Here is a 56,906-nt window from a genome sequence, read left to right on the forward strand (position 1 = left end):
CGCCGGCATTATCGACATTCTGTATGCCGTGGGCATCGTTGCCGCCAAGTTGCCGCGCGCGATGGCGTTGTATCGACAGGGCTGCCACCTCAAGCTCGTCGTGGACAACGTAGAGGCCGCCCAGGCCGTGGTCGACCACTACCGCACCCATGGCGAGTGCAGCGAGGTGTGGATCGAAGTCGACACCGATGGCCACCGCTCCGGCATTACGCCCGAGCAGGATGCGTTGCTGGAGGTCGGCCGCATCCTGCAGGACGGCGGCATCAAGGTGGGCGGCGTGATGACGCACGCTGGCTCCAGCTACGACTTGCATGACCAGGCCGCGCTTGCTGCGCTGGCCGAGCAGGAGCGCGCCGGTTGCGTGCGCGCCGCGCAGCGCTTGCGCGAGGCGGGTATTCCGTGCACAGCAGTCAGCGTTGGCTCCACACCGACTGCTTTGGCTGCGGAGCATCTGGAAGGCGTGACCGAAGTGCGCGCGGGTGTCTACGTGTTCTTCGATCTGGTCATGCACAACGTGGGCGTGTGCAAGATCGATGAGATTGCCCTGAGCGTACTGACCACCGTGATCGGTCATCAAGCGGACAAGGGTTGGGTGATCGTCGATGCGGGCTGGATGGCCATGAGCCGTGACCGTGGTACGGCCAAGCAGTTGCACGACTTCGGCTACGGTCAACCCTGCGCGCTCGATGGCACGCTGTTCGACGGGCTCACGCTGATCGGCGCGAACCAGGAACACGGCATCCTGGCCGCGAGCGACGGCTCGGTTCGCGATGATCTTGCGACACGCTTTCCCGCCGGGACAAAGCTGCGCATCCTGCCGAACCACGCGTGCGCAACGGGTGCGCAGTTTCCCGAGTATCACGCGGTGTCGTCGCGCGGCGGAGTGGAAGTGTGGGGACGGTTTCACGGCTGGTGAGCACCGCCAGGTCGCCTGCGTTTCAGGACCGCGTTGGACCGCTGAGCGTTTCGCCGACGCATGGACTCCGCCTGTCAGCAGGCGCTCGGCGGCGATGCAAGCACCCGCACCCAGACCGACGCTGCAAAGAGGCAAGGATCAACGGAGTTTCGATCGCCTTGAACCGGGCACGAAATGCTCAACGGACCCGTCTCCATACGCTCGCTCCACTTTCGATATGACGACGTGATATCCGCCATACCACTTCCGAAACTGTCGTTTTGCGTCCAGATGCTTTGGGGCGGTGGCAAATGCCATCAGTGATGCTTTGTTCCGCCAGTGTGCCGGCCGACGAAACATGCGGCAGCGCCATCGATGCATTTAATCCGGAGGTGGTGACGTTGCTGCGCTGAGTCTTGGTGATGTTTGCGAGGAGTTGGCTGGGCGCCAGAAAAGCAAAAACCCGCGAAGCTTGTCGCCACGCGGGTTTTTGTTCGCCCTCGAACCGCTGAGGACTGTGTTTGGTGCCCAGGAGAGGACTCGAACCTCCACGGAGTTACCCGCTAGTACCTGAAACTAGTGCGTCTACCAATTCCGCCACCTGGGCTAGGTGAGCGGCGCATTTTACAGCCCCCCGCGAAATTTGCAAGCCTTTCTTGAACGAAGGGAATTTCGCCCCGCCAGGCGCACGAGCGTTACAGCCGTTACGCGTGTGGCGGTCCATGGAATGGTGGCCCCGCTGCTACGCTGCCGCGCAGTTTTCCGCAGTCCATTCTTTCCCGTTCTCGAGGTTGATCGATGATGAAACTCCGCCACGCCGCGACCGGCGCCCTGCTGGCCGCGCTTGCCACCTTTGCCCATGCCGAGCGCACGATCTGCACGATCGTCGCCGATGCGGCCACCGGCAAGGTCGTTCTGCACGAAGGCCAGTGCACCGAACGTGTCACGCCCGCGTCCACCTTCAAGCTGGCGCTGGCCGTCATGGGCTACGACCACGGCTTCCTGAAAGACGAGCATGCCCCCGTCGAGCACATGAAGGCCGGCGACCCCGATTGGGGTGGCGAGGCCTGGCACCAGCCCATCGACCCTACGCTGTGGCTCAAGTACTCGGTGGTCTGGTATTCGCAGCGCATCACGCATGCAATGGGTGCGCAGACGTTGCAGTCGTACCTGCGCAAGTTCGACTACGGCAACATGGATGCGAGCGGCGACCCGGGGAAGAACAACGGTCTGGATCGCTCGTGGATCACCTCGTCGCTGAAGATCTCGCCGGAGGAGCAGGTGGGCTTCATGCGCAAGATCGTCAATCGCCAGTTGCCGGTGTCTGCGCATACGTACGAGATGGTCGAGCGCGCGGTGCAGACCTGGCCGGTGCCGGGTGGCTGGGCCGTGCAGGGCAAGACCGGCACCGCAGGGCCGGGCCCCGGCAACACGTCCCCCGACGGCACGTGGGACCAGGCGCACGCTTACGGCTGGTTTGTCGGCTGGGCGAAGAAGGGCACGGGTGACGACAGTCGGACCTACGTGTTTGCAAACCTGATTCAGGACAACAAGCTTGAACCGACATCAGGAGGCTTGCGCTCGCGCGATGCGCTACTGGCGCGTCTGCCAGAAGTATTGGCCTTTGCGGACCACTGAACCGCAGGGTCACGTATGACGGTGCTTTGCCTCGCTGCGCACCGTCGCTTCATCCACGCCCAGGCGCTGATGCAGTTCCTGCCAGCCCTTGGGCGTCACCAACACCGCGCGTGAGTTGCGCGAGCGCAGCATCCAGCCTGCGTCACACAGCCGATGCAGGAACTGCACGCCCAGCGGCCCCGCCAGGTGATGCGTGCGTTCGGTCCAATCCAGGCATTGCCGTGCCAGCCCACGCCGGGTTGGGCGGATGCCGCGCACGTCGAGCCCGATGTTGCCAAACCAGATGACGCCCGCCGCGCTGATCTCGTACTGCTTGTCGGGCATCGGCAGCAGATAGCCGTGCGATTGCAGCGCCTGCGTGACGGCCACGCCAACCTGCCCGGCAAGATGGTCGTAGCAGCAGCGGCAGAAGCCCAGTTCGCGCGCCTTGGGGCCCGGTGCCGTGCGCCGCACGGCTGCCGCTGGTGTGATGGCGGCAAGGTGTTCCAGCGCTTGCGCCACGTGCCCACCGGCCAGCCGGAAATACCGGTGCCGTCCTTCCGTCTCCACTGCCAGCAGGCCGCCGTCGAGCAGCTTGGCCAGGTGCGTGCTTGCCGTCTGCGCAGTGACGCCGGCGGCATGTGCCAGCTCGCCCGCAGGTAGCGCGCGCCCGTCGAGCAGTGCTGTGAGCATGGCGGCACGTGCCGGGTCGGCGATCAGGAAGGCCGTGCCGGAAAAGCTGTTCAGATGGGACATGTCGGACTCCTCGAGTTGTGTCCATTCTAGGGACGCCCGTGCCGCGATGCTTCGACACGCGTCGAAACGTCATCCGGGGTGCCGGCACTACGCTCGGGTCATTGTTCCCTTGGGTGGAGTCCGAAGATGGATGGCATGACGTTGCAACAGGCGCACACCGGCCCTGTGCCACACAAACGGCTGGTGCTGTGCGTGTTGTCGATGGCCGTGCTGGTCGCGCAGATCGACACCGCCGTGGTCAACCTGGCCGTGCGCCCGATCGGCCAGGTCTTTCATGCGGGCGTCGGTCCGCTGCAGTGGGTAATCGACGCCTACAACCTGGCCTACGCCACGCTGCTGCTCACCGGCGGCCTGCTGGCGGACCTATATGGGCGGCGGCGCGCGTTCGTATCAGGGGCGGTGGTGTTTTCGGTGGCTTCCGTGCTGTGTGCGCTGGCGCCGTCCATCAACTGGTTGATTGGTGCGAGGGCGCTGGCGGGGTTAGGGGCGTCGCTGATGCTGCCGGCGTCATTGGCGATCCTGCGGGTGGTGTGGAGGGACCCGGTCGAACGCGGGCACGCATTGGGCGTCTGGGCGGCATGCAACGGCTTGGCCATGACGATCGGCCCGACGGTAGGCGGTTTGCTCGTTACGCACTTCGGCTGGAGTGCGGTGTTCTGGGTGGTGGTGCCGGTGAGCATGGTTGCCATGGTGCTGGCCGTACGTGTGGTGCCGGAATCGTCGGATGCCACGCACCGCCGGTTCGATGCGTTGGCGCAGGTGCTGGGTGCCATCACGCTGGGTGGCTTGGCCTTTGCCGCCATTGAGGCGCATCAGGACTGGCGCTTGGCTATCTGCGTGCTGGCGGCGGCCCTTGGCGCGCTTGTGTGGTTCATCTATGTGGAAGCGCGTCATGGCAGTGCGGCGCTGGTGCCGCTGGATCTCTTCCGCGTCCGTGACTTCCGGGGTGCCGTTGTCGCGACGGCAGGCATGACCTTTGGCATGTACGGCGCGCTCTTCCTGCTGCCGCTCATGTGGCAAAGCACCGGGCGCTTCAGCGTGACCGGTGCAGGCATCGCACTGATGCCGATGGCGGTGGTGTTCATGGTGGTGTCGCCCACCTCGGGCGTGGTGGTACGTCGCTTTGGTGCGCGGCTGGCGATGGCCGGTGGCGTGGGCATCATCGCGCTGGGGTTGCTGACGCTGGGTGGGTTTGCCGGTGATGTGTCCATCGTGCCAACAGCGATTGGGCTGGCGCTGACCGGGCTCGGCATGGGCTTTGCCACCGGGCCGTTGATGAACACTGCCGTGGGTGCGGTGGGGCCCGAACGTTCGGGCACGGCCTCCGCGCTGGTCAACGTGGCGCGCATGAGCGGTGCGACGCTGGGCGTGGCGATCCTGGGCGCGGTGTACGCCGTGTATGGCGGAGGCGCGCAGGGCCTGCGCATGGCGATGCTGAGCGGGGGCATGGTGCAGCTTGTGTGCGCCGCCGTGGCCTGGCTGCACGGTGCCGCGCGCCGCTGAGCATTGCGCTGGCGCATACACGCTTTGCAGCGTCGCGCATTCTCGCGGTGCGGGCGCGGCTCTACAGTCAAGCGGACATCCACACGCTGGAGCCGCCCGTGCCATTGCAACTCACCCTCGTCAGCCATCCGCTGTGCCCATACGTGCAGCGCGCCGCCATCGTCCTGCACGAGAAAGGCGTGCCGTTCACGCGCCGCGACATTGACCTCGCTGACAAGCCCGACTGGTTTCTGCGTATCTCGCCGCTGGGCAAGACGCCCGTGCTATTGGCGGGCGATACGCCCATCTTCGAATCCGCCGTCATCTGCGAATACCTGGATGAAGCCCAGATACAGCGCGAAGCACCACGCCTGCACCCCGAGGCGCCGCTGGCCCGCGCGCAGCATCGAGCATGGATGGAGTTCGGTTCCGCTGTGCTGAACGGCATTGCTGCGTTCTATACCGCGCCGGATGATGCAGCGCTTGCTGCGCGTGCCCAAGACCTGCGCCGGCGCTTTACGCAACTGGAGGCCGAGTTGGGCGACGGCCCTTATTTTGATGGCGCACGCTTTTGCATGGTCGATGCCGTGTTCGGACCCGTGTTCCGCTACTTCGACGTGTTCGACACGATCGATGCGTTCGGCGTGTTGGATGAACTGCCGAAAGTCGGTGCATGGCGCAGCGCACTGGCGGCTCGACCTTCTGTGCGCGATGCCGTAGATGTGGACTACGCAGCGCGTCTGCGGACATTCCTACTGACGCGAGGCTCAGCATTGTCGCGACGGACGGTCGCAGGTACGGTCAATTGAAGCCCACCAAAAAAAATACCCGGCGAGGGGAGTGCCGGGCTAAGTGGGATGAGAAAGCTGGTTGATGCGGCGACATTACAAGGGTTCCTTTGAGGAGATTGAAAAAAATTTTAAAAAAGAGTGCGTTTTCGAAGGATTGCTCTAAGTAAACGAGTGCTTATAAATATTCAGTGGATTGGTGATGGTCCTTTGCTGGTAAGGGTTTTCGAGGTGTCGCAAACGATTTGCGAAGAAAGCATCGGATTCAATTGTTTGGCGATGAAAATTAAAATAATGCGCTCGATGTTTCGTCGTAAATTGATAAAACATCCGTCTGAATTTCGCCAAATAAAAATGCCTAAATTAAGTTAGGTGAGTGTGCGAGATGGCCAGCTTTTGCATCTCCGCAATCACTTATATGCCTGAGCAGTAATTTTACATTTGTTGAATTTTGGTGCGCCGAGGGCGCCCACAATGCACTCCATTGACGAATCAGTGTCGCCTGCACACCCACCGGGACCGTGCAACTGAATCGTTTGCGGGCTTGACGGAGCCGCCGCCAATAGAGCGGCCCGTCCGCCCACCGGCCACGCCGCTGTCGTGCGCCGGATGCAAGGCGGCGACGAACGGGGAAGTTCGTTTTCCATTCATCCATCGATTGTTTCTCGGAGCGGTGTCTGCTCCGCTGGCGGAGCTTTGCGTGTCAGGTCCGGTAGGGCGTGGTGTGCGGGGTTCTTGCTGGCGGTGCGGGCACGGGAAATCAATATGCCTACATCGTCCAAACTGGTCTCTCGCCGTCGCGAGCGACAACGCATGCTGTCCATGGCGCTGGTTGCGTCGCCCCTGACACTGTTTGCCATCGCGGCCAAGGCGGCGTGTGTCACTTCTGGTGCGGTCACCACGTGCGATACCACCAACCCCAATCCGTGGACGCAAACCGTCGGTACCGGCAACAAGGCCGTTGAAGACAACCGCACGGTAACGGTCCAGACTGGCAGCACGATCAGCGTGGGCAGCGCCAACGCTATCAGCCTGCGCGACAACGCCAACATCAACGTGCAGGGCGGTGCCACCGTCAGCAACAACGCGACCAGCGGTCCGGGCCTGTTCAACACCGGCAACAACACGATCGAGTTCCGCAACAACGGCACCCTTACGGTTGCCGAGGGCGGCAGCGTGCTGTCCAACGGCCGGCAGAACAATGGCGAGGCCGTCAACGTGATGGGCTCGGGCAACACCGTCATCAACAATGGGACGATCCGCTCGAACAACGCCGCCGCCATCTGGTTCGACAACCTGAGCGGCAGCAACACCATCGTCAACAACGAGACGGGCGTGATCCAGGCGCCCGGCAACGTGATCGGCAGCGCCGGCAATGCCAGCGTGGATTTCACCAACAAGGGCATCGTGCGCGGCAACCTCGTGTTTGCGGGCGGCGACGACACGCTGCGCCTGTACACGGGCTCGACCATCACCGGCAATTTCGACGGCGGTGGCGGTTCCAACACGATTTACCTGAGTGGCACGGGTGACAGCGCATTGCCCGGCAACATCAGCAACTTCCAGACGCTCATCAAGAACGATACCGGCACCTGGACGCTGACCGGCACCGTGAGCGGCGTGCAGAGCGCCTCCGTGCAGCAGGGCACGCTCATTCTTACCGGCAACAACGCTGCTTACACCGGCAACATCACCGTGGATGCGGCGGGCACGCTGCAAGGGCGCGCGCAGAGTCTGATGCCGACCATCGTCAACAACGGCCTGGTGCGCTTTGACCAGCCGGACGCCGGCACCTACGCGGGGTTGATCTCCGGCACGGGCGCGGTCGAGAAGACCGGCGCCGGCACTTTGACACTGGCGCCCACGGCCGCTGGCGGCAACACGTACACCGGTGGCACCAGCATCAACGGTGGCACGGTGGCTATTGGCGCAGACAACGCGCTGGGCGCAGCCACCGGTGGGCTGTCGTTCAACGGCGGCACGCTGCAACTGAACCAGAATCTCGACTTGGCCGGCACGCGTGCTGTCACGCTCAATGCGGGCGGCGGCACGATCGATACGCAGGGCTTTGCGTCGACGCTGTCGCAGGGCATCACGGGCAGCGGTGCGCTCACCAAGCTTGGCAGCGGCGTGCTGACCCTCAACGGCAGCAACAGTGTTGGCGGCGGCACGACTGTCGCGGCCGGCACGCTGGTGGTGGGCGATGCCACGCACGGCAATGCGTCGCTGGCGGGCTCGACGCTGGTCAACAGCGGCGCCACGCTGGGCGGCTTTGGCACGGTGACCGGTAGCGTGCGCAACGACGGCACGCTGGCGGTAGCCGATGCGGTACCGTCGCTGGCAGGTACCGGCGCAGGCACGGGCATATTCACCATCAACGGCGCGCTGTTCAATACGGGCCTGATGCAAGTTGGCGGCGCAGGCGTGGGCAATCGTTTGGCTGTCACCGGCGGCTTCATGGGCGCGGGCGGCACGCTGGCGCTCAACACACAACTGGGCGCCGACAACTCGCCGACCGACCAGCTGGTGCTGTCGGGCGGTGGCGCTGCGGGCAACACGGCCGTGCGCATCACCAACGTGGGTGGCGCGGGTGCGCAGACCACGGGCAACGGCATTCCGGTCGTGGTGGCCATCAATGGCGCGACCACGCAGGCGGGTGCGTTTGCGCTGGGCGCACCGGTGGTTGCCGGGCCGTATGAGTACACGCTGCATCGCGGTGGCAATGGCTCGGCGGATAGCTGGTACCTGCGTTCGACGCGCCCGGCTCCGGACCCGGACCCCACGCCGAACGTGACCCCCGACCCGAACCCGCCCACACCAAACGTGACCCCAGACCCGAACGGCGGCGGCACTGGCACCACGCCGACGCCTGAGGTGCCGAACTACCGACCCGAGGTGTCGCTGTACACCGCCGTGCCGTCGATGGCGCTCATGTACAGCCGCGCCATGCTCGACACGCTGCACGAGCGCGTGGGCGATGAAACCCTGCTGCGCACCGGTGTGCCGAACGGTGACAAGGCGTTCAATGGCGGTTGGGCTCGCGTGATCGGCCAGAAGGGCAGCCGCATGTCGGACGGCGGCATTTACGGCGTAGATGGCCCGGCGTTCGACTACAAGCTGGCCGCCGTGCAGCTCGGTGGCGATGTCTACCGCGCGCAGAACGCCGACAACAGCCGCGACCACGCGGGCGTGATGTTCTCCACCGGCCGCATCACCGGCGATGTGACGCACGCTGATGGCACCGATGCCGGCAGCAACGCCATCAACGCCACCACGGTGGGTGTCTACTGGACGCACTTCAGCCCCAACGACTGGTACGTCGACGCGGTTGCGCAGGGCACGCGCTACGACGTGACGTCGTCGCCGACGCGCATGGCTGGGCTGACCTCGCATGGCCTGGGCTATGCGCTGTCGCTGGAAACGGGTTACCCGATTGCGCTGGAGAACCGCTGGCGCGTCGAGCCGCAGGCGCAGTTGATCTATCAGCGCATCGGCCTGGCAGATGGCGCCGATCCGGCCGCACAGGTGCACTTTGGCAACGCGCAATCGTTGCTGGGCCGCGTGGGCGTGCGGGTGGCGAAGGACTGGGGCGAGTCGCCTGAGCGTCCGCGTTCGACGTGGTTCCGGGCGAGCGTGTGGCAGGAGTTCCGCGGCACGACCACGACATCGTTCTCGTCGGCCAACGGTTGGGTGCCGTTCACCTCGAGTATGCCGGCTACCGTGGCGGACCTGCAGGCGGGTGTGACGGCGCAGTTCACGCGCACGGCATCGTTCTATGCCAGCGTGGGCTACCAGATCAGCACCGATGGCCGCCTGCATGGCTACGACGGCAAGCTCGGCCTGCGCTGGAATTGGTAATGCGCTAGCGCCGCCGGCAACACGCGCCGCATGAATACCCCCGGCCACGCTGGGGGTTCTGCTGCAACGCGACAACCACAACGGGGAGCCCCGGCCTATGCCGGTGGTTCCCCGTTTTGCTTGGTACCACGCGGTGTGATGGCCGGCTTGCAAGTTTTTCTCATGCATCCCGTGTTCAAGTGGGGAGGCTGGAATTCGTGAAAACCCTAGGAAACCCGCGCCAACCTTAGCGATTGGTTATTTCACACGAAAAGCCTACGCTTACTACGTAGTACTACGTGTGGTGAGTGCGTACAGGTGCGGATGGCATTGCGGGGATGGCGCGATCACAGTGCGCCGGATAACAAAAACGACGGAAAGCACTTCCTCAGCATTCCGACCGATCACGCGGCGCGCGTGGCACCTCACCGCTTCACAACAACAACCGAAGTCCCTCGAGCATCAGGAGACAACCCATGAAGTACTTGCTCGCATTGCCATTCATCGGCCTGCTTTGGGTGCCGTTCTACAACCAGGAAACACCCACGCTCTTCGGCTTTCCGTTCTTCTACTGGTACCAGTTCCTGTGGGTGCCGATCACCTCGCTGCTGATCTGGATCGTCTTCAAGAACGGTCAGAGCAAAGGAGAAGAATGATGGACGGACAGATCAACTGGACTGCGCTCGCGGTCTTTGTCTTCTTCTTCGCGCTGGTCACGGTGCTGGGCTTCATCGCTTCGCGCTGGCAGCGTGGGCAGTCCGACAAGGGCGCACACATTGACGAGTGGGGGCTGGGCGGCCGCAACTTCGGCACCTGGATCACGTGGTTCCTGGTGGGCGGCGATTTCTACACCGCCTATACCGTGATTGCCGTGCCGGCACTCGTGTACGCGGTGGGCGCGTATGGCTTTTTTGCGCTGCCGTACACGATCCTGGTGTACCCGATCGTCTTCCTGATCATGCCCAAGCTGTGGAAGGTGGCGCATGCCAAAGGCCACGTTACGGCGGCTGATGCGGTGTACGGCCGCTACGGCTCGCGCCCGCTGGAGTTTGCGGTGGCGCTGACGGGCGTGGTGGCGACGATGCCCTACATCGCGCTGCAACTCATCGGCATGGAGGTCGTGATCAAGGCGCTGGGCCTGACGGGCGAGCTGCCGCTGGCCGCCGCGTTCGTGATCCTGGCGCTGTACACGTACTCCGCTGGTCTGCGCGCACCAGCGCTCATCGCCTTCGTCAAAGACATCATGATCTACATCGTGGTGCTGGTGGCGGTGGTGCTGGTGCCGGCCAAGCTGGGCGGCTATGGCGCGGTGTTTGCCTCGGCGCACGACGCATTCGCGCTTAAGGGTGGTGCCACGGGCCTGACGCTCAAGTCTGCACAGTTCCTGCCGTTCGCCACGCTGGCCATTGGCTCGGCACTGGCGGCGTTCATGTATCCGCACACGCTCACTGGCATCTTTGCGGCGCGCAGTGCAGACACCATCCGCAAGAACGCCGTGTTCCTGCCCGCCTATACGGTGCTGCTGGGTTTGATTGCGCTGCTGGGCTTCATGGCCTATGCCGCAGGCGTCAAGGTCACCAACAACAACGACGTGGTGCCCGCGCTGTTCAACGCGCTGTTCCCGAGCTGGTTCACGGGCTTTGCGTTCTCGGCCATCGCCATCGGTGCGCTGGTGCCGGCGGCGGTCATGTCGATTGGTGCAGCCAACCTGTTCACGCGCAACTTCTGGAAGCCCTACGTGACGCCCGATCTGACGCCGGCTGGCGAAGAGAAGGTGGCCAAGGTGATTTCGCTGATCGTCAAGGCGGGCGCGCTGGTGTTCATCCTGTTCCTGCCCACCAAGTTTGCGCTGGACCTGCAACTGCTGGGCGGCGTGTGGATCGTGCAGACCTTCCCGTCGGTGGTGTTCGGGCTGTTCAACCTGTCCAACCGCTTCCGCGCACCGGCGCTCCTGGCAGGCTGGGCGGCTGGCATGATCAGCGGCAGTTGGCTGGCGTTTTCTGACGGTATCAAGCCGGTGCACACGTTCGTGATTGGTGGCGACAAGTACACCATCTACACGGGCCTGGCGGCGCTGGTGTTCAACATCGTGGTGGCCGTGGTGGTGCAGGTGATCTTCGGCAAGCGTGGGGAAGCAACGCACGCTGTGCGTCAGCCGAGTTGATTGGTGCGCTAGCGCATCTGCGGTGACGAAGGGGCCGGTGCCGAGGGGTGCCGGCCCTTTTTGTTTGGTGTGCGATTGCAGTCCAAACGGCAGCAACGAGCCGGGAAGCGCTGCGTCATTTAAAATCGCGCACTTTGCCCGTACTCCCTGCCATGTGGTTCAAGAATCTTCAGCTTCATCGTCTTCCGGCGCCTTGGGCCGTTTCCCCTGATCAGCTTGAACAATGGCTGGCGCCCCACGCGTTTCAACCGGGCAACAGCGTCGAGAAGCAGAGCTTCGGATGGGCATCGCCCCGCGACGACGGCGCGCTCGTGTACTCGATCAACCGGCAGATGCTGCTAGTGTTTCGCGCTGAGAAGAAGCTGCTCCCGGCGTCGGTCGTCAATCAGGTGACCAAGGCTCGCGCGCTTGAAATCGAAGAGCAGCAGGGCTTCAAGCCCGGGCGCAAGCAACTGCGCGAACTCAAGGAGCAGGTGACTGACGAATTGCTGCCGCGCGCGTTCAGCATCCGGCGCGATACCCGCGTGTGGATCGACCCGGTCAACGGCTGGCTCGTCATCGATGCCGCTTCGCAGACGGTTGCCGACGAGGTTCGTGGTCTGCTCGTGAAATCGATCGACCAGTTGCCGCTCACCAACGTGCACGTGGCGCACTCACCCGTTGCAGCAATGACGGAGTGGTTGCTATCCGGCGAGGCCCCGGGCGGATTCACCGTAGACCAGGACGCCGAGCTGCGCTCAACCGGTGAAGGCGGCGCCACGGTGCGATACGTCGGCCACGCGCTGGAGGCCGACGACATGCGGCGACACATCGAGGCTGGCAAACAATGCATGCGCCTCGCCATGACCTGGGATGACCGCGTCTCCTTTCTGCTGACGCCGTCGCTCACGATCAAACGTGTCACGCCGCTCGACGTGATCAAGGAGGCGGCAGACCCCACGGCGCAAAACGACGACGAACGCTTCGACTCGGATGTCGCGCTGATGACGGGTGAACTGGCGCGGATGCTGACCGATCTCGTCGATATCCTGGGCGGCGATCCGCAAGATGCGGTGCGTCAGGCTGCGGCAGCCTGAAGTTCGTCGGATTGCGGCGTTCAAGCCGTCGCACCGGCGCATTTGCAGCAAAGACAAGGACTGGCGCCATGCGGTGCCGGCCCTTCTGCTTTGAGGGAATCGAGCGACGCCTGTTGTCCTCAAGCAGACCAACAGCCCACCGTCGTGCGGTCATTCAAGGGTGGCCATTTCCATTTGGCTTCCAGAATGATCATCGCGTTACGTACCGAGCGTAGGTGGACTACTCTCGTCTGAAACGAAGAATGCCCCTTCCTACTGGATTTCCGGCAACCAACGGATTCGGCATCCAAGCTGTGCTGACGTCGAGCGTGTCTCCGTCAAGCTTGAAGAACCGTTCCTGCTCAGTGCCGTTCCAGGCTTCATTCCAAGAGGCATCAATCTTGGTGATGAACCGATCTCCATCGATCCGATACCGTCCCGTATAGGCCATCACCGTACGGAACAGTGCCACCTGTTTCTCCTCTGTATGTCCAGGCTCCCGCGCCCCCGCGGTGACGAGCACCATCATTCGTCCATCGGCGCCGAAGATAAGGTAACCGTTGGGGTCGGCGCCCCACGGTTGCGTGCGCTCCTTGGAATCCTGAAGCTCAGTCTCGAAGGAGACCAACCGCCAACTGCCGTGGAGCTGTGTGTTGAGTTCAGACATATGCCGTCCTGTAGTCGTGTGAATGGATGCACCCGCCTGTCAAAACGAGGTGGAACATCGATCTTCATGTGGTCACTTTGGGATACCTCAGCCGTGGATTCTCCCTCTATGGAGCAACCTTCATGTCGATGACAATTGGAAGTGGGTTGCCATCCTGCGTAGGCGGTGGGGGTGCATGAAATGCTGCCATTGCAGCAGCAAAGCATGTTGCAGTGTTCGTCTTGGGCTCATAGGCAACGCGAGTGAAATGCCCATCTTTGGAAAGGTCCGCGAGTATTGTGAATCGCTTCATGCTCGCGCCTTTTGGCTTCAGGCAATCATGCATCGCCGTTGCAATTGCAGGCCCGACTGCTGGGAACATTTTGTCGTCAAGATAGCTTCGTACTGATGATTGCGCTTCTACCAGTTCGGCTCGTTGACGTCGTTCGGCGAAGGTTTCCTCCGGGGCTCCAAGCACGTTACCGCTCAGCGAGGCCAGAAGGGCAGAGGCCATCATGGCGAATGTGACGCTTGTCTTGACCATCATCGCTCCCATCAAAGCACTTCATCGCCGCCCGTAGGACTGTAGGTTACCTGTCGGGCATTCCTTCGCGTGGACGAAGCGCCGCCGCGTCTGCTTCCCAGAAATCGTGGTCGTCAAGGCGGGACGCTTCCTTGGCTTCAATCGCAAGCCGCTCTGCAAATCGATAGCCGTTGCGCCCATGGTCAGTTTCAACCTGATGCGCGACTCTGCTCACTTCCGTCCAGTCAACCGTCATCTCAGCGCCTTCAACCCCGCAACTCCGCCAAAATCTGCTCAGCAAGAAAATCACAGGGCGGCCGTCCGGACCGAGCGCTGCGGGCGAGGACAACCTCCAGATCATCCAGCGACGGCAGCCCTTCATTCTGCGATAGCTGAACAAGGTGCGTCGGCACGCTGCATCTGGCAAGCGGTGCGATGGCAAGCCCGGCTTCAACCATGCTAATCAGGCCTAGCAGGCTGGGGCTTTCGTAAGACATCCGGTACTTGATGTTCTCTCGCTGCAGCGCGCTGATGGCGTAGGCGCGCGCAGTACTGCCTTGCGCAAACACAGCGATCGGAAGCGGGCGCTCCTGCCACACCCTTCTTGCAGGTGACCCGGCCCACACCATCGGCTCGTACCGGACGAATTCACCAGCAATGCCTTTCGTTTTCGTCATGCAGGCCAGATCCAGCGTGTTGTCCTTGAGCAAGGGGGCGAGCGCACTGCTAGGCAGCCCGATGACCCGGATTTCGACACGCGGGTGCGCAACCGCAAACTTGCTCAGAACCTGCGGCAGCAACGATGAGGCGTAGTCATCCGGAACACCGATCGTGACCCGGCCCTTGATCTCCGGGCGGACAACCGACGCCCACGCCTCATCGCGCATCGCGAGCATGCGGCGGCCATAGTCCAACAGCGTTTTGCCTTCTGCGGTAATCGCCACGCTGCGGGTGCTTCGCACGAAGAGCGGCTTGCCCAGCGCTTCTTCCAGCCCCTTGATCTGCATGCTCACTGCCGATGGCGACCGATGCACGGATTCTGCCCCACGCACAAACGATCCTGTCTCGGCAACGGCCACCACCATCTCAAGTACATCCAGGTCGAGCTTCTTCATGTTCGTCAGAAAACCTGAGGAATCGGTTCAGTTTAATTCGTTTTACTGGGGCAAACGCGAATCCGATACTACGACCAACAAGCACTTGAAGGAGCCCACGAACATGCAGGGTGCGGGGTCGATTTACGGATTTCTGGCAGTTGGCGGCATGCTTGCCGTGACACCGGGGCCGAACATGGTCTACGTGATGTCGCGCTCGATCGCGCAAGGACGCACGGCAGGGTTGATCTCGCTGGCGGGCGTCATGCTCGGCTACCTCTTCTATATGTTCGGGGCGGCGTTCGGCATCACGGCATTCTTCCTGAGCGTGCCCTATGCCGGCAGCGTTCTGGGTGCGGTGGGCGCGGCCTATCTGTTCTATCTGGCGTGGCAGGCAGTGCGGCCGGGTGGCCGCTCTCCTCTGGAGGTGCGCGATCTGCCGCGTGAACAGCCGCGCAGGCTGCTGGTGATGGGCGCAACCACAAGCCTGTTGAACCCCAAGCTCGCGATGATATTTCTGTCGCTCTTGCCGCAGTTCATCGACTATCAGCACGGCAGCGTTCTTAAACAATCGCTCGCGCTTGGCTCGTCATTGATCGTCGCGTTCGCCACCGTCAATGGCTTGGTGGCAATCTGCTCCGGCAGCATGGCGACACTGCTATCCCGTCGCCCCGGGCTCCTGCTGGCGCAACGCTGGGCGATGGGCGCTGTCCTGGGGGTGCTGGGCGCACATATGTGCATCGATGCGTTTAGGCTGGCGGGCGTGTATTGAGTGCCGCGCAGCAGCAGGTGCAGCGTGGCTGGAGCCCAGAACAGGCTTCTATCAACCAGCCGATGACTTGCCGGTGAACACCGCCAACTGCGCCGCGAAAGCCTGCTGGTAAGCAGGCCGCGCTTCACCACGGGCGACATAGGCAACCAGCTTCGGAAATGCATCCAGCAAGCCCGACGGCCGTAGCCTGAGCAGCACCGACACCATCAGCAGATCGCCCGCGCTGAACGCACCATCGAGCCAGTCCGCATCGCCCAGCCGGGCAGAAAGCTGGTCTAGCCGATGGCGGATGCGATCCATGATCAACGGCAGGCGCTCCTGGGCCCAGGGCTTGTCGCCCTCCTGAAACTTGGCGGTGGAGAGTTCGAGGATCGGCGGCTCCACGGTGTTGAGCGCGGCAAACATCCACGTGATTGCCCGCGCCCGCGCATTGCCATCGTTCGGCAGTAGACCCGCATGGCGCTCGGCGATATGGAGAATGATCGCGCCTGTCTCGAACAAGACGAGATCGTCTTCCTCATACGTGGGAATCTGGCCGAACGGCTGAAGGCTCAGATGTGCGGGCGCCTTCATCGCATGGAACGAGACAAGGCGAACCTCATAGGGTTGGCCCACTTCTTCGAGCGCCCAGCGAACGCGCGTGTCACGCGCCAGTCCCTTGCCGCCATCGGGCGACCGTTCAAAGGCAGTGATGATGGGGGTCATTGGCGTGCTCTCCTTGCCTTGTTTCACTTGCGACGAGTGCATTGCTGACGATTCGATGCGTTCCCGGTTTGGGGAGCTTGCAGGCCCTTTCTGTTTGATTCAAGAGGCTGTCTATTGGCCCGAGGTACCCGTCCCGTAACGGTGGCTGTGCTGATTGGCACATGGTTTCACGCCGCGCGCGCATCTACTTTCTCTTCACGGCAACGATCACGACGGACGCGTGAATGTAACCACTGCGTTCAGTGGCACATGCGTCGTTCAGACCGACGTTGCCGACCATCCAAACAACCTCGGGAACGTATCGACCATGGACATCACACAGGCTTCTGTCATTGGAGGCAACCTTGTTGCCATCATCAAGCGGGACTTCTACAACGGCGGCGCATTCACCGCGATCGGCGGCTTCCCCGTGACCGGGGCGGTCAGGCTGGACAACGGGATCGGCAACGCCGTGCCCAACTCCACGCTTGGTACCTACGAGCACAACAACGTGACTGACGTGGTCATCGACGTGAACAGCCGCTTGCTCCAGCTTGGCGACAACGCTATCAAGTTCGCCCTGGCGCACGAACTGGGCCATGCGTTCAGTGAAAAGCTGGCGTCGGACCTTGGCTATGGCCCCAAGAATCCGCTGGATGGACCGCGTACGGAAATCATTGCGGACCTGGGCGCCGCCTACCTTCTTAAGCAAGCCGGAGTCAGCTGGGACGATATCTGCAGCGTCGCCAACAACGGTGTTGCTACAGGCATCTTCAACGCAGGCTGGTCTGGCGACCACCCGCCCGGTGCCAAACGCGCCGAGTGCGTGAAAAGCCTGGCCGAACTGATGAAGGCCGGCCATAGCTTCAAAGATGCGTTGAAGGGGTTGCTGCTCAGCCTGGAGGGGTATCGGCCGGGGCACTAGTCTGTGGGTGCGGTGCGGAGGGATTGGACCAATACCCCGACAGTTCTTCCGCTCGATCAGCTCAACAACGAATCATCATCCGAATAATCACCGCCACCCAGGTCGCTATCGTCGACCAGCCCAAGGCTGTCATCACGCGAGGCCGTGTTGTTGCTGTTGCCGCTGTCACCGTCGTAGTAATTGTTGATCACCGTTTCTGTGGTGCCGCCCATCAACGGCTGCTGACCAAAGAAGCCGCCTCCGCCGCCACTGTTGTGGTGGAACAGGTTCTCAATGCCCTGGAATAGGAGCGCGCCGCCTGCCACGCCGGCTGCCGTGGTGGCCACGCTGCCGAGCGTGCTGCCCAGGCCGCCGCTCAAGAAGCCCGAACGTACGGGTTGCACCGGGGCCTGTTGTACTGGTTGGGCCTGAGGCGGCATCTGCATGGGGGCCACCTGTTGGGGAGCGAACCCCGGGTTGGGCGCGGCGCTGTTGGCGTGGCTGCCCCAGTTGTTGGCCGAATCCATGAACGACGCACTGCGGCCGGCTTGCGCTGCCTGCAACTGGTTTTGCAGGGTGGTGATCTGCGTCTGGGCCGATGCCAGCGCCTGGTCGAGCAGCATGGCGCGCTGCACGAGCAGGTAAGCGGCGTCCGGCTGGCGGGCGGCGGCTTCCAGAATGCGGGCTTCGGCCTGCGGGTCCTTGGCCCGCGCGCGCGCTTGCGTTAGTTGGGCCAGGAAGTTTTCCAGGGCTTGCAGTTCTTGCGGGGACATGGCGCTTGTTCCTATCTGGGTGGATGCGACGTGTTCAAGTTAGGGGCCAAGTCTTAAGCGAACATTAAAGCGGGGCCGGTTCTTGTGTAACGGCCTGTAACGTCGCCCTACGCTGCTGGCCGGTACTGGCTCGGATTGGCGCCCGTTACCTTGCGCATCAGGCGCCGCAGGGCGGTGGCGTCTTCGTAGCCCACGGCTTCGGCCACGCTGTCGATGGTCATGCGGCTGGATTCGATCAGCATGCGGGCGCGGTTCAGGCGCACGCTTTGTATCAGGGCGAGGGTGCTTCTGCCGGTGGCTTCCTGCACGTGCCGCGACAGCGTGCGTTGCGACATGGCAAATTCATCGGCCAGCGCCTGCACGCTGGGTGGGTTGGGCAAGGCGGCTTCAACGCGCGCCACCAGCCGCGCAATCAGCGCGTTGCCATTGGCCAGCATGGCGGGCACCACAAATGGCGCCTGGGCGTGGCGGCCATCGATCAGCAGCACGCGTCCCACGGCATCGGCCAGCGCCACGCCAAAGCGTGTGCGCAGCAGGTGCAGCATCAAGTCGGTCTGGGCAAAGGCGGCGCCGGCGGTGCTGACGGGGCCATCGGCGCAGACCATGCGATTCGCATCGACCGTGCATGCGGGTTCCAACTGCTGCAGTGTGGCGGCGAGCCACCAAGAGGTGGTTACACGGCGCGCCGGCAGCAGTCCTGCCGCCTGCAGCAGAAACACGGCAGAACACGATGCCGCCACCTGGCCGCCTGCTGCCGCATGTGCGGCCAGGGTGCGTGCCGCCCGCTGCGCATCGTCACGCGCCAGGCGTGCGGCCAGGGCACCCGCGTCGTCGATGCCGAGCCCAGGCACGACCCACGTGCTGCTATCGGGCCGGGGCCGTTTGGGCAAGGCTGCCGCGTCGATCTGCATGCCGCTGCTCAGCCGCACACTGGGCGCGTCTGCTGACAGTACACGCCATGTCGGGCGTGCCGCCTTCACGCGCGGCGCGAGTGTTGACGCTGCCTGCAGAACGTCCAGTGTGGCCGCCACGCTGGTGGCATACGCGCCCGAGAGTACGAGGATGGTGAAATCCGCCATGACAAAAATTGCCTGAAAGATGTCGAAATCGACACTCCAAGTGTAGCGGCCGCTCGCGTTCAATGCAGGCATGCCCACCACACGCAAGGTTGCCCGCATGCCGAACATCCTCGTCAAGATTCCCGCAGATACCTTTGATCGCACCGCACGCGCATCGCTTGCCCGTCGCATCAATGAAGCCGCCGCGCAGGCAGAGCAGATTCCCGACGACCCACGCAGGCGTTTCTCGACTTGGGTCGTGATCGAAGAAGTGGCCGCGGCAATGTGGACTTGCGGCGGTATGGACCTGCCTGCGCAGATCGTGCCGTGCATGGCGATCGTCTTCGTGCCGGCCGGTGTGCTCGATGCCGATGCGCGGGCGCTGTTCGTGCGGCTGATGCATGACGCGTTCGCGCAAGCCTTGCCTGCTGATGCGGGGCGACGCGTCATCACCTCCGTAATGCTGTACGACGTGGCAGACGGCACTTGGGGTGTCAACGGTGCGCTGTGGACACTGCCCGACTTTGCATCGGCATCCGGTTATACGCACCTTCAGCACCTTGCTACCAACGCTTGACCACCGCCAGGAGCCCACGCAATGACAAGCCGTCACCCGCAGGAAGATGATCGTCTTGAAGACTTCGCACGCCGTCAGATCACGCTCGATGGCGTGGTCAAGACGGTGTATGTGGCCGGCACGGGGCCTGCCGTGATCGTCATGGCCGAGATGCCTGGCATCAGCCCGCACGTGGCGCGGTTTGCGCGCTGGGTGCGCGATGCGGGCCTGACGGTCTATATGCCGTCGCTATTCGGGCGTGACGGCGCGGTGCCCGAGGCGGATGCCGGCGCCGAAGTTTTCCGGCACGCGTGCGTGAGCGCGCAGTTCCGCGCGTTTGCGGCCAACCAGTCTAGCCCCGTCACGCAATGGCTGCGCGCGCTGGCGCGGCTGGTGCATGCAGAGTGCGGCGGCCCTGGCGTGGGCGCCATCGGCATGTGCTTCACCGGCAATTTTGCGCTGACGATGATGCTGGAACCGGCTCTGTTGGCGCCGGTGTTGTGCCAGCCGTCTTTGCCGTTGAACGAGCCGGGCGGGATCGAGATTGCCCCGGAGGATGCCGCCGCCGTGCGCCAGCGGTTGGAACGTGAAGACCTGACCGTGCTGGCCTACCGGTTTGAGGGCGATCGCTTCTGTCGCGCCCAGCGCTTTACCGCGTATGCCGAAGCGCTGGGTGATCGCTTCGTGGCGCGGGTGCTGCCCGACAGCGCTGCGCACCCGAACCCACCACCGTTCTTTGCCCAGCATGTGCCGTGTCCGCACAGCGTGGTCACCGCGCACCTGATCGACGCAGCGGGGGAGCCTACCGCAGCCGCCCGCGATGAGATTCTGGCGTTCTTCCGGCAGCGCCTTGCCTGAGTGGGGGCTCACATTCCGGTGTGCACCAGGAGGCGCCTGTTTGGTGTAAACCCAGGGGCGTCGCCGTCGCAAATTACTTTACAACTAAACTATTCATGACTAATGTAATACCGCATCGAACGCGGAGCCGTTGTCATGAAGATCGTCTGTATTGGTGGTGGGCCAGCTGGCCTGTACTTTGCCCTGCTGATGAAGTTGCAGGACCCGTCACACGACATCACCGTTGTGGAGCGCAACCGGCCGTATGACACCTTCGGCTGGGGCGTGGTCTTCTCGGATCAGACGCTGGGCAACCTGCAGCGGGCCGACGCCAAGAGCGCCGCGCAGATCCTCGACGCCTTCAACCATTGGGACGACATTGAAGTCCACATCCGCGGCCAGGTGGTGCGCTCGGGCGGCCACGGCTTCTGCGGCATCGGCCGCAAGCGCCTGCTGAACATCCTGCAGGCGCGCTGCGAGGAAGAGGGCGTCAAGCTCGTCTTTGAAACGGACGTGCAAGACGACACTGCTTATGCCGATGCCGACCTCATCATCGCCAGCGACGGCCTGAACAGCCGCATCCGCACCAAGTACGCCGCCACATATCAACCCGATATCGACACGCGCCGCTGCCGCTTTGTCTGGCTCGGCACGCACAAGCTGTTCGAGGCGTTCACCTTTGCGTTTGAAGAGACCGAGCACGGCTGGTTTCAGGCGCATGCGTACCGCTTTGACGACGAGACCTCCACCTTCATCGTCGAGGCGCCAGAAGAGGTGTGGCGCAAGGCCGGGCTTGAGACGATGGAGAAGGAAGACGCCATCGCCTACTGCGAGCGCCTGTTCGCAAAGTACCTCGATGGCAACAAGTTGATCTCCAACGCCACGCACCTGCGGGGCTCGGCGCAGTGGATTCGCTTTCCGCGCGTGGTGTGCGGGCACTGGGTGCACATCAACGAGAACAACACGCCCGTCGTGCTGATGGGCGACGCGGCGCATACGGCGCACTTCTCGATCGGCTCGGGCACCAAGCTGGCGTTGGAAGATTCGATTGAACTTGCACGCAGCATCGGCCAGCATCCGGGCGATCTGAAAAGTGCACTTGAACATTACGAAGCCGTGCGCAGCGTGGAAGTGCTGCGCATTCAGAACGCGGCGCGCAATTCGACCGAGTGGTTTGAAAACGTGTCGCGCTACGCCAGCCTGCCGACCGAGCAGTTTGCGTATTCGCTGCTCACGCGCAGCCAGCGCATCAGCCACGAAAACCTGCGCCAGCGCGACAAGGCCTATCTCGAATCATTCGAAGACTGGATTGCCGAGCAGGCCGGTGCACCGCGCGCCCCCGAGCATGGCCCGGTGCCGCCGATGTTCACGCCCTTTACCGTGCGCGGTGTCACGCTCAAGAACCGCGTGGTGGTGTCGCCCATGGCGCAGTACTCGTGCGAAGACGGCCAGCCCGCCGACTACCACCTCGTACACCTGGGCGCACGCGCCATGGGTGGCGCCGGGTTGGTGATGGCCGAGATGACCTGCGTGTCGCCCGACGCGCGCATCACCCCGGGCTGCCCGGGTTTGTGGAACACCGAACACCGCGACGGCTGGGCGCGCATCGTCCAGTTCGTGCATGCCAACAGCGATGCGAAGCTCGGCATCCAGATCGGCCACGCAGGCGCCAAGGGCTCGACCCGCGCGGCGTGGGACGGTATCGACCTGCCGCTGGAAGACGGCCACAACTGGCCGCTCATCTCCGCATCCCCACAGCAGTATCTGGATGGCGTGAGCCAGTGGTCGCATGCCATGACGCGCGACGACATGGACCGCGTGCGTGACGACTTCGTCCACTCGGCACGCCTGGCGGCTGAGGCCGGCTTCGATTGGCTGGAGCTGCACTGCGCGCACGGGTATCTGCTGTCGTCGTTCATCTCGCCGCTGACAAACCAGCGCAATGACGAATATGGCGGCTCGCTGGAAAACCGCCTGCGCTTTCCGCTGGAAGTCTTCCACGCAGTGCGCGAGGTGTGGCCGAGCACCAAGCCGATGTCGGTGCGGATCTCTGCGCACGACTGGGTGGAAGGCGGCATCACGCCGGACGATGCGGTGGCGATTGCGCGCATCTTCAAGGCAGCGGGCGCCGACATGATCGACTGCTCGTCGGGCCAGGTCAGCAAGAAGGAGCAGCCGGTGTTCGGCCGCATGTTCCAGACGCCGTTTGCCGACCGCGTGCGCAACGAGGCGGGCATCGCCACGATTGCCGTGGGCGCGATCTCCGAGGCGGACCACGTCAACAGCATCATCGCCGCCGGCCGTGCGGACCTGTGCGCTGTGGCGCGCCCGCATCTGGCCAACCCGGCCTGGACGCTGAACGAAGCCGCGCGCATCGGCTACCTCGACATGCCCTGGCCCAAGCAGTACCGCGCGGGCAAGCTGCAACTCGAACGCAATCTCGAACGTGAGCGCGCGATGGCGGCGCAGGCAGCGGGGCTCTCGCCGCTGGAGCAGGCCAACCGCATGCAGGGGGTTTGACGTGACGACATCTGCGATGCTGGCAGGACACCATGCCGTCGTCACCGGAGCCGGCCGGGGGATTGGCGCTGCGATTGCCGCGCAACTGGCCGAGCAAGGCGCCACGCTCACGCTGATGGGCCGTAACGCGGCTGTGCTGGAGGCAACGGCCAAGACGCTGCCGGACAGTGCACGCGCGCAGGTCGTCACGTGCGACGTGACGGTTGCGGCGAATGTGTCGGCTGCGTTCGAATCCGCACGCGCTGGGCTTGGCCCTATCTCCATCCTCGTCAACAACGCGGGGCAGGCAGAGAGCGCCTCGTTTGCGAAGACCACGCTTGACCAGTGGCAGCGCATGTTGGCCGTCAACCTGACGGGCACGTTCCTCTGCACGCAAGCGGCGCTGGCGGATGTACAGGCCAGTGGCCGTGGTCGCATCGTCAACATTGCCAGCACGGCGGGGCAGCGCGGCTATGCGTATGTGTCGGCCTATGTGGCGGCCAAGCATGGCGTGATTGGCCTCACGCGCTCGCTGGCGCTGGAGCTGGCGGCGCGCGGCGTTACCGTCAACGCCGTGTGCCCTGGCTATACCGAAACGGACATCGTGCGTGAGAGCATCGATCGCATCGTCGCGCGCACTGGCCGCAGCGCCGAGGAAGCGCGCGCCGAGTTGGTGAAGGGCAACCCGCAAGGCCGGCTGATTACCCCGGATGAAGTGGCCAACGCGGTGGTGTGGCTGTGCTCGGAAGGCGCATCGTCGATCACGGGGCAGGCCATCTCGGTCTCCGGTGGGGAGGTGATGTGAGCAAGCCCCGCAAGACCGCACTCGCCACCCGTACCTCCGGCTACCACAAGGTCGTGCAGGCCTTGGGCGACGAGCACATCGGCCTGGAGGCCCGTGCGCAGGTGGACGACCACATGGACGTGAAGATCTGGCTGCGCCTCTTGGCGTGCAGCACGCAGATCGAACAGCAGATCCGCCAGCGCCTGCGCACGCGCTTCAACACCACGCTGCCGCGCTTCGACTATCTGGCCCAGCTTGACCGCTATCCGGAAGGCATGCGCATGAACGTGTTGTCGCGCTACCTGATGGTGACGGGTGGCAACGTCACCGGCTTGACCGACCAGTTGGAGAAGGAGGGTCTGGTCAAGCGCGAGCCCGATCCGGATGACCGCCGGTCCTTCCGCGTGTCACTTACCGAAGCCGGGCGCCGGAACTTTGCCGAGATGGCCGCCGAACACGAACGCTGGCTGATCGAAATGTTCGACGGCCTGGGGCTGGCCAACAAGGACGCGCTGTATGCGCAACTCGGCAGGCTGCGCATGCATCTGGCCGCGCGCGAGGCAGAGCTGGGCGCCCGCGATGATCAACCTCAAACGAACACAACCAAACCATGACCGACCGAATTGACCCGGCTCTCTTGGCCGGCAACCGCCGCCCACTCGCGGGCTATCAAGCGAAGCACTTCCTGTGGAGCGTGCAAGGCGGCGTCGCCACCGTCACGCTCAACCGGCCTGAGCGCAAGAATCCGCTCACGTTTGATTCGTATGCCGAGCTGCGCGACCTGTTCCACCAGTTCAAATGGGCGGATGACGTCAAGGCCATCGTACTGGCCGGCGCGGGCGACAACTTCTGCTCCGGCGGCGATGTGCACGAGATCATTGGCCCGCTGGTGCAGCTGAAAGCACCCGAGCTGCTGATGTTCACGCGCATGACGGGCGAGCTGGTGAAGACGATGCGCGCGTGCCCGCAGCCGATCGTTGCCGCGATTGACGGTGTGTGTGCGGGCGCGGGCGCCATCCTGGCGATGGCCTCCGATCTGCGCCTCGGCACCGTGCGCAGCAAAACGGCGTTCCTCTTCAGCCGTGTCGGCCTGGCAGGTTGCGACATGGGCGCCTGCGCCATCCTGCCGCGCATCATCGGCCAGGGCCGCGCAAGCGAGTTGCTCTATACCGGTCGCTCGATGAGCGGCGAAGAGGGCGAGCGTTGGGGCTTCTTCAATCGCCTGTGCGAACCGGCAGAAGTGCTGGCGCAAGCGCAAGCACTGGCGGCGGATTTGGCCGCCGGCCCGACCTTCGCCAACGGCATCACCAAGACGATGCTGCACCAGGAATGGACCATGACGATCGAGCAGGCGATTGAGGCCGAGGCCCAGGCGCAGGCCATCTGCATGCTGACGGAAGACTTCTCGCGTGCGTACCACGCGTTTGTCGCCAAGCAAAAACCGGTATTCGAGGGCAACTGACATGAGCGACAAAGACTATCTGCAGTGGCCCTTTTTTGACGACAAGCACCGCCAGCTTGAAGTCGAGCTGGATGCCTGGGCCACGAAGCACATCCCGCACGACCACGGCCCCGATGTGGATGCTGAATGCCGCGCGCTGGTGAAGCTGCTCGGCCAAGGCGGCTGGCTGCGCCACGCCGTGGGCGACACGGCGCACGGCGGGGCAGGCGAAACCATCGATACGCGCGCCATCTGCCTGATCCGTGAAACGCTGGCACGGCATTCGGGCCTGGCTGACTTTGCCTTTGCGATGCAGGGGCTGGGCTCCGGCGCCATCTCGCTGCATGGCACGCCGGAGCAGCGTGAGCGCTATCTGACGAAGGTGGCGCGTGGTGAGGCGATCTCCGCCTTCGCGCTGTCGGAGCCCGACGCCGGCTCCGACGTGGCCGCCATGGCCTGCGCCGCGCGCGAAGACGGCACCGACTACGTGCTCGATGGCGAGAAGACGTGGATCTCCAACGGCGGCATTGCGGACTTCTACGTGGTGTTTGCGCGCACGGGCGAAGCGCCGGGTTCGCGCGGCATCAGTGCGTTCATCGTCGAGGCCGGTACACCGGGCTTCGAGATTGCCGAGCGTATCGACGTGATTGCGCCGCACCCGCTTGCACGCCTGCGCTTTACCAACTGCCGCATTCCGGCCAGCCAGCGCGTGGGCGCGGCGGGCGAGGGCTTCAAGGTGGCGATGCGCACGCTGGACGTGTTCCGCACGTCGGTGGCGGCGGCGGCGCTGGGCTTTGCACGCCGCGCACTCGATGAAGCGCTGACGCGCGCCACCACCCGCAAGATGTTCAGCGGCGTGCTGGCCGACTTCCAGCTCACGCAGGCCAAGCTCGCACAGATGGCTACCGCCATCGACAGCGCTGCACTGCTGACCTATCGCGCCGCATGGCAGCGCGATCAGGGACGCAACGTCACGCGCGAAGCTGCGATGGCCAAGATGACCGCCACCGAAAACGCGCAGCAGGTGATTGACGCCGCCGTGCAGATGTGGGGTGGCCTGGGCGTGGTGAGCGAGCAGCCGGTCGAACGCCTGTACCGCGAGATTCGCGCGCTGCGCATCTACGAAGGTGCGACCGAAGTGCAGCAACTCATCATCGCGCGCGAACTGCTGCGCGCGGCCAAACCTGCAGCGCACTGATACCGCCCCAAGCCAGAGACGGAGAGTTCTCCATGCCCAGCGCCCATATCGACACCTTCGCCCGTGACCGACTGCCGCCGGCGGAGCTGCAACCGGTGTATCGCTTCGACCTACCGGCATTGCGGTTTCCGGCGCAGCTCAATTGCGCGACCGAACTGCTCGACAACCGTGTCCCTGCTGGCGAAGGCGGCCGTCTCTGCATTCAGGCACCCGGCGGCATCCGCTGGACGTATGCGGATTTGCAGGCGCACGCCAACCGCATCGCCAATGTGCTGGTGCACGAGATGGGCGTGGTGCCGGGCAACCGCGTGCTGCTGCGCTCGCCCAACAGCCCGATGCTGGCGGCGTGCTGGTTTGCGGTGATGAAGGTAGGCGCGATTGCGGTGACGACCATGCCGCTGCTGCGTGCCAAGGAGCTTGGGCAGATTCTGGGCAAGGGCGAGATCGGCTTTGCGTTGTGCGATGCGCGACTGATCGATGCGTTGCGTGATGCGGTGGCGCAGGCTGCCAAGCCGGTCCGGGTGCGCTGTTTTCACGATGACACGTCAGAAGGTCTGGAAGCCGCTATGGCGCGCCAGCCGGCCACCTTCACCAACGTCGACACGGCTGCGGACGACACCTGCCTGCTTGCATTCACCTCCGGCACGACCGGTGTGCCGAAGGCTACGATGCATTTTCACCGCGACATCATGGCCATCTGCGCGTGCTGGCCGCCGCATATGTTGCAGCCGCGCGCTGACGACATCTTCATCGGCAGCCCGCCGATGGCCTTTACGTTCGGGCTGGGCGGCCTGCTGTTGTTTCCGATGAGCGTGGGCGCGTCGACAGTGCTGCTGGAGAAGGCATCGCCGAACGATCTGGTGGACGGCATCCGCACCTTTGGCGCGACCGTGCTGTTTACTGCGCCCACCACGTACCGCAACATCGCCGCGCGTGGGGATGAGTTGCGCGCCACGCCACTGCGCCGTTGCGTATCGGCCGGCGAGGCACTGCCCGTGGCGACGCGCACGCTGTGGAAGCAGGCCACCGGCATCGAGCTGATCGACGGCATTGGCGCGACGGAGATGCTGCACATCTTCATTTCCGCCGCTGATGCGGACGTGCGCCCCGGCGCGACCGGCAAGGCCGTTCCCGGCTACGTCGCGCGCGTGGTGGACGACGCAGGCAACCCCGTGCCGCCGGGCACGGTTGGCCGCCTCGCTGTGCAAGGTCCGACCGGCTGCCGCTACCTGGCGGACGACCGCCAGCGCGCTTACGTGCGCAACGGCTGGAACCTGACCGGTGACGCCTACGTGATGGACGAGGAAGGCTACTTCCACTATCACTCGCGTACCGACGACATGATCATCTCGTCGGGCTACAACATCGCGTCGCCGGAAGTGGAAGATGCGCTGATGCAGCATCCGGCCGTGGCTGAATGCGGTGTGATTGGCGTGCCGGACGAGGAGCGCGGCCAGATCGTCAAGGCCTTCGTGGTGCTGCACCCGGGCCACGAACCGGGGCCGGAGATGGTCAAGACGCTGCAGGATTTTGTGAAGCAGACGGTGGCGCCGTACAAGTACCCGCGCGCCATCGAGTTCCGCTCGGCGCTGCCGCGCAGTGAAGTCGGCAAGCTGCTGCGCTACCGACTGCGCCAGGATGACAAGTTAAGCAATTAGCCATGACGTATCACTTCGAGCGCGGCACGCGCATCCGCTTTGGCCACTGCGACCCGGCCGGCATCCTGTACTTTCCACAATACCTCGTGCTGTTCAACGGGCTGGTCGAAGACTGGTTTACCGATGGCCTGGGCGTCTCGTATGCCAACATGCTGGGCCCGCGCCGTGTCGGCCTGCCTATCGTCAAGCTGCACTGCGAGTTCAGCGCCATCAGCCGCATGGGCGACGACGTGCAGTTCAAGCTGAAGCTGGACCGGCTGGGCGGCAAATCGCTGTCGCTGTCGCTCGATTGCTGGGCGGGCGATGAACAGCGCGTGCGCTCACAGCAGGTACTGGTGTTTACCGATCTCAATACGCATCGCGCCATTGCGGTGCCGCCGGATGTGCGGCAGGCAATCGAGGCGAGCGTTCAACAACAGAACTAGAAGGAATCGCATCATGGAAGTGCTCCTCCCCCCCGGCTGGCCGCGTCCGAAAGGTTATGCCAATGGCGTGTCCGCAAGCGGGCGCATGGTCTTCGTGGCCGGCATGATCGGTTGGGATGCGCAGGGCGTGTTCCACACGGATGACCTTGCCGGACAGGTACGCCAGGCGCTGCAGAACATCGTCGAAGTGCTTGCTGCGGGCAACGCCAAGCCCGAGCACATCGTGCGCATGACCTGGTACGTGACCGACAAAAAGGCTTACGTGGCTGCGTACCCGGAAATCGGCAAGGCTTTCCGCGAGCTGATCGGCAGCTTCAGCATTGCCATGACCGCGGTGGAGGTATCGGCACTGGTGGAGGTCCGGGCCAAGGTCGAGATTGAGGTCACAGCCGTGGTGCCGGACTAGGCTTGACGCACGCCGGGCGACTCCCGTTGCTTCGTACGGAGCGATTCGAACATATGGCAAATGCGTGGGAGGCCTATGACCACGCCTCGGCAGTCGGCGGAGACCTTCCTGCCGCTCTTGTGCGGGTTCGCTCCAAGCGACTTGGCCGCACGGTGCGTGATCGACTAGGCTGAGGCGGCCTTGTCGTTGATAGAGTGCAGCATCTGCAGCAGCGCAGCATTGGTCTGATCCGGATGTTCCAGGTGCGGTGCGTGGCCCGCACCGGAAATCGTCGTCAACCGCGCTGCGGGATGCAGTGCCTGTGTGGCGTGCGATACGGATGACGCGTAGAGGCGACTGCATTGCCCGTACACGTGGAACAGTGGCCAGCGCGCCGCTTGCAACACCGCGCGGAAGTCCTGTCTGGCCATATCTTCCCAGAGCGCAGCGAGGGTGTGCGGCGCACACTGGCGCATCATGCGCATCACCGAGCGTGACTGCTCGGGATTCGGCTGTGCTCCTTTCGCCCATAGGCCTGCGGCCACAGGTGCGAGCAAACTGTCCCAGCGTTGCTGGATCCGGGCGGTCATCTGCCTGGCCTGTGCCATGTCATAGCGGCTGTGTAGTCCGTGTGGCCAATCCGGGCTGGTGATAAGCCTTGGTGTCATGTCGATGCTGCCGACCATGGCGATGGGCAGATCGGATTGGCTGCGCATCAACTCCCACGCAACCATCGCTCCCATCGACCAGCCGACTACGACCACTTCGTCGAGTGCAAGATGGCGTATCAATGCCGCCACATCCATCGCAAGCCCGGCAATGGTTGCGTCAGATGGCCGTAAGGCTGCAGACAAGCCGTGGCCCGCATGGTCCGGCGCAATGACGCGATAGCCCTGCGTTGCCAGCGCACGCTGCCCGTCAAACGCCTCGCCCGATACGGACCACCCATGCAGCAGTAGCACCGGCTGTCCGCTACCGGCTTCGCGCCAGCCGGGCAGGCCTGCACGAGCGGCGTGTTCTACGAAGGCAGGCGGGGTGCCGTAAGCGAGCACCGGAGGCAGAACATTCACCGGCAGTTCCTTGAGAAGACGGACGGAGTTCGGCGTTGGCGTACAGGAAAGTCATCTATTGACATCCGGATTCAGGCGTTTATATCATGAAACATGAATCAGTCATCATGTTTTGCGGGCGCAATTTCGATGCCGTGCCCGTGCAGCGAGGTAGGGATGTCCCAAGTAGAAGGTGACGTAACGCAGCCCAAGACCGCGCGAGGTCAAAAGACGCGCGAGGCGTTGCTGCGCGCGTCCGAGAAGGTGTTTGGCGAGAAGGGCTACTACACGGCATCGATCTCCGAGATCACGCAGGAGGCCGACGTCGCCATGGGCACGTTCTACCTGTACTTCAAGGACAAGGAGGACGTGTTTCGTGCGCTGGTGGCGCACATGCTGCAACTGGTGCGCACTCACCTGCGCAAGCATGTCGCTGCGGCCACATCACAGATGGAAGCGGAACAGCTGGGCCTGAAGGCGTTTCTGTCATTCGTCTCTCGTCATAAGAACCTGTACCGCATCGTGCTGGATTCGTACTCGGTGGATGAGAGCATTTACCGCGGCTACTTCCAGGTGTTTGCCGATCTGTACAAGCATCGCCTTGACGACGCCGTGGCGCAGGGCGAGCTTGCGCCGGGCGACTCGGAGGTCCGTGCTTGGTGCCTGATCGGCATCAGCAATTTTCTCGGCATGCAATACGCGTTGTGGGAGAAGCCCGCATCGATGGACAAGGTGGTCGAGGCCGCGCACGACTTGATCACGCACGGGCTCGTGGCGCGATGACGACATAGACGAAAAACGGCCACCGCCACCCAGAATGCAGCGGGGCCGAACCACTCAAGGAAGGAGACAACGATGCAACGCAACCGCACGGCCATCCGTGTACTGGCACTCGCAGTCGGCCTGCTGGCAGCAGCTGGCGCACTGGCCAAAGACATCAAGATCGCCCACGTCTATGACAAGACCGGCGCGCTGGAGGCCTACGCCAAACAGACACAAACCGGGTTGATGATGGGCTTGGAGTACGCCACCGGCGGCACGATGACGGTGAACGGCAACAAGCTGGTGGTGATCGAGAAAGACACCCAGGGCAAGCCCGACGTAGCCAAGGCCCAGTTGGCCGCCGCGTACAGTGACGATCGCGCCGATATTGCCGTCGGCCCCACGTCTTCCGGCACGGCGCTGGCCATGCTGCCGGTGGCGGAAGAGTACAAGAAGATCCTGCTGGTGGAGCCGGCAGTGGCCGATTCGATCACCGGCGACAAGTGGAACCGCTACATCTTTCGCACGGGCCGCAACTCTTCGCAGGATGCGATTGCCAACGCGGTGGCATTGGACAAGCCGGGCGTGCAGATCGCCACGCTGGCACAGGATTACGCCTTCGGCCGCGATGGCGTGAAGGCCTTCAAGGGCGCCCTCAAGAACGCCAAGGTTGTGCATGAGGAATACCTGCCGACCAACACCACCGACTTCACCGCTGGCGCGCAGCGCTTGTTCGATTCACTCAAGGACAAGCCGGGCCGCAAGATCATCTTCATCATCTGGGCCGGCGCGGGCAACCCGTTCAAGATTGCCGACCTGGACCCGAAGCGCTATGGCATCGAGATCGCCAGCGGCGGCAACATCCTGCCCGCCATGACGGCCTACAAGAACCTGCCGGGCATGGAGGGTGCAACGTACTACTACTTCGGCATTCCCAAGAACAAGATCAACGAATGGCTGGTGTCAACGCACTACGCCAAGTTCAAGACGCCGCCCGACTTCTTTACGGCAGGTGGCATGGCGGCCGGCATTGCATTGGTGGAGGCGCTGAAGAAAACGGGTGGTGACACCAACACCGAAAAGCTGATCTCCACCATGGAGGGCATGTCGTTCGATACGCCCAAGGGCAAGATGACCTTCCGCAAGGAGGACCACCAGGCCATGCAGTCGATGTACCACTTCAAGATCAAGGTGGACCCGGCGTTTGCCTGGGGGGTGCCGGAGCTGGTGCGGGAGATCAAGCCCGAAGAGATGAACGTGCCGATCCGCAATCGTCGCTGATGCGCGCGCATGCCAACCCCACGCCCGCGCTGGAGACGCGCGGACTGACGATCCGCTTTGGCGGCCATGTGGCCGTCAACGCGGTGTCTTGCGCGTTCCGGCCGGGCGAGCTGACGTGCATCGTCGGCCCCAATGGCGCGGGCAAGACGACGTACTTCAATCTGATCTCGGGTCAGCTGCCGCCCACGGCGGGGCAGATTCTGCTCAACGGTGAAGACGTGACGCGCATGCCGGTATCGGCCAAGACGCGCCGCGGTATCGGCCGCGCATTCCAGCTCACGAGCCTGTTCCCGAACCTGCCGGTGTTGGAGAACGTTCGGCTGGCCGTCCAGGCGCACCAGCATCGCGGGCTGGACCTCTTCTCGGTATGGAGCAGCCATCGCGCCATCCGCGAAGAAGCGCTGGCCTGCCTTGAGCGCGTGGCATTGACCGACAAACGCAATCAGCCGGTGGCATCGCTGTCGCATGGGGATCAACGCAAGCTGGAGGTGGCCATCCTGCTCGCGCTCAAACCGCGCATCTTCATGTTCGATGAGCCGACTGCGGGGATGAGCGTGGACGAGGTGCCGGTGATTCTCGACCTGATCCATGAGATCAAGCAGGACACGAGCAAGACCGTGCTGCTGGTGGAACACAAGATGGATGTGGTGCGCTCATTGGCAGACCGCATCATCGTGCTGCACAACGGCACGCTGATGGCCGATGGCGATCCAGCCGAGGTAATTGCGTCGCCCATCGTGCAGCAGGCGTATCTGGGCACGGCTGAAGTGGTCACGGAAGCTGCGCCGGAGGTGGCCCATGGTTGAGGCCGTTACCCAAGGCATGCCCATCCTGCGCCTGGCAGACGTGCAGACCCACATCGGGCCGTATCACATCCTGCATGGCGTGGACCTTGAGGTGCCGCGCGGCGGTGTGACGATGCTGCTGGGCCGTAACGGCGCGGGCAAGACCACCACGCTGCGCACCATCATGGGTTTGTGGCAGGCCAGCGCGGGCAAGCTTGAATTCGATGGTGTCGACATCACGAAGCGGCACACGCCGGCCATTGCCCAGCTTGGCATTGCGTATGTGCCGGAGAACATGGGCGTGTTTGCCGACCTGACCGTTGCCGAGAACATGCGGTTGGCCGCGCGCGGCGGCCCTGTCGACGAGCAACGGCTCGACTGGGTCTTTCGTATGTTTCCGGCGCTCAAGATTTTCTGGCACCAGCGCGCGGGCGTGCTGTCAGGTGGGCAGAAGCAGATGCTGTCGGTGGCGCGCGCCATCATCGAACCGCGCAAGCTGCTGATCGTTGACGAGCCCACCAAGGGGCTGGCGCCGGCCATCATCCAGAACATGATTGCCGTGTTCAGAGAATTGAAGCAGACCGACGTTTCCATTCTGCTGGTGGAACAGAACTTTCATATGGCGAAGTCAGTGGGCGACACGGTGGCCGTGATGGATAACGGCAAGATCGTGCACGCCGGCCGCATGGCCGCATTGGCTGAAGACGAGGCGTTGCAGCAGCGGCTGCTTGGCCTATCACTGGCGGCGCATCAATGAGCGGCCTTGCCATGGAACCACAGCGCTCTGCGGAGCCGACACCGATGACGACTTCCACTGCCTTGCCGAGCACTGCCGCTGCGCCAGCCAACCTGCCCGAGGTCAGGCTCGACTGGATGCCGCTGGTGCTTGCGCCACTGCTCATGTTGGCCGCGCTACCGATGGTCGGCAGTACGTCGACGTGGCTCACGCTCACCGTGGCGGGGCTGGCGATGGGCATGATCATCTTCGTGGTGTCGTCGGGCCTGACGCTCGTGTTTGGTCTGATGGATGTACTCAACTTCGGACACGGTGCATTCATTGCGCTGGGCGCGTATGTGGCGGCGTCGGTGCTGCTGCCCATGCAGACGTGGGTAGAAGCTGACAGCCTGCTGCTCAACCTGGGCGTGTTTGCGCTGGCCATTGCGGCGGCCATGGTGGCTGCTGGCGCGGTCGGCCTGTTCTTCGAGCGCGTGGTGGTGCGCCCGGTGTATGGGCAGCATCTCAAGCAGATCCTCATCACCATGGGCGGCATGATTGTTGCCGAGCAGCTCATCAAGGCCATCTGGGGCCCGGAGACGATTGCGCTGCAGGCGCCCGCCACCTTCCGTGGTGCCGTGCTGCTGGGCGATGCAGCCATTGAAAAATTCCGGCTGATCGCCGTGGTGCTGGGGCTGGTGATCTTTGTGGCGATGCTGCTGGTGCTCAACCGTACGCGCATCGGCCTGCTGATTCGCGCCGGGGTGGAAAACCGCGAGATGGTGGAGTCGCTCGGTTACCGCATCCGCAGGCTGTTCATTGGCGTGTTTGTGGTGGGGGCGGCGCTGGCGGGGCTGGGCGGCGTGCTGTGGGGGCTGTATCAGCAGAACATCACGGCGGCGATTGGCGCGCAGGTCAATGTGCTGATCTTCATCGTCATCATCATCGGCGGGCTGGGGTCAACCACCGGCTGCTTCATCGGCGCGGTACTGGTGGGGTTGATGGCCAACTACACGGGGTTCCTGTTCCCGAAGGTGGCGCTGTTCTCGAACATTCTGCTGATGATGCTGATCCTGCTGTGGCGGCCGCAGGGTCTGTATCCGGTGGCCAAGCGTTGAGGAGGGCGGCATCATGATCCGAATGCTTTCTGGTGATCTGCCCCGCAGCCGCGTGCTGACCGTGTTGCTGGCCATCATCTTGCTGGCGCTGCTGTGCGCACCGTTCGTGTTTCCTGGCGCGCGCGCGCTCAATATGGCGGCCAAGATCTGCATTTTTGTCGTGCTGGTTGCGAGCTACGATTTGCTGCTCGGCTATACCGGTGTGGTCTCGTTCGCACACACGATGTTCTTCGGCATCGGCGGCTACGGTGTGGCGATTGCCATGTCCAACATGGCGCCGGGATGGGGTGCGCTGGCGGTGGGCGCGCTGGGGGCGGTGGTGGTGTCGGCGGTGCTGGCTTTTGTAATCGGGCTGTTTTCGCTGCGAGTGCGGGCAATCTTCTTTGCCATGATCACGCTGGCGGTGGCCACGGCGTTTGCGACGCTGGTCTCGCAACTCTCCGACTGGACGGGCGGTGAGGACGGCCTGACATTCAAGGTGCCCGACGTGTTCACACCGGGCTTCTCGTTGGGCGACACAGAATGGTTTGGCGTGCCGCTCAACGGCAAGCTGCTGTCGTACTACTTCGTGCTGGTATGCGCGGCGGTATTGTTCCTGATGCTGCTTCGATTGGTGAACTCGCCGTTCGGACGCGTACTGCAGGCCATTCGTGAGAACGACTTCCGCGCCGAGGCCATCGGCTATCGCACCGTGGTCTATCGCACCGTGTCGACTGTGCTCTCCGCCGTGTTTGCGGCGCTGGCTGGCGTGCTGATGGCGCTCTGGCTGCGCTACAACGGGCCGGATACGTCGTTGTCGTTCGAGATCATGGTCGACATCCTGCTGATCGTGGTGATCGGTGGGATGGGTACGCTGTACGGCGCCATCATCGGCACGACGCTATTCCTGCTTGCGCAGACGTATCTGCAGGATGTGATGAAGCTCGCCAGCGATGCGACCGCGGCCGTGCCGCTGCTCTCGAACCTGCTGCATCCGGATCGCTGGCTGCTATGGCTCGGCCTGCTGTTCATCCTGAGCGTGTACTACTTTCCGCAGGGCGTGGTGGGGCGGCTGCGTGGTCACTCGAGCAGCCACGACACACACGAGATCGCGTCATAACGGAGCCCCCGATATGATCGTCGTCGATTGGCTGCACAAGAACGCCCAGCACACGCCCGACAAGGTGGCGTTGGTGGACGTCGACGCCGGCCGCCGCGTGACCTATCGACAGTTCGACGAACGGGCGAGCCGGTTTGCCGAAGTGCTGATACAACAGCTGAAGCTGGCGCCCGGTGCGCGGGTGGCCGTGCTGGCACACAACAGCGCCGCGTATTTCGAGATGCTGTACGGCTGTGCGAAAGCCGGCATGGTGATGGTGTGCCTGAACTGGCGCCTGCCGGTGCCGGAGCTGCTGCCGATCCTGCAGGACTGCACGCCGGACGTGCTTGTCGCAGGCGACGGTTTCGTCGATGTGGCCGCAGACTTGCAGCGCGCGCTGCCTGTGCGTGTGCTGTATCTCACAGGTGGGCAGCCCATCGACGTCCCGAGGGGTTGGATCGAATTCGAGACTGCGCTGGCCCGCGCATCTGGCAACGTCATCGACATGCCATGTCGCGACGAGCACGACGTCTGGCACCTGCTCTACACCTCCGGCACGACCGGCCGCCCCAAAGGCGTGATCCAGACCTATGGCATGGTGTTCTTCAACGCCGTCAATGCCATGCTCGCCAACAAGATCACGCGTGACGACGTGTTCCTCAACGTGCTGCCGTTCTTCCATACGGGCGGGCTGAACCTGTACGCCAATCCGGTGTTGCACGCTGGTGGCACGGTCCACATCCTGCGGCAGTTCGATGCACAGGTGACGCTCGACAAGCTTGATCGTCGCTCGGGCGAAGGCATCACGATGTTCTTCGCGGTGCCCTCTGTGTACCTGTTCCTGAGCCAGCACCCTGGTTTTGCGAGGGCGGATTTTTCAACCGTCCGCAGCATGGCCGCGGGTGGCTCGCCGGTGCCGCAACCGCTGTTGCAGGCATACCTGGATAAGGGGGTGACCATCTGCTTCGGCTTTGGCATGACAGAAACCGGCCCCACCGTGTTTGTCTGCGATGAAGCCACGGCGCGCCGCAAGATCGGCACCATTGGCAAGCCTGTCGGCTCGATGCTCACGCGCGTGGTCGACCCATTGGGCAAGGATGTTGCCCCAGGCGAGCGTGGCGAGTTGCTGATCAAGGGCCCGGGCATCACCCCCGGCTACTGGAACATGCCGGAGGCCACAGCTGCAACCATCCGCGATGGCTGGCTGCACTCCGGCGACATTGCCTACATCGATAGCGACGGCGACTACTACATCGTCGACCGCGCAAAAGACATGTTCATTTCCGGCGGCGAGAACGTCTACCCCGCCGAAGTCGAGAACGTTCTGTTCCAGCTTCCTGCGATAGCCGAGGCCGCGGTCATTGGCGCGCCGGACACGCGTTGGGGCGAAGTCGGGGTGGCGATGGTGGTGGTACGCGCTGGTGCCGCGCTCGATGCAGACAGCGTCATCACCCATTGCAAGGCGCAACTGGCAGGCTACAAGGTCCCGCACCATGTGCGCTTTATCGACGCACTGCCGCGCACGCCTTCCGGCAAGGTGGAGAAGCACAAGCTGCGTGCGCAATTCGCGGCGCACTGAGGCTGCGAGCCTTCAACGAATTCGGAGTGTCATCCATGCTGCAATCCAGTGTGCGCGTGCTCACGCAGTTGGACTTCAATCGCTTTGCCGCGCTCTCGCACGACGACAACCCGATCCATTGCGACCCCGCGTTTGCCAGAACCACGCACTTTGGTGCGACCGTTGCGCACGGCATGTTCCTGTTCTCGCTGATGAGCGCGCAGATGACGCGTAGCTTTGCGCAGCCCGTGCTGCCTATCACACAGACGTTGATGTTTCCGCGCCCCACCTTCGTGGCCGATGGTGTGGTGGCGGCCCTGACGCCGCAGCCATCGCCGGGGCCCGGTGCAGTTGCACTCGGTACTGAGATCCATTGCCTGGAGCGTACCGGTGATGTGCCCAGCGACCCTGCCGCACAGGTGACCGCAAGCGGCCAGGCACACGTGCTGTTCGATGCAAACGCTGGTGAGCTGACGGATCAGGGCGCTTTCATATTTGCCAATGCTGCCGTGCAGCCCCCGGGCGATGCCGCGTTATACCGCTTGCGCGTTGGGCAGTCGGCTCAGACAACCCGGGCCTTCACGACGGCGGACATAGCCGAATACGCCGCGCTGTCTGGTGACGGCAATCCGTTCTATACCGATACCGCGTTTGCACGCGCGCGCGGCTTCGACGGCGCGCTGGTGCCGCTGCCGTTGCTGGGGGGCATGTTTTCCGATTTGCTCGGCACGCGCTTGCCTGGGCGCGGGACCGGCTGGATGAAGCAGGTGCTGCGCCTGTGTTCGGCCGCGCGTGTTGGCGAACCGCTTACCGCGTCAGTACGCATCGTACGGCTACGTGCCGACAAAGAGCTGGTCAATCTAGCGGCTGACGTGCATGGCGCCGATGGCCGAATCGTGGTGCAAGGCGAGGCGCTGGTGCTGGTGCGCAATCTTGAAGACAAACCTACTGAAATTGCCGCGTAGCTCGACGTGAGCTGTCTCGTTGCAGAAGGATGCTTTGAACAAAACATCAATAACAGGGAGGCACGATGAAAACGATGCAGAGCAAGGAAAGAGGCCGCCGATTGCGCGGCCCACTGCTGATGGCGATGGCCGCGTCCGGCGCGATAGGCCTGGCAAGCTGCGGCGGGAGCAATGACAACAACCCCACACCGAGCAACGTCAAACCGTCGTTTGTCGGCACCGTAACGGTCACGCATTTCGACGGTGTGAGTAACGATCTGTTGACGGCCGGGCTGGGCGCATCGGGGCTGGCATCGGCCACGGCACCCACCGTGGCCAACGCCACCGCCCCGACAGCAACCGAGTTGCGGCGCCTGGCCATCTACAACAACTATCGTGCGCTGGTCGATACCAATGCCAAGGGCGGCTATGGCACGCTCTACGGCCCGAATGTCGATGCCAGCGGCAACGTCACGTCGGGCAGCGGCATGGTGGCGGGCGTGGAATACGTTGCCTATTCCGACGATGGCTCCGGCCAGCAGAACGTGGTGCTGCTGGTGCAGATTCCTGACGCCTTCGATGCGGCCAACCCGTGCATCATCACGGCCACGTCGTCAGGATCGCGTGGCATCTACGGCGCGATCTCGACGGGTGAATGGGGGCTTAAGCGCAAATGCGCCGTCGCCTATACGGATAAGGGTACCGGTGCCGGCCCGCATGACCTGGCTACCGATACCGTGCCGCTACAGGATGGCACGCGCACCTCGCGCGCGGCCGCCGGCAGCAAGGCGCAGTTTGCCGCGCCGCTCGCCGATACCCGGCTGGCCGCGTTCAACCTCGCGACGCCAAACCGGCTGGCATTCAAGCACGCACATTCACAGCGCAACCCCGAGAAGGATTGGGGCCGCTTCACGCTGCAAGCCGTGCAGTTTGCGTTCTGGGCCATCAATGACAAGCTCGGCGGCTCCACTGCGCTCACCGGCAGCGCGCTGCCAGTGCGCCCCGACAACACCATCGTCATCGCCTCCAGTGTGTCCAATGGCGGCGGCGCGGCCATTGCTGCAGCGGAACAGGACACCACGAACCTGATCGACGGCGTGGCCGTGGGCGAGCCCGGGCTGAACCTGCCGGCATCGGCCAATGTGCAGGTGCAACGCGGCGGCGTGACGCTGCCAGTAACCGGCAAGCCGCTGTTCGACTACGTGAGCTATGCCAACGAATTCCGGCTGTGCGCGGCGTTGTCGACCAGCGTGTCGAGCGCGCCTACGCAGTCGTTCTTCGCCGGCAATGTAGGCTGGCCGGCCAGCGTGCAAGCCAACCGCTGTGCGGCGCTGCACGCCAATGGCTTGCTGTCGGCCACCACCACAGCCGCGCAAGCAGACGAAGCGCTGCAGAAGATGCGTGCCTACGGCTGGGAGCCTGAGTCCGATCTCGTGCACGCCTCGATGGCGTATTTTGAAATCGATCCGTCGGTTGCCACCACGTTCGGCAACGCGCTGGCCCGCGCCAGCGTGTTCGACAACCTGTGCAACTTCAGTTTTGCCGCGGTTGATGCCACGTTTCACCCGACTGCGGTCAACGCCACGGTGCTCGCGCAACTCGCCGCCACCGGCAACGGCGTTCCGCCCACCACCGGCGTTCAGTTGATCAACAACCTTGCGCAGGGCGGTGCCACGCAAAGCAAGCAATCGGTCGACTCCTCCGGCACGCAGGCGGCCAACCTGGACGGTGCGCTGTGCCTGCGCAATCTGTTGACCGGCGCAGATGCTGCTTCGCAGGCGCTGCAGTTGGGTATTTCGCAGACATTGCGCACCGGCAACCTGGGTGGTCGGCCAGCCCTGATCGTGCAGGGTCGCAATGATGCGCTGCTGCCGGTCAATCATGGTGCGCGGCCGTATCTGGGGCTCAACGCGCAGGTCGACACGGGCAGCAAGCTGTCGTACATCGAAGTGACCAACGCGCAGCACTTTGATGGCTTTATCGACCTCGTGCCCGGGTACGACACCCTGTTCGTGCCGCTGGTGCTGTATGAACAACGCGCGCTGGATGCGGTATACGCCAACCTGAAGAACGGCACACCGCTGCCGCCCTCGCAGGTGGTGCGTACGACGCCGCGTGGCGGTACGGCGGGCTCGGCTCCGGCCATTGCCGCCAGCAATGTGCCGAACTTCACGAATACGCCGGCAGCTGCCGACCGCATCTCGGTCAGCGTCTCGGGTGGGGTGGCAACCGTGTCTGTACCCAACTGATTCTGATCCGACACAGGGCGTTCCATCACGGAGGCCGCCCTGATGCTGCCCTGAGCGCTTGATACACCCGCGCTCAGGGCGCTTCTTCACCGATTTTTCCAGCGCTGATCCATGCCGTATCCCACGCGTTCATTCGATGAAACATGAATCATGTGTCATATAAAAAGAGCGCCACAGCGACGTGGTGAGGGGGCCCTCACCGCGCGTTAGTTGTCGTTGCAGTGAAGGCAGCAAAGCAAGACCACCTCAACAGGAGAGAGACACCATGAAACATCCATACGGGTATCGATGGCATTGGCTTTACGCGCTGGTCGTCACGCTGATGACCGCGCTGGCAACGTTCTCAGCGCACGCGGCGGTCACCGCCGGCCCGGGAGCCTGGAGCAGCCAACAAACCTGGGCTGCGGACACGGTCAACGGCGGCAACCTGACGGGCTACTTCTATTGGCCGGCCAGTCAGCCAACCACACCCAACGGCAAGCGCGCCTTGGTGCTGGTGTTGCATGGTTGCCTGCAAACGGCGTCCGGCGACGTGATCGATAACGCCAATGGTGCCGGCTTCAACTGGAAGACCATTGCCGAGCAATATGGCGCTGTCATCCTGGCACCCAATGCCACTGGCAACGTCTACAGTAACCACTGCTGGGACTACGCCAACACGTCGCCCAGCCGCACGAGCGGGCACGTGGGTGTGCTGCTGGATCTGGTCAATCGCTTTGTCACCAACTCGCAATACGCGATCGACCCGAACCAGGTGTATGTAGCCGGCCTGTCTTCCGGCGGCGGCATGACGATGGTGTTGGGCTGTATCGCGCCGGACATTTTTGCGGGCATCGGCATCAACGCTGGCCCGCCGCCCGGAACCACCACCTCGCAGATCGGCTATGTGCCTTCCGGCTACACCGCCACAACGGCGGCCAACAACTGCAAGGCATGGGCGGGCTCAAACGCGAGCAGCTTCAATACGCAGATTGCCGGCGCCGTGTGGGGGACGTCGGACTACACCGTGGCGCAGGCGTATGGCCCGATGGACACCGCAGCTTTCCGCCTGATTTACGGTGGCACCTTTACGAAGGGGGCGACGGTCTCGATTTCGGGTGGCGGCACCAATACGCCCTATACCGATAGCAACGGCAAGCTTCGCACGCATGAGATCTCGGTCTCGGGCATGGCGCACGCATGGCCGGCCGGTACTGGTGGCGACAACACCAACTACGTTGATGCCACGCACATCAACTACCCGGCCTTTGTCATGGACTACTGGGTGAAGAACAACCTGCGCGCAGGCAGCGGGCCGGTGCAGTCGGGCAGCACGCCCACGGGCCTGACGGTGACGGGCACGACCACCACGAGCGTTTCGCTGTCGTGGAATGCGGTAACCAACGCGACCAGTTACAACGTCTACCGCAACGGCAGCAAGGTCGGTTCATCCACCTCAACGACGTATACCGACTCGGGCTTGATTGCGGGCACCTCCTACAGCTACACCGTGACCGAGATCGACCCGACGGCGGGTGAAAGCGCACAGTCGTCCGCCGTGTCGGCCAAGACGCAATCAAGCTTTGCCTGCACGGCCACCACGGCCAGCAACTACGCTCACGTGCAGGCTGGGCGAGCGCACGACAGCGGTGGCATCGCCTACGCCAACGGCTCCAACCAAAGCATGGGCCTGGACAACGTGTTCTACACGACCACGCTTGCGCAGACGGCAGCCGGCTACTACGTCATCGGAAACTGCCCGTAAGGCAGCGCCGACGCGGCCTAGCGATTGCCAAACGTATCGGTCCCAAGTGTGCTCAGCAGCGGCTGAACGGAGTTGGGGCCGGTTCCACGCAGTACGGTCTGGATACGCCAGGTGCAGCGACGTCAGTTCATGTTCCGTGGTTGCCGTTGCGTCCGCAATTTCGGGTTGCGGACGCAATGGCAACGATTTAACTCGGCCAAAAGGGAGGGGGCTAGAACGCTTGCGAGTATGCGTTGACGCGCTATTCGCCGAGCCGGTTTCTACCCCGGAGCCGGCCGGGGAGCCTTAGTGGCGGAGTGGACTCGCCCTTGCCGGGCTGGCCTTGACGTGTCGAGGTGCGTCTTCGGGCACCGGGGTCAAGGGGCAGTGCTGAGCGTGAGGCGCCTGACCCAAGCCGCTATGCGCGAAGGTGCACTTTGCAAGATGTCAGGGTGCTTGCCGGTCTGCATCAACATGCGCCGGGTTTTGCTGCCGAATAAGCGACTCAATTCCGATTCAAAAGACACGGAAAGCGGTCAAAACCGCTGCATTTCATTGACGTTGCTTCACGTGAAGCGTTTCATGTAAGTCAACCAGCGCTTGCATGGAGACGCATGTGCAACACGAAGACAATACAGCCCCCCGGTACAGAAGTGGCGCGGCCGCTCGCATGGCTAGGATGCCCGTCTCCACGCTGCGGGTGTGGGAACAGCGCTATGGCGTGATTTCGCCGGCCAAGTCGGAGTCGGGCCAGCGCCTGTATTCCGGTGAAGACGTCAGGCGGCTGACGCTTTTGCGGTCGCTGGTGAGTCAGGGGCACGCCATCGGCGCGATCGCCCACGCCGACAGCGCCGAGCTTGAGCAACTGCTCGAAACGTCACGGGCGGCCGAGGAGGCGGGGCCGCTTGCAGCCCACGCGGCGATCTCGCTCGCCGTCTGCGGCCCGTTGCTGGCAGAGCGCGTGCGGCGCAGGAGGAGCACGCTTGCGTCGCTTGGCATTGAGCCGGTCACCGAACTGCCTGCAGTGGATGGGCAAGGGCGACTGGATTTGCCACCGGACACCGACGCCCTGATTGTCGAAGCCGCCTCTCTGCAACCCGAGACAGCGCAAGCCATTCTGGCGGCGGCGCGCGGCGCCGGGACCAGCGCGGTTGGGGTGATCTACAGTTTTGGCACGGTTCGCGCCACAGACATGCTGCGGGCGGCTGGTGTGCGGCTGTATCGGGAGCCGAACGCGCACAGCGAGCTTGACCAAGTCCTGCATGAGTTGACGCAGCTCGTGCGTGTCGATGCGGTCTACGGAAAGCTCGAACCCCTGCGGCGCAGTGCGCGTCGGTTTACCGATCGCCAGTTGGAAATCTTTGCCAACGCATCGCAGACGATTGCCTGCGAGTGTCCGCGCCATCTCGTTGACCTCATCCGGCAACTGGATGCGTTTGAGCGATTCAGCGACGGCTGTGCCGTGCGCTCCACGTTGGACGAGCAACTTCACCGGCATCTTGGTGACGTCGCTAACCGTGCCCGCTTGATGCTCGAAGACGCAATGGAATTTGCCATCCGCGCCGAGACGCTGCATCCACCCGCGAGTTAGTTGCGTATATGTGCTCAGGAACACTCCTGAGCCGGCATGGGTGGTGAGTGCACCGCCGCTTTCGGAGGTAACTGCAATGAAGCTAACTTTGGATCCGCCCGGGTTTTCCGGGGCGGTTGGCAGCGTGCCGCTTTCTGTTCGCATTCGGGAACGGTTGATGAGCGCTGGGCACCGCTTTCACGCCAATGACAACATCGCCGCCCACCTGCGCGATGGCGAACTCGACCTTCTTCAGGTCGAAGTGGAAGAGCGCCTGCAGGCCGTGCTGCGCGCGCTGGTCATCGACGTGGAACAAGACCACAACAGCCGCGAAACCGCCCGCCGCGTGGCCAAGATGTTCGTGCGGGAGGTGTTTGCGGGGCGCTATGTTGCGGCACCTGAGGTGACGGCGTTTCCGAATGTGGAGCGGCTCAACGAACTGATGGTGGTCGGGCCGCTGCGGGTGCGCAGCGCGTGCTCGCACCACCTGTGTCCGGTCATGGGGCGCGCGTGGGTTGGCGTCATGCCCAGTCAGGATTCCCAGTTGATCGGGCTGTCCAAGTACGCCCGGCTGATCGACTGGGTCATGCGCCGCCCGCAGATCCAGGAAGAAGCCATCAAACAGATTGCTGACTTGCTGGAAGACCGGATGGCGCCCGACGGTCTGGCGGTCGTGCTGGAGGCGGAGCACTACTGCATGCACTGGCGCGGCACGCAGGACGACGAGTCGCGCATGGTGAGCAGCGTGATGCGCGGGGTGTTCCTGACAGATCCGAGCCTGCGGCGCGAATTTCTCGCGCTGCTGCCCGGCCGCAATGGCGGATGAGCATCCAACGACCTGAAGAGGCCTTGCCTTGAAGATTCTCCAGCTTCCTGCAAAACGCATCGCGGTGGTCGGCTCGGGCATTTCCGGGCTGGCAGCGGCGCATTTTCTCGCCAAGCACCACGCCGTGACGCTGTTTGAGGCAGCTCCCCGGCTGGGCGGCCATACCAACACCGTTGATATTGAGGAAAGCGGACAGGTATTCGGTGTCGACACGGGCTTCCTTGTGTTCAACGCGCGCACGTACCCCAACCTGATTGCCCTGTTTGACGAGCTGGGCGTGGCGCATTGCGAAAGCGACATGTCGTTCAGCGTGTCGGTGGACGGCGGCGCGCTGGAGTGGGCCGGTACCAGCCTGGGCACGGTGTTTGCGCAACCACGCAACCTGGTGTCGGCGCGGTTCCTGTCGATGTTGGGCGACATTCTGCGTTTCAATCGGCAGGCGCATGCCAACCTGGCGGTTGCGCGCAACGAGCGCCACAGCCTTGGCGCGCTGCTGGCTGCCGGTCGCTATGGCGAACCATTCTGTGCCCACTATCTGTTGCCCATGGCAGCGGCAATCTGGTCTACGCCGAGCCGCGACATCCTCTCATTTCCGGCAGAAACGTTCCTGCGGTTTTGCCTCAATCATGGCTTGTTGCAGATCTTCAACCGGCCACGCTGGCGTACCGTCAGAGGCGGTGCGCGCAGCTATGTGCAGGCAATCGCCCAGCGGCTGGCGGACGTGCGCGTCGCCACGCCGGTCCGCGGCATCCGCCGCGCCCTCGGCCATGTCGACGTGCGGACTGATTCCGGCACCGAACGCTACGACGCCGTGGTGCTCGCAACGCACGCACCGCAGACGTTGCGCCTGCTCGACCATGCAACCGACGACGAGCGTGCTGTGCTGGGTGCGTTCCGCTACCAGCCCAACACCGCGTTCCTGCACCGCGATACCCGCCTGCTGCCGCGTCGGCGCCGTGTGTGGTCGGCGTGGAACTATCTCGATGCGCCGCGAGTGGGGGCAGCGGGTGCCGCACCGTGCGTCAGCTATCTGCTGAACCAGCTCCAACCGTTGCCGGTGGCAACACCCGTGGTTGTGACGCTGAATCCGCCAGCCCCGCCGGCGCCGGAGCTGGAGTATCAGCGCTTCGCTTATGAGCACCCGGTGTTTGATCAGCCGGCCATCGACGCGCAGGCCCGCTTGCCAGCACTCCAAGGTCGCAGCGGCACCTGGTTTGCCGGCGCGTGGACGGGCTACGGGTTTCATGAAGACGGGCTCAAGTCGGCCCTGCGCGTGGCGGCTGACTTCGGCTGCGAACCGGCCTGGGCACAGGTGACGCCATGATCGGCGACGCAGCACTTCTCGTCGGCCAAGTCATGCACCATCGCCTGCGGCCGGTGGCCAATCGCTTTGTCTACCCGGTATTTGCCGTGCGCGTGAAGCTCTCGGCGCTGGGCAGGCTGACGGGCACGTGGTTCGGTGTGGATTGCCTGCGGCCGTTGTCACTGCGCACACGTGACTACGGCCCGCGTGACGGCACCGATCTGCTTGTTTGGATACGTGGCGTGCTGCGCGAGGCTGGCTTGCCTGCCGACGGCGAGGTCTGGTTGCAGACCTTCCCGCGCGTTGCCGGCTGGATGTTCAACCCCGTCTCGTTCTGGTATTGCCACGACGCGGCCGGCACGTTGCGCGCGGTGCTGGCCGAGGTCAACAACACATTCGGGCAGCACCATCGCTACCTGCTCTGCGCTCAGGACGGTGGGTCCATCGGCACCGATACCGTGCTGACGTGCCGCAAGCAGCTCCATGTCTCGCCCTTCTGCTCGGTTGAGGGCGGTTATCAGTTCCGCTTTACCGAGACCCCTGCAACGGCGCTGGTGCGCATCGACTACCACGACTGCGACGGCCTGTTGCTGCACACCGCCATTGGCGGGCGCCTGCAGCCCTTCGATGCCAGCCACCTGCGCCGCGCGTTGTTGCGGCAGCCGTTGCTGGCGTTGCAGGTCATCGGCCGCATTCATTGGCAGGCGCTTCGCCTGTGGATGAAGGGGGTGCCCTTCCTGGGCAGCCACCCGCGCAACCCATCTTCCTCTCTGGAGCCCCCTCGATGACTGCCGCACATTCTTTGGCGTGGGTACCGCCACATGTTCCCGCCGGTGGCCGCCTGTTCGTGGCGCTGGCATCCCGCATGCGTCACGGTCTGCTGCACCTCATCACGCCGGATGGGGAGGTGCTGATCGGCGACGCTGCCTCGCCGCTGTCTGCGGATCTGCGCATCGTCGACTGGCGTGCCTGCGCGCGCATCCTGCGCAGTGGCGATGTGGGCTTTGCCGAGGCATATCGCGATGGATGGGTCGAGACAAGTCATCTGTCCAACTTGCTGCGCCTGGCCATCAGGAATGCAGCCACACTGGAACAGGCAATTTTCGGGAATGCGCTGGCGCGTTTTGTCCTGCGCCTGCGCCATCTGCTGCGTCCCAATAGCCGCAAAGGCAGTCGGCGCAACATCCATTTGCACTACGACCTGGGCAACGATTTCTACCGGCTTTGGCTGGACGAGGGCATGGCGTATTCGTCCGCGTGGTTCAACGGCCGTCTTCAGGATGGCCTGGCCGATGCGCAGGCTGCCAAGTATCGGCGCGTGTGCGATCTGCTCAAACTCGGGCCCGGCATGGACGTGCTTGAAATCGGCTGCGGCTGGGGCGGCCTGATGGAGATGGCCTGTGCGCGCGGCGCCCGGGTGCACGGCATCACGCTGTCGGAAGAGCAGCGTCGCTACACGGCCGAGCGCCTCGCGGGCGAGCCGCGCGCCCAAGTCGAGCTGCGCGACTACCGTGACCTGAAGACCGCGTACGACGCCATCGCGTCCGTCGAGATGTTTGAGGCGGTGGGCGAGGCTTACTGGTCAACCTACTTCAAGACGCTGGTGCGCTGTCTGCGTCATGGAGGCCGGGCCCTTATTCAGAGCATCACCATTGATGAGGCGCACTTCGAGCGCTATCGCGCCGGCACGGATTTCATCCAGCAGTTCATCTTCCCCGGCGGCATGCTGCCCAGCCGGGAGCGCTTTGTGCGCCTGGCCGAGCAACACGGTCTGCAACTGGTGGATCGCCTGGACTTCGGCCCCGATTACGCAGAGACGCTGCGCCGCTGGAGTCAGCGTTTCGAGGCGCAGCTGGACGCAGTGCGCGCGCTCGGCTTCGATGAGTCCTTCATCCGCATCTGGCGTCTGTACTTCGCCTATTGCGAAGCCGGCTTTGACGAGGGGCGCATCGGTGTGTCGCAGTTCCTGCTGGAACGGGGGTGACCATGTCGGTATGGAGTGCCGCTCTCGTCGCGCTGTTGGTTCTGGTGGCAGTGTTCAGTGCCGTGTGGGCGTGGCAGTTGAGCAACGAGAATGCTGGCATGGTCGACCCGGTGTGGGCGTTCTCGCTCGGCCTGGTGGCACTCATCTATGCGTGGCTGGGCACAGGTTCGGTGCAGGCGCGCGTGCTGGTCGGCGTGGGCGGTGCGGTATGGGGGTGCCGCCTCGGCTGGCATCTGTGGCGCCGCAATGCCGGCAAACCAGAAGATGCGCGGTACAGAAAACTGCGCCAGGAGTGGGGCGCGGCGGCATCGCGCAACATGTTTGGCTTCTTTCAGCTGCAGGCAGCGGTGTCGATGCTTCTGTCGATTGCGTTTGCGGTGCCGAGCTACCGGCCTGATACACCGAGCGCGATCGCCGTGGTGGTGGCCGTCGCGCTGTGGCTGGTCTCCGTGGGCGGAGAGGCGCTGTCAGACCAGCAACTGCGCAGGTTTGTCGCTGATCCGGCCAACCACGGCAAGACCTGTCGAACTGGGCTGTGGCGCTATTCGCGGCATCCCAACTACTTTTTCGAATGCGTGCACTGGCTGGCCTATGTGCCGCTCGCGGTTGGGGCGCCGTGGGCGTGGCTCACGCTGCTTCCACCGGTCGTGATGGCTTGGCTGCTCGTGAAGGTTTCCGGTATTCCCATGCTGGAAGCCCATATGCAAGCCACGCGCAACGACTATGCCGAATACGTTCGCACGACGAGCGTCCTGATTCCCTGGCCACCGCGCCACTGACTTGCAGCGTTTGAGGAGACCTGACATGACGGTGCTATCCACGCCCACGATGCCCACTCCGGAGGTGGCGCAGCCGCGCGACGGCTGGCTCATTCAATGCTGCGAGCGCGGTTGGCTGCCTGATGGACTTGTCCGTGGCGGGATGCGCAGCCTCATGCGTCAGCGCCTGGAAGACGAGGGCATTGGCAACGGTGAACTGCGCTCGCGGCGCTTGAATGCGTTGCTCGACGAGCTGCGCGCCAGCCCCATTGCGATTGAGACGGACGCGGCGAATACCCAGCACTATGAGTTGCCGCCCGCATTTTTTGAGGCCCATCTCGGGCCTCAATTGAAGTACTCCTGCGCGCTGTACCCGACCGGAACCGAAACGCTCGCCCAGGCCGAAGAGGCAATGTTCGAGTGCTATGCCGAACGGGCCGGTCTGGCGGATGGTCAGTGCATTCTCGACCTGGGATGCGGCTGGGGTTCGCTCTCGCTATGGATGGCCAAGCGCTATCCCAACGCGCGCATCGTGGCGCTGTCCAACTCGCAGGGCCAGCGCCGCTGGATCGAGGCGCGCGCCGCCGAGCGCGGCCTGACCAACCTGAATGTGCACACCGGCAACATTGTCGATTTCGAGTTTGCCGAGATGCCCGCGGGCGGCCGCTTTGACCGCGTCGTGTCGATCGAGATGTTCGAGCACATGAAGAACTACGGCCTGTTGCTCGCCAAGGTTGCGCGGTGGATGCGCCCGGATGCGGCGCTGTTCGTGCACATCTTTGCGCACCGCACGCTGGCATATCACTTTCAGGTGCAGGACGGGACCGACTGGATGTCGAAGTACTTCTTCACGGGCGGGACCATGCCATCGGAGGCCCTGTTGTTGCATTTCCAGGACGATCTGCGTGTGACGAGGCAATGGTGGGTCAGCGGCACGCACTATGCACGCACGGCAGACCATTGGCTGGCCAATCTTGACGCCGCGCGCAGCCGGTTGATGCCGGTGTTCGCCCAAACCTACGGCGCGAGCGAAGCGGCAGTGTGGTTCCAGCGGTGGCGCATGTTCTACCTGGCAGTGTCGACGTTGTTTGGCTATGCCAATGGCAACGAATGGGGCGTGGCGCATTACCGGTTCGTCAAGCGCTAGAGGCAGTTACGGCAGGGCGTCGATGCCGTCGTGGCGCGCGCCCATCCACACCAGCGTGGGCATCCACAGCGCCCAACCGACGGCCAGTACGCCCATCGTCATCGCCGGGTCCGGAATATGGGCGGCGCCGAGCGCCGCGCCTGCTCGGAACGACAGTGGGCCGGCCATCGCCCCCAGCGCCATCGCCAGCCACCACCGACCGCGCAACCAGCGGAAGAGGACATTCAGTTGGATCGCGAACAACACCCACAGCGCGAGCAGCCACGGCGGCACCAGTCCAGGCCACAGGGCGCCATGCGGATAGACGATCAGCCCGGTGCGGATCAGGCCGGTCTCCCACAGCGCCGCACCCATGACGACACCCAGCACCAGCCGCAACTCCTGAGAGGGTCGGCGGGCTTGCCACAGATGAAAGACCAGCAGCATCGCGACGAAGGCTATGCCCATCCAGGCAACATCGCGCGCGGCGCTCAGCACGCATACAAACCAGCCGGCTTGCCCGGCCACTGCATACAGGAGCGTACGATGAGAGCGTATGGAAGGGGCCACAGTTCACTCACCCCGTCACGTTGGGCGCGCTGCCTGGTGGTGGCTGCGCTGGTCGCTGCCAGTGCCGCGTGCTCCGGGCCGCCGCCCAATCCCAACCCCCGCGCCGCGGTGCCGCTGCAGACGGTGCCCGTGGATCTGCCGCGCTACATGGGGCGCTGGTATGTCATTGCCAACATTCCGTACTTTGGTGAGCGCGGCAATGTCGGCAGCTACGCCGAATGGTCGCTGCGGCCCGATGGCCGTATCGACGATGCCTACGTCTACCGGCCAGAGCGTTTCGATGCCCCGCTCAAGCGAATGCAGTTTGTGGATTCGGTCGTGGCGGGCAGTGGTGGTGGCGAGTGGCGTGTGCGCCTGTTCTGGCCCATCTACGTCTCGCAGCTGACGCTGTATGTCGACCCGGATTACCGCGTGACGCTGTTGGGCTATCCGGACAAAAGCCTCGGCTGGGTGTTCTCGCGCGACCCCGATATGAGCGATGCCGACTATCGCGCCGCACTCGGCCGCTTCGAAGCCATGGGTTACGACACCTCGCGTTTCCGGCGCGTACCGCAATTCCCCAGCCAGATCGGGCAACCAGGCTTTCAGTCGCCGGGAGATGCCGACTAGCGGTGCGTGCATCAACGTGATTCGCCCAGGAGGTGACGCCGCAGCGAAGGCGCTCGGGTGCCCGGCGCCAGCCATATGTCGAAGAAGGCGCGTGCGAAAGCAGGGTCATTCACCTCGGTCGTCAATTGCCCGTTGGCGTAGAAGCGCGCACCGCGCTCGGGCAGATAGACGCCGCACAACGTGTCGCCGGATTTGGCATCGGGAAAGGCAGGTGCCATTGCCCGCTGCCACTGCGCCAGTGTTTCGTCGGAGAGTGCGGGCGCCTGCAGCCGCCGGATCTCATCGATCGCAGTCTGGACGAGACGGCTGTGATCAACGGCGCGTCGATACGTGACTTCCAGGGCAAACGGCGCGTCGTAGCTGACCGGGACTTTGGCGCTCCACAGTTGTGCATCGTATAAACAGAATCCGAGGACGCACAGCGCTCCCTTGCCTGAAAGCTGGGCCGCTGCCAGCGTATCGCGGCAGTCCGCCCAAGTCCAAGAACTCAGGGCGGAACACACAACGAAAACGATGGTTCGTACGGCGTGAGGGCGTTTGGCAGGCATATGGCCGGGTGCGTACGCACAGATCGGCCGAGCAGTAAGCGGCCAACGTTCAAAGCTTACTGATTGTCTGTCCGAAGTGGGAGTGCCGGCGCGTTGTTTTCCGGACGCAATTCCTACGCATGACCTCCGCGAGGCGAGCGCGGTGCCAAACGAAACGGTACAAAACGGCGCCGGCTGGCTCCATCACGCCTGTCGCAGGTTCCGCGACGTGACCGCAACAGTGGCCGGCGAGTCGGCCAGCGGTATGAAGCGGCGTGTTGCCCCGTCGAGCGCATCGATGCTGCCGGTTTCGATGTCGTACACCCAGCCGTGCAGATTCATTCGTCCCTGCTCAAGTGCCAACGCCACCGACGGATGGGTGCGCAGGTTGGCCAGTTGTGCAATCACGTTCTCGCGGACAAGGCCGTCGAGCTTAGCGCGGGGCGAATCGAATTCATGCGCCGCGTTGATCACCTTTGCCGAATCTGAATGGCGCAGCCAGTTGGCCACGGCCGGCAGGTGGTCGAGACACGTGCAACGCGAGATGGCGCCCATCGCGCCACAGTCCGAGTGGCCGCAGATCACAATGTCCTGCACACCCAGCACGGCCACCGCGTATTCGACCGTGGCTGATACGCCGCCGGGCTCCGGACCGTATGACGGGACGATGTTGCCCGCGTTGCGGATGACGAACAGCTCGCCCGGCTCACGCTGTGTCAGCAGCTCCGGGACCACGCGGCTGTCCGAGCATGTGACGAACAGCGCCTTGGGGTTTTGTGATGTCGCAAGTTGTTTGAACAGCTCTACCCGCTGCGGGTAGATGTCGCGTTGAAAGCGCAGAAAACCGTCGATGATGTCGCGCATGGTGGTGTCCTCCTCATTCCAATGCCGGGCGCAGAGACAGTGCGTTGTCGCTGGGCCGCGCGGACGACATTATCCCGGATGCACAGCAATCCCCCAACTGATGATTGCTGTGCATCCGGTGAGGGACGATCGCGCCGAGTCGGCATCCCACCGCGTTCAGAGTCACCCCTCGCCCGCTCGGCGTACCGCAGGTTTTAGCCGATGGTTACGGCTCGTTGCGCAGATACCCTTCCTTGCTCGGGTCGGGCATGAAGTACGTCACGATCAGCGATACGGCACACAGTGCGGTCACGTACCAGTAGAACGTTGATTCGCTGCCGGCCTGCTTGAACCACAGCGCCACATACTCGGCCGAGCCGCCAAACACCGCATTGGCAATCGCATACGACAGGCCCACGCCCATTGCGCGCACTTCCGGCGGGAACATCTCCGCCTTGATCAGGCCACTGATCGACGTATAGAAGCTGACGATGGCCAGCGCCACCGTGATCAGGCCGAAGGCTGCGACCGGGCTCGATACCGTGGCCAGCGCGTTCATCAGCGGCACCGTGCCGATGACCGACAGCGCCCCGAACAGCAGCATCGAATTGCGGCGGCCGATGCGATCGGACAGTGCGCCGAACGCTGGTTGCAGCACCATGTACACGAACAGCGCCACCGTCATCACGTTGGAGGCCGTTTTCTTGTCCATGTGCGCCGTGTTGACGAGGTACTTCTGCATGTACGTCGTGAACGTGTAGAAAATCAGCGAGCCGCCAGCGGTAAAGCCGATCACACGCAGGAACGCCCCTTTGTGCTGCCACGCGCCACGGATGGTGCCTGCATCCTTGGCCTTGCGCGATGCGTCGGACTGCGTTTCGTGCAGCGACTTGCGCAGGTACAGCGCAATCAGCGCTGTCATTGCACCCACCACGAATGGAATACGCCAGCCCCATGCTTCCATCTCGGCGTTGGTCAGAAACTGCTGCAGGATCACCAGCACGAGCACCGCGCCCAACTGGCCGCCGATCAGCGTCACATACTGGAAAGAGGCAAAAAAGCCGCGTCGCCCGGCTAACGCCACTTCGCTCATGTAAGTAGCGCTGGTGCCGTATTCCCCGCCCACCGACAGGCCCTGGAACAGGCGTGCCACCAGCAGCAGGAAGGGTGCGAGTGCTCCGATCTGTGCGTAAGTGGGCAAGACCGCAATTAGCAGCGAGCCTCCACACATCATCAGCACAGAAATCATCATCGCAGTGCGCCGGCCGTGCCTGTCGGCAATGCGGCCAAACAGCCAGCCGCCAATCGGCCGCATCAGGAAGCCCGCTGCAAACACGCCGGCCGTGTTCAGCAACTGCGTCGTCGGATCCCCTTTGGGGAAGAACGCCGGCGCGAAGTACAGCGAACAGAACGCGTAGACGTAAAAGTCGAACCACTCGACCAGGTTGCCCGACGATGCGCCGACGATCGCGAAGATGCGGCGTCGGGTGTCATGTGGGTCGACGGCTTGCTGGGTGGCTGTGATGTCCATGGGTGCGTCTCGGTGTGAGTGTTCTTGTTGGGCAGCGTAAGCTGGCCCTCAGAATTGTAGCGACAAGTGACGGATTGTCGCGCCCCGGAATTGCCCCGATGGGTGAGATGGCCCGTTGCCGGAAGTGCGCGAAACAGGGCACTTCCGGTGGTTTGGGGTCACGCAGAATTGGGTACGCTCATGGCTTGCGCAGTGCCCATGACGCCCGTCTGGCGTCTGGCTTAACGCGCCCCTTGCCGCGCGTTGAACACCACGCGCAGCACCAGCGCCACGAATGACGCTACCGCGCAGAACGTCATCAACCCCGACCAGCGCGCGCTGGTCCACGCCAGGCTGGCACCGTAGGCGCCCACCGACATGCCGATGAACAGCGAGGTCATGAACACCGCATTGATACGGCTGCGCGCTTCCGGCGCAAGCGCATAGATGATGGTCTGGTGCGACACCAGCGCGGCCTGTACACCCACGTCAAAGAGGAGCGTGCCGATCACGATGGCAATGAGCGACAGCGGAAACAGCGTCATCGTGGCAAACGTCACGGCCATCAGCAGTGCACCGCCCACGACGATATGGCCCGGCGCCACGCGGCCGGACAGGCGCCCGGCAATGCTCGCGCCCAGCGCACCCGCGGCGCCCGCCAGCCCCAGCAGACCGGCCTGCCCGGTCGACAGCCCAAGCGAGCTTGTCAGGTGCAGTGCCACGGTTGACCAGAACCCGGAAAACGCGATGCCGATGAATGCCTGCGTGAGTGCCGACGCCCGCAGCCGCGGATGCTGCATGAACAGCGTGCCCAGCGAGCGCAGCAGCGTGAAGTACGGCTGCCGTGTGGCCGGCGCCACGCCAAAGTGGGACGCACGCACGGCAATCGCCAGCCCGACGATCGCCACGGCCGACACGCCAAACGCTGCTCGCCAGCCGAAGTGGTCCGCCACGATGCCGCTGAACACGCGCGAGCTGACGATGCCGATCAGCAGCCCCGTCATCACCGTACCGATGTTGCGGTTGCGGTTCAGGTCTGTGCTGATGGCGGCGGCGCTGGGCACGAAGTCCTGTGCGATGGTGGCCGATAGCCCGATCACAAACCCCGAGGCCGCCAGCAGCGGCAGGTTGGGCGCGAGGCAGCTGCCGATGAGCGCGAGCGTGAGCAGCACCGCCTTCCACAGAATAACGAGGCGGCGGTCGTAACGGTCGCCCAGCGGTCCGAAGAAGAAGATGCCGCTGGCGTAACCGGCCGCCGTGAGTGTCGGCAGCACCCCCAATGCGTGCGGTGCGATGGCGAGGTCACGGCTGATGAGCCCGAGCAACGGGTGGTTCAGGTAGATGCACGCCACGCTGATGCCGGCACCGGCCGTGAGCAGGCGGATCAGCCCTTGTGTGTTGCCATGGGTGGTGGCGGTTGCAGTGGAAGCGGGGGGCGTTGGGGACGCGGGTGAGGCCGACATGGGAACCTCATGGAGAAGGTTGCTGCATCGCAGCGAAGCGGCGATCCTAGCAACTTTCCTTTGAGATTGCTGACGGCGGAATAACCCCGTTGCCGGTGATGTCGGCCAGCTCCGGCCTGGGAATCCGGTGCGCTAGCTGGCGGGTGAGGGCGATGCGGGGGAGGCATCTTCCACGTCTTCGCTGTGGCCGCCTTGCACGTTGTGGCCAGCGTTGTCGATCCACAGGCGGGCGCGGTCTTCGCCCACGCGCGAGAGTTCCATGCGGTATTCGTAGCGGTCGGGCCGGTACAGGCCCTGCAGCAGCTGCACCGGGCGCCCGCTCATCTCGCGCACGATGCGCTGTACCGAGAGCAGTGGCGCGCCGACGGCCACGTCCAGGTACTGTGCCGTCGCCACGTCCGCCAGCCGTGCGGAGACCACCTGCGATGCGCGATCAATCCGCACACCGGAGGCCTCGATCAGCCGCAGCAGTGATTGGTTCGCGAGCCGCTCCAGCGTGAGCTTGCTGGTCACGTCCAGCGGCAGCCACGTGGTGATGAGCGCCATGGGCGTGTCTTCCAGATGGCGCACGCGCACGAGCTTCTTGATCGGCGTGCCGGGGGCCAGGTCCAGGCACTTGGCCTCGTCGGGCGGCGCCAGCACGTCTTCAAATTCAACGACGACGGCGGAGGTGCGCTCGCCCACGTCGATGATGTTCTGCAGCAGCGTCTGCCCGCCGCCCATCATCAGCGGGTCATCGGGCTTGACCACGAAGGTGCCCATGCCGCGGTGGCGGCGCACCAGACCTTCCTTGACCAGATAGTCGAACACGCGCCGCATCGTGACGCGTGACGCACCAAACTGACGGGCGAGTTCGATCTCGCCCGGCATCGGCCCATCCCCGAATTTGCCTTCGAGAATCTGCTGGCGCAGGACAACGTAGATTTGGTGGTAGAGCGGTACCACGGCATCGGGCATGGCGGTCGTGGGTCCGTGCGTGTGCGGCGAGGTCGAGATCGGAAAGGGTGGTCGTCAGAAGAGTGAACGACCAAGTGCGGGATGACTTTAGAAAAGACGGCCAAAAGCCGGGCGTACGCCCGTCCATCCGCGACGATAGGGGGTTTCGGCTAACGTGTAAAGTTGTGTGTTACCCGTTGACCGTTGGCGTGCCGGCGTCATCCGTCGGCGGATTCTTGCCATGGCTGTAACGTGGGTTTGGCTCGCGCATCGAGTTCTTGGGCGCCACCGGTTCGCCCAGCGCGTTGACCAGCGCCACGTGGATCGGCGTGCCGCTCTCGCGGTCGCGCAACAACATGGGGCCTTCACCGTCGGGCGTCAGATAACGGTCGCCCCATTGCATGAGCGCCACGATGGCGGGCAGCAGATCGACGCCCGCACGTGTGAGCCGGTACGCATCGCGCACGCGGTCGCCCGGCTCCTGGTAGGGCACGCGGCGCAGGATGCCGTACGCCACCAGCGCCTTGAGCCGTGACGACAGGATCGCCGTCGAGCACCCCGTGCGGCGCAGGAACTCATCAAATCGCGTCACGCCTGAGAACGCTTCGCGCAGGACGAGCAGCGTCCACTTCTCACCGACGATCGATACCGCCGCCGCGATCGAGCAAGGCTCCTCCATTGACGTCACCAACTCGGACGCCGCAGGGACGGTGAAGGGTTCCGGGATTCTCATACCAAAATCATAGTCAATTCTGACTTTACTTGCAAAAGTCAGGGTTTCTGCTAAT

The 56,906-nt window shown here is 63.7% G+C and carries 54 protein-coding genes, 1 tRNA gene and 1 pseudogene (1 of these 56 cut by a window edge); 38 read left to right on the top strand and 18 right to left on the bottom strand.

From position 1 onward, the window contains the following. On the top strand, positions 1 to 916 hold the 3' portion of the coding sequence (locus tag R2N11_RS04430) for a DSD1 family PLP-dependent enzyme (RefSeq protein WP_316680282.1). It extends 233 nt beyond the left edge of the window; the window shows 916 of its 1,149 coding nt (coding positions 234-1,149); its start codon lies off the left edge, out of view; the stop codon is at positions 914 to 916. A gap of 138 nt (positions 917 to 1,054) precedes the next feature. Here the strand turns inward: R2N11_RS04430 and R2N11_RS04435 are convergent. Next, positions 1,055 to 1,234, bottom strand: a pseudogene (locus tag R2N11_RS04435) (antibiotic biosynthesis monooxygenase); the annotation flags it as partial. A 183-nt stretch (positions 1,235 to 1,417) separates the two neighbouring features. After that, positions 1,418 to 1,502 (bottom strand) — tRNA-Leu (locus R2N11_RS04440). 191 nt (positions 1,503 to 1,693) lie between these two features. Here R2N11_RS04440 and blaOXA point away from each other — a divergent pair. Continuing rightward, positions 1,694 to 2,533, top strand: a complete 840-nt coding sequence (gene blaOXA, locus R2N11_RS04445) for an OXA-22 family class D beta-lactamase (protein ID WP_316680284.1) — start codon at positions 1,694 to 1,696, stop codon at positions 2,531 to 2,533. A 9-nt stretch (positions 2,534 to 2,542) separates the two neighbouring features. Here the strand turns inward: blaOXA and R2N11_RS04450 are convergent, their stop codons facing one another. Further along, positions 2,543 to 3,268 carry an ArsR/SmtB family transcription factor gene (locus tag R2N11_RS04450; RefSeq protein ID WP_199030811.1) on the bottom strand — a complete coding sequence of 242 codons (726 nt, stop codon included), beginning with the start codon at positions 3,266 to 3,268 and terminating at the stop codon, positions 2,543 to 2,545. Between the two features lie 126 nt (positions 3,269 to 3,394). Here R2N11_RS04450 and R2N11_RS04455 point away from each other — a divergent pair, with 126 nt between their 5' ends. From R2N11_RS04455 to R2N11_RS04480, 6 genes are all read left to right on the top strand, one after another. After that, positions 3,395 to 4,771: an MFS transporter gene (locus R2N11_RS04455; protein ID WP_430715411.1), complete on the top strand. Its 1,377-nt coding sequence runs from the start codon at positions 3,395 to 3,397 to the stop codon at positions 4,769 to 4,771. Positions 4,772 to 4,869: 98 nt separating this feature from the next. After that, on the top strand, positions 4,870 to 5,559 hold the full coding sequence (locus R2N11_RS04460; protein WP_316680342.1) for a glutathione S-transferase family protein: 690 nt from the start codon (positions 4,870 to 4,872) through the stop codon (positions 5,557 to 5,559). Between the two features lie 744 nt (positions 5,560 to 6,303). Then, positions 6,304 to 9,396: an autotransporter outer membrane beta-barrel domain-containing protein gene (locus R2N11_RS04465; RefSeq protein ID WP_316680290.1), complete on the top strand. Its 3,093-nt coding sequence runs from the start codon at positions 6,304 to 6,306 to the stop codon at positions 9,394 to 9,396. Between the two features lie 455 nt (positions 9,397 to 9,851). Beyond that, positions 9,852 to 10,031: a DUF3311 domain-containing protein gene (locus R2N11_RS04470; protein ID WP_199030814.1), complete on the top strand. Its 180-nt coding sequence runs from the start codon at positions 9,852 to 9,854 to the stop codon at positions 10,029 to 10,031. Further along, on the top strand, positions 10,031 to 11,539 hold the full coding sequence (mctP, locus tag R2N11_RS04475) for a monocarboxylate uptake permease MctP (RefSeq protein ID WP_199030830.1): 1,509 nt from the start codon (positions 10,031 to 10,033) through the stop codon (positions 11,537 to 11,539). Before R2N11_RS04470 ends, mctP begins: the two co-directional genes overlap by 1 nt. Before the next feature lie 152 nt (positions 11,540 to 11,691). Then, positions 11,692 to 12,615 (top strand): recombination-associated protein RdgC, encoded by a 924-nt coding sequence (locus tag R2N11_RS04480; RefSeq protein WP_199030831.1) that lies wholly within the window; start codon positions 11,692 to 11,694, stop codon positions 12,613 to 12,615. A 220-nt stretch (positions 12,616 to 12,835) separates the two neighbouring features. Here R2N11_RS04480 and R2N11_RS04485 read toward each other — a convergent pair whose 3' ends face one another. The 4 genes from R2N11_RS04485 to R2N11_RS04500 form a co-directional block, all read right to left on the bottom strand. Further along, on the bottom strand, positions 12,836 to 13,261 hold the full coding sequence (locus tag R2N11_RS04485; protein WP_316680291.1) for a lipocalin-like domain-containing protein: 426 nt from the start codon (positions 13,259 to 13,261) through the stop codon (positions 12,836 to 12,838). A 106-nt stretch (positions 13,262 to 13,367) separates the two neighbouring features. Beyond that, complete coding sequence (locus R2N11_RS04490) at positions 13,368 to 13,796, bottom strand: hypothetical protein (protein WP_316680292.1); 429 nt, start codon at positions 13,794 to 13,796, stop codon at positions 13,368 to 13,370. A 34-nt stretch (positions 13,797 to 13,830) separates the two neighbouring features. Further along, a complete protein-coding gene (locus tag R2N11_RS04495; protein WP_316680293.1) occupies positions 13,831 to 14,019 on the bottom strand; it encodes a hypothetical protein in 189 nt (62 codons plus the stop codon). Between the two features lie 10 nt (positions 14,020 to 14,029). Then, a complete protein-coding gene (locus tag R2N11_RS04500) occupies positions 14,030 to 14,878 on the bottom strand; it encodes a LysR substrate-binding domain-containing protein (protein ID WP_316680294.1) in 849 nt (282 codons plus the stop codon). 103 nt (positions 14,879 to 14,981) lie between these two features. On the opposite strand from R2N11_RS04500, the gene R2N11_RS04505 reads away from it, so the two are divergent. Continuing rightward, positions 14,982 to 15,629 (top strand): LysE family translocator, encoded by a 648-nt coding sequence (locus R2N11_RS04505; RefSeq protein ID WP_199030833.1) that lies wholly within the window; start codon positions 14,982 to 14,984, stop codon positions 15,627 to 15,629. Positions 15,630 to 15,680: 51 nt separating this feature from the next. On the opposite strand, the gene R2N11_RS04510 is transcribed toward R2N11_RS04505, so the two are convergent. Beyond that, complete coding sequence (locus R2N11_RS04510) at positions 15,681 to 16,334, bottom strand: glutathione S-transferase family protein (RefSeq protein ID WP_316680295.1); 654 nt, start codon at positions 16,332 to 16,334, stop codon at positions 15,681 to 15,683. 154 nt (positions 16,335 to 16,488) lie between these two features. Here R2N11_RS04510 and R2N11_RS04515 point away from each other — a divergent pair, with 154 nt between their 5' ends. Continuing rightward, on the top strand, positions 16,489 to 17,238 hold the full coding sequence (locus R2N11_RS04515) for a hypothetical protein (protein ID WP_316680296.1): 750 nt from the start codon (positions 16,489 to 16,491) through the stop codon (positions 17,236 to 17,238). Positions 17,239 to 17,294: 56 nt separating this feature from the next. On the opposite strand, the gene R2N11_RS04520 is transcribed toward R2N11_RS04515, so the two are convergent. Continuing rightward, complete coding sequence (locus R2N11_RS04520; RefSeq protein ID WP_316680297.1) at positions 17,295 to 17,990, bottom strand: DUF2076 domain-containing protein; 696 nt, start codon at positions 17,988 to 17,990, stop codon at positions 17,295 to 17,297. Between the two features lie 107 nt (positions 17,991 to 18,097). Next, positions 18,098 to 19,069 carry a GlxA family transcriptional regulator gene (locus R2N11_RS04525; RefSeq protein ID WP_316680343.1) on the bottom strand — a complete coding sequence of 324 codons (972 nt, stop codon included), beginning with the start codon at positions 19,067 to 19,069 and terminating at the stop codon, positions 18,098 to 18,100. A gap of 97 nt (positions 19,070 to 19,166) precedes the next feature. Between R2N11_RS04525 and R2N11_RS04530 the strand changes: the two genes are divergently transcribed. From R2N11_RS04530 to R2N11_RS04575, 10 genes are all read left to right on the top strand, one after another. Next, positions 19,167 to 19,625, top strand: a complete 459-nt coding sequence (locus tag R2N11_RS04530) for a tautomerase family protein (RefSeq protein WP_316680298.1) — start codon at positions 19,167 to 19,169, stop codon at positions 19,623 to 19,625. Between the two features lie 21 nt (positions 19,626 to 19,646). Next, positions 19,647 to 20,462 (top strand): dienelactone hydrolase family protein, encoded by an 816-nt coding sequence (locus R2N11_RS04535; protein WP_316680299.1) that lies wholly within the window; start codon positions 19,647 to 19,649, stop codon positions 20,460 to 20,462. Positions 20,463 to 20,597: 135 nt separating this feature from the next. Next, a complete protein-coding gene (locus R2N11_RS04540; RefSeq protein ID WP_316680300.1) occupies positions 20,598 to 22,961 on the top strand; it encodes a bifunctional salicylyl-CoA 5-hydroxylase/oxidoreductase in 2,364 nt (787 codons plus the stop codon). A gap of 16 nt (positions 22,962 to 22,977) precedes the next feature. Continuing rightward, positions 22,978 to 23,745: an SDR family NAD(P)-dependent oxidoreductase gene (locus R2N11_RS04545; RefSeq protein ID WP_316680344.1), complete on the top strand. Its 768-nt coding sequence runs from the start codon at positions 22,978 to 22,980 to the stop codon at positions 23,743 to 23,745. Further along, on the top strand, positions 23,742 to 24,338 hold the full coding sequence (locus R2N11_RS04550; RefSeq protein ID WP_199033317.1) for a MarR family winged helix-turn-helix transcriptional regulator: 597 nt from the start codon (positions 23,742 to 23,744) through the stop codon (positions 24,336 to 24,338). The genes R2N11_RS04545 and R2N11_RS04550 overlap by 4 nt, the downstream gene beginning before the upstream one ends. Further along, positions 24,335 to 25,186, top strand: coding sequence for an enoyl-CoA hydratase family protein (locus R2N11_RS04555; RefSeq protein WP_316680301.1), 852 nt, complete (start codon positions 24,335 to 24,337; stop codon positions 25,184 to 25,186). The genes R2N11_RS04550 and R2N11_RS04555 overlap by 4 nt, the downstream gene beginning before the upstream one ends. Before the next feature lies 1 nt (position 25,187). Continuing rightward, positions 25,188 to 26,363 carry an acyl-CoA dehydrogenase family protein gene (locus tag R2N11_RS04560; protein ID WP_316680302.1) on the top strand — a complete coding sequence of 392 codons (1,176 nt, stop codon included), beginning with the start codon at positions 25,188 to 25,190 and terminating at the stop codon, positions 26,361 to 26,363. Between the two features lie 32 nt (positions 26,364 to 26,395). Next, a complete protein-coding gene (locus R2N11_RS04565) occupies positions 26,396 to 28,021 on the top strand; it encodes an AMP-binding protein (RefSeq protein ID WP_316680303.1) in 1,626 nt (541 codons plus the stop codon). Between the two features lie 2 nt (positions 28,022 to 28,023). Next, complete coding sequence (locus R2N11_RS04570) at positions 28,024 to 28,446, top strand: acyl-CoA thioesterase (RefSeq protein ID WP_316680304.1); 423 nt, start codon at positions 28,024 to 28,026, stop codon at positions 28,444 to 28,446. Positions 28,447 to 28,459: 13 nt separating this feature from the next. Continuing rightward, positions 28,460 to 28,852: a RidA family protein gene (locus R2N11_RS04575; protein ID WP_316680305.1), complete on the top strand. Its 393-nt coding sequence runs from the start codon at positions 28,460 to 28,462 to the stop codon at positions 28,850 to 28,852. 164 nt (positions 28,853 to 29,016) lie between these two features. Here R2N11_RS04575 and R2N11_RS04580 read toward each other — a convergent pair whose 3' ends face one another. Then, positions 29,017 to 29,901: an alpha/beta fold hydrolase gene (locus R2N11_RS04580; protein WP_316680307.1), complete on the bottom strand. Its 885-nt coding sequence runs from the start codon at positions 29,899 to 29,901 to the stop codon at positions 29,017 to 29,019. Between the two features lie 156 nt (positions 29,902 to 30,057). On the opposite strand from R2N11_RS04580, the gene R2N11_RS04585 reads away from it, so the two are divergent. The 17 genes from R2N11_RS04585 (at position 30,058) to R2N11_RS04665 (ending at position 49,681) form a co-directional block, all read left to right on the top strand. Continuing rightward, positions 30,058 to 30,663, top strand: a complete 606-nt coding sequence (locus R2N11_RS04585) for a TetR/AcrR family transcriptional regulator (RefSeq protein WP_233176832.1) — start codon at positions 30,058 to 30,060, stop codon at positions 30,661 to 30,663. A gap of 72 nt (positions 30,664 to 30,735) precedes the next feature. Continuing rightward, positions 30,736 to 31,923, top strand: a complete 1,188-nt coding sequence (locus R2N11_RS04590) for a substrate-binding domain-containing protein (RefSeq protein ID WP_316680308.1) — start codon at positions 30,736 to 30,738, stop codon at positions 31,921 to 31,923. Next, the gene (locus R2N11_RS04595; RefSeq protein ID WP_316680310.1) at positions 31,923 to 32,729 is read left to right on the top strand and encodes an ABC transporter ATP-binding protein; all 807 of its coding nucleotides are present in this window, start codon (positions 31,923 to 31,925) and stop codon (positions 32,727 to 32,729) included. The genes R2N11_RS04590 and R2N11_RS04595 overlap by 1 nt, the downstream gene beginning before the upstream one ends. After that, positions 32,722 to 33,465, top strand: a complete 744-nt coding sequence (locus R2N11_RS04600) for an ABC transporter ATP-binding protein (RefSeq protein WP_233176831.1) — start codon at positions 32,722 to 32,724, stop codon at positions 33,463 to 33,465. The genes R2N11_RS04595 and R2N11_RS04600 overlap by 8 nt, the downstream gene beginning before the upstream one ends. Positions 33,466 to 33,509: 44 nt before the next feature. Then, on the top strand, positions 33,510 to 34,541 hold the full coding sequence (locus tag R2N11_RS04605) for a branched-chain amino acid ABC transporter permease (RefSeq protein ID WP_316680311.1): 1,032 nt from the start codon (positions 33,510 to 33,512) through the stop codon (positions 34,539 to 34,541). Positions 34,542 to 34,554: 13 nt separating this feature from the next. Next, complete coding sequence (locus tag R2N11_RS04610) at positions 34,555 to 35,640, top strand: branched-chain amino acid ABC transporter permease (RefSeq protein ID WP_316680313.1); 1,086 nt, start codon at positions 34,555 to 34,557, stop codon at positions 35,638 to 35,640. Positions 35,641 to 35,653: 13 nt separating this feature from the next. Beyond that, complete coding sequence (locus tag R2N11_RS04615; RefSeq protein ID WP_316680314.1) at positions 35,654 to 37,198, top strand: acyl-CoA synthetase; 1,545 nt, start codon at positions 35,654 to 35,656, stop codon at positions 37,196 to 37,198. A gap of 35 nt (positions 37,199 to 37,233) precedes the next feature. Beyond that, the gene (locus tag R2N11_RS04620) at positions 37,234 to 38,142 is read left to right on the top strand and encodes a MaoC/PaaZ C-terminal domain-containing protein (protein WP_316680315.1); all 909 of its coding nucleotides are present in this window, start codon (positions 37,234 to 37,236) and stop codon (positions 38,140 to 38,142) included. 119 nt (positions 38,143 to 38,261) lie between these two features. Then, positions 38,262 to 40,370 carry a 3-hydroxybutyrate oligomer hydrolase family protein gene (locus tag R2N11_RS04625; RefSeq protein ID WP_430715414.1) on the top strand — a complete coding sequence of 703 codons (2,109 nt, stop codon included), beginning with the start codon at positions 38,262 to 38,264 and terminating at the stop codon, positions 40,368 to 40,370. A gap of 265 nt (positions 40,371 to 40,635) precedes the next feature. Continuing rightward, positions 40,636 to 42,114, top strand: a complete 1,479-nt coding sequence (locus R2N11_RS04630; protein ID WP_430715412.1) for an extracellular catalytic domain type 1 short-chain-length polyhydroxyalkanoate depolymerase — start codon at positions 40,636 to 40,638, stop codon at positions 42,112 to 42,114. A 583-nt stretch (positions 42,115 to 42,697) separates the two neighbouring features. Continuing rightward, positions 42,698 to 43,684, top strand: coding sequence for a MerR family transcriptional regulator (locus tag R2N11_RS04635; RefSeq protein WP_199029382.1), 987 nt, complete (start codon positions 42,698 to 42,700; stop codon positions 43,682 to 43,684). 76 nt (positions 43,685 to 43,760) lie between these two features. After that, entirely contained in the window at positions 43,761 to 44,489 is a 729-nt protein-coding gene (gene folE / locus R2N11_RS04640) for a GTP cyclohydrolase I (protein WP_199029380.1), read from the top strand. Between the two features lie 28 nt (positions 44,490 to 44,517). Further along, complete coding sequence (locus R2N11_RS04645; protein WP_316680316.1) at positions 44,518 to 45,813, top strand: NAD(P)/FAD-dependent oxidoreductase; 1,296 nt, start codon at positions 44,518 to 44,520, stop codon at positions 45,811 to 45,813. Next, a complete protein-coding gene (locus R2N11_RS04650; protein WP_199029376.1) occupies positions 45,810 to 46,580 on the top strand; it encodes a DUF1365 domain-containing protein in 771 nt (256 codons plus the stop codon). The genes R2N11_RS04645 and R2N11_RS04650 overlap by 4 nt, the downstream gene beginning before the upstream one ends. Beyond that, positions 46,577 to 47,776, top strand: coding sequence for a cyclopropane-fatty-acyl-phospholipid synthase family protein (locus R2N11_RS04655; RefSeq protein WP_316680317.1), 1,200 nt, complete (start codon positions 46,577 to 46,579; stop codon positions 47,774 to 47,776). Before R2N11_RS04650 ends, R2N11_RS04655 begins: the two co-directional genes overlap by 4 nt. 2 nt (positions 47,777 to 47,778) lie before the next feature. Then, on the top strand, positions 47,779 to 48,555 hold the full coding sequence (locus R2N11_RS04660) for a DUF1295 domain-containing protein (RefSeq protein WP_316680318.1): 777 nt from the start codon (positions 47,779 to 47,781) through the stop codon (positions 48,553 to 48,555). 25 nt (positions 48,556 to 48,580) lie between these two features. Next, on the top strand, positions 48,581 to 49,681 hold the full coding sequence (locus R2N11_RS04665; RefSeq protein WP_199029371.1) for an SAM-dependent methyltransferase: 1,101 nt from the start codon (positions 48,581 to 48,583) through the stop codon (positions 49,679 to 49,681). Positions 49,682 to 49,687: 6 nt separating this feature from the next. Here R2N11_RS04665 and R2N11_RS04670 read toward each other — a convergent pair whose 3' ends face one another. Beyond that, positions 49,688 to 50,230: a DUF2878 domain-containing protein gene (locus R2N11_RS04670; protein WP_316680319.1), complete on the bottom strand. Its 543-nt coding sequence runs from the start codon at positions 50,228 to 50,230 to the stop codon at positions 49,688 to 49,690. Here R2N11_RS04670 and R2N11_RS04675 point away from each other — a divergent pair. Next, on the top strand, positions 50,207 to 50,839 hold the full coding sequence (locus R2N11_RS04675; protein ID WP_316680320.1) for a lipocalin family protein: 633 nt from the start codon (positions 50,207 to 50,209) through the stop codon (positions 50,837 to 50,839). The two genes, R2N11_RS04670 and R2N11_RS04675, sit on opposite strands and share 24 nt — an antisense overlap. Before the next feature lie 11 nt (positions 50,840 to 50,850). Here R2N11_RS04675 and R2N11_RS04680 read toward each other — a convergent pair whose 3' ends face one another. The 6 genes from R2N11_RS04680 to R2N11_RS04705 form a co-directional block, all read right to left on the bottom strand. Continuing rightward, positions 50,851 to 51,387: a chalcone isomerase family protein gene (locus R2N11_RS04680; RefSeq protein WP_233176828.1), complete on the bottom strand. Its 537-nt coding sequence runs from the start codon at positions 51,385 to 51,387 to the stop codon at positions 50,851 to 50,853. A 183-nt stretch (positions 51,388 to 51,570) separates the two neighbouring features. Next, a complete protein-coding gene (locus R2N11_RS04685) occupies positions 51,571 to 52,230 on the bottom strand; it encodes a carbonic anhydrase (protein ID WP_199029369.1) in 660 nt (219 codons plus the stop codon). 205 nt (positions 52,231 to 52,435) lie between these two features. Next, the gene (locus R2N11_RS04690; RefSeq protein WP_316680321.1) at positions 52,436 to 53,740 is read right to left on the bottom strand and encodes an MFS family transporter; all 1,305 of its coding nucleotides are present in this window, start codon (positions 53,738 to 53,740) and stop codon (positions 52,436 to 52,438) included. A 221-nt stretch (positions 53,741 to 53,961) separates the two neighbouring features. After that, entirely contained in the window at positions 53,962 to 55,182 is a 1,221-nt protein-coding gene (locus R2N11_RS04695; RefSeq protein WP_199029365.1) for an MFS transporter, read from the bottom strand. Between the two features lie 132 nt (positions 55,183 to 55,314). Then, entirely contained in the window at positions 55,315 to 56,139 is an 825-nt protein-coding gene (locus tag R2N11_RS04700; protein ID WP_199029363.1) for a GntR family transcriptional regulator, read from the bottom strand. Positions 56,140 to 56,308: 169 nt separating this feature from the next. Further along, positions 56,309 to 56,851 carry a winged helix-turn-helix transcriptional regulator gene (locus R2N11_RS04705; protein WP_199029362.1) on the bottom strand — a complete coding sequence of 181 codons (543 nt, stop codon included), beginning with the start codon at positions 56,849 to 56,851 and terminating at the stop codon, positions 56,309 to 56,311. Between the last annotated feature and the right edge of the window lie 55 nt (positions 56,852 to 56,906).

This window comes from Ralstonia flaminis, from assembly GCF_958415495.1.
Lineage (GTDB): Bacteria > Pseudomonadota > Gammaproteobacteria > Burkholderiales > Burkholderiaceae > Ralstonia > Ralstonia flaminis.

Bases quoted from the DNA above. Each gene is read 5' to 3' on its own strand.
- R2N11_RS04485 (WP_316680291.1), bottom strand. From the start codon at position 13,261: ATGTCTGAACTCAACACACAGCTCCACGGCAGTTGGCGGTTGGTCTCC.
- R2N11_RS04570 (WP_316680304.1), top strand. From the start codon at position 28,024: ATGACGTATCACTTCGAGCGCGGCACGCGCATCCGCTTTGGCCACTGC.
- R2N11_RS04610 (WP_316680313.1), top strand. From the start codon at position 34,555: ATGATCCGAATGCTTTCTGGTGATCTGCCCCGCAGCCGCGTGCTGACC.
- R2N11_RS04635 (WP_199029382.1), top strand. From the start codon at position 42,698: ATGGAGACGCATGTGCAACACGAAGACAATACAGCCCCCCGGTACAGA.
- folE (WP_199029380.1), top strand. From the start codon at position 43,761: ATGAAGCTAACTTTGGATCCGCCCGGGTTTTCCGGGGCGGTTGGCAGC.
- R2N11_RS04620 (WP_316680315.1), top strand. From the start codon at position 37,234: ATGCTGCAATCCAGTGTGCGCGTGCTCACGCAGTTGGACTTCAATCGC.
- R2N11_RS04590 (WP_316680308.1), top strand. From the start codon at position 30,736: ATGCAACGCAACCGCACGGCCATCCGTGTACTGGCACTCGCAGTCGGC.
- R2N11_RS04675 (WP_316680320.1), top strand. From the start codon at position 50,207: ATGAGAGCGTATGGAAGGGGCCACAGTTCACTCACCCCGTCACGTTGG.
- R2N11_RS04650 (WP_199029376.1), top strand. From the start codon at position 45,810: ATGATCGGCGACGCAGCACTTCTCGTCGGCCAAGTCATGCACCATCGC.
- R2N11_RS04490 (WP_316680292.1), bottom strand. From the start codon at position 13,796: ATGGGAGCGATGATGGTCAAGACAAGCGTCACATTCGCCATGATGGCC.
- R2N11_RS04565 (WP_316680303.1), top strand. From the start codon at position 26,396: ATGCCCAGCGCCCATATCGACACCTTCGCCCGTGACCGACTGCCGCCG.
- R2N11_RS04520 (WP_316680297.1), bottom strand. From the start codon at position 17,990: ATGTCCCCGCAAGAACTGCAAGCCCTGGAAAACTTCCTGGCCCAACTA.
- R2N11_RS04600 (WP_233176831.1), top strand. From the start codon at position 32,722: ATGGTTGAGGCCGTTACCCAAGGCATGCCCATCCTGCGCCTGGCAGAC.
- R2N11_RS04535 (WP_316680299.1), top strand. From the start codon at position 19,647: ATGACAAGCCGTCACCCGCAGGAAGATGATCGTCTTGAAGACTTCGCA.
- R2N11_RS04700 (WP_199029363.1), bottom strand. From the start codon at position 56,139: ATGCCCGATGCCGTGGTACCGCTCTACCACCAAATCTACGTTGTCCTG.
- R2N11_RS04630 (WP_430715412.1), top strand. From the start codon at position 40,636: ATGAAACATCCATACGGGTATCGATGGCATTGGCTTTACGCGCTGGTC.
- R2N11_RS04680 (WP_233176828.1), bottom strand. From the start codon at position 51,387: ATGCCTGCCAAACGCCCTCACGCCGTACGAACCATCGTTTTCGTTGTG.
- R2N11_RS04480 (WP_199030831.1), top strand. From the start codon at position 11,692: ATGTGGTTCAAGAATCTTCAGCTTCATCGTCTTCCGGCGCCTTGGGCC.
- blaOXA (WP_316680284.1), top strand. From the start codon at position 1,694: ATGATGAAACTCCGCCACGCCGCGACCGGCGCCCTGCTGGCCGCGCTT.
- R2N11_RS04595 (WP_316680310.1), top strand. From the start codon at position 31,923: ATGCGCGCGCATGCCAACCCCACGCCCGCGCTGGAGACGCGCGGACTG.
- R2N11_RS04500 (WP_316680294.1), bottom strand. From the start codon at position 14,878: ATGAAGAAGCTCGACCTGGATGTACTTGAGATGGTGGTGGCCGTTGCC.
- R2N11_RS04655 (WP_316680317.1), top strand. From the start codon at position 46,577: ATGACTGCCGCACATTCTTTGGCGTGGGTACCGCCACATGTTCCCGCC.
- R2N11_RS04470 (WP_199030814.1), top strand. From the start codon at position 9,852: ATGAAGTACTTGCTCGCATTGCCATTCATCGGCCTGCTTTGGGTGCCG.
- R2N11_RS04450 (WP_199030811.1), bottom strand. From the start codon at position 3,268: ATGTCCCATCTGAACAGCTTTTCCGGCACGGCCTTCCTGATCGCCGAC.
- R2N11_RS04690 (WP_316680321.1), bottom strand. From the start codon at position 53,740: ATGGACATCACAGCCACCCAGCAAGCCGTCGACCCACATGACACCCGA.
- R2N11_RS04540 (WP_316680300.1), top strand. From the start codon at position 20,598: ATGAAGATCGTCTGTATTGGTGGTGGGCCAGCTGGCCTGTACTTTGCC.
- R2N11_RS04605 (WP_316680311.1), top strand. From the start codon at position 33,510: ATGACGACTTCCACTGCCTTGCCGAGCACTGCCGCTGCGCCAGCCAAC.
- R2N11_RS04530 (WP_316680298.1), top strand. From the start codon at position 19,167: ATGCCGAACATCCTCGTCAAGATTCCCGCAGATACCTTTGATCGCACC.
- R2N11_RS04455 (WP_430715411.1), top strand. From the start codon at position 3,395: ATGGATGGCATGACGTTGCAACAGGCGCACACCGGCCCTGTGCCACAC.
- R2N11_RS04705 (WP_199029362.1), bottom strand. From the start codon at position 56,851: ATGAGAATCCCGGAACCCTTCACCGTCCCTGCGGCGTCCGAGTTGGTG.
- mctP (WP_199030830.1), top strand. From the start codon at position 10,031: ATGGACGGACAGATCAACTGGACTGCGCTCGCGGTCTTTGTCTTCTTC.
- R2N11_RS04615 (WP_316680314.1), top strand. From the start codon at position 35,654: ATGATCGTCGTCGATTGGCTGCACAAGAACGCCCAGCACACGCCCGAC.
- R2N11_RS04695 (WP_199029365.1), bottom strand. From the start codon at position 55,182: ATGTCGGCCTCACCCGCGTCCCCAACGCCCCCCGCTTCCACTGCAACC.
- R2N11_RS04560 (WP_316680302.1), top strand. From the start codon at position 25,188: ATGAGCGACAAAGACTATCTGCAGTGGCCCTTTTTTGACGACAAGCAC.
- R2N11_RS04525 (WP_316680343.1), bottom strand. From the start codon at position 19,069: ATGGCGGATTTCACCATCCTCGTACTCTCGGGCGCGTATGCCACCAGC.
- R2N11_RS04495 (WP_316680293.1), bottom strand. From the start codon at position 14,019: ATGACGGTTGACTGGACGGAAGTGAGCAGAGTCGCGCATCAGGTTGAA.
- R2N11_RS04660 (WP_316680318.1), top strand. From the start codon at position 47,779: ATGTCGGTATGGAGTGCCGCTCTCGTCGCGCTGTTGGTTCTGGTGGCA.
- R2N11_RS04685 (WP_199029369.1), bottom strand. From the start codon at position 52,230: ATGCGCGACATCATCGACGGTTTTCTGCGCTTTCAACGCGACATCTAC.
- R2N11_RS04665 (WP_199029371.1), top strand. From the start codon at position 48,581: ATGACGGTGCTATCCACGCCCACGATGCCCACTCCGGAGGTGGCGCAG.
- R2N11_RS04505 (WP_199030833.1), top strand. From the start codon at position 14,982: ATGCAGGGTGCGGGGTCGATTTACGGATTTCTGGCAGTTGGCGGCATG.
- R2N11_RS04575 (WP_316680305.1), top strand. From the start codon at position 28,460: ATGGAAGTGCTCCTCCCCCCCGGCTGGCCGCGTCCGAAAGGTTATGCC.
- R2N11_RS04510 (WP_316680295.1), bottom strand. From the start codon at position 16,334: ATGACCCCCATCATCACTGCCTTTGAACGGTCGCCCGATGGCGGCAAG.
- R2N11_RS04585 (WP_233176832.1), top strand. From the start codon at position 30,058: ATGTCCCAAGTAGAAGGTGACGTAACGCAGCCCAAGACCGCGCGAGGT.
- R2N11_RS04465 (WP_316680290.1), top strand. From the start codon at position 6,304: ATGCCTACATCGTCCAAACTGGTCTCTCGCCGTCGCGAGCGACAACGC.
- R2N11_RS04545 (WP_316680344.1), top strand. From the start codon at position 22,978: ATGCTGGCAGGACACCATGCCGTCGTCACCGGAGCCGGCCGGGGGATT.
- R2N11_RS04625 (WP_430715414.1), top strand. From the start codon at position 38,262: ATGGCGATGGCCGCGTCCGGCGCGATAGGCCTGGCAAGCTGCGGCGGG.
- R2N11_RS04555 (WP_316680301.1), top strand. From the start codon at position 24,335: ATGACCGACCGAATTGACCCGGCTCTCTTGGCCGGCAACCGCCGCCCA.